This window comes from Komagataeibacter rhaeticus, assembly GCF_011611525.1.
Taxonomy (GTDB): Bacteria; Pseudomonadota; Alphaproteobacteria; order Acetobacterales; family Acetobacteraceae; genus Komagataeibacter; species Komagataeibacter rhaeticus.
In genome coordinates this window covers 2,645,001-2,701,986 of sequence record NZ_CP050139.1, presented here as the reverse complement: position 1 = coordinate 2,701,986, position 56,986 = coordinate 2,645,001, and the positions used below count along the sequence as shown (strand labels likewise).

Annotated in this window: 51 protein-coding genes (2 of these 51 only partly in view); 19 read left to right on the top strand and 32 right to left on the bottom strand. The window is 66.8% G+C overall.

What is annotated here, in order from left to right; all coding sequences use genetic code 11:
• The 6 genes from GWK63_RS12315 to hrpB all read right to left on the bottom strand — a co-directional run.
• Positions 1 to 590, bottom strand: the 5' portion of a protein-coding gene (locus GWK63_RS12315) for an SIMPL domain-containing protein (protein ID WP_007399888.1). It extends 175 nt beyond the left edge of the window; 590 of the gene's 765 nt are visible here — the first part of the coding sequence; the start codon lies at positions 588 to 590; its stop codon lies off the left edge, out of view.
• Positions 587 to 919 (bottom strand): hypothetical protein, encoded by a 333-nt coding sequence (locus GWK63_RS12310; protein ID WP_034928552.1) that lies wholly within the window; start codon positions 917 to 919, stop codon positions 587 to 589. Before GWK63_RS12310 ends, GWK63_RS12315 begins: the two co-directional genes overlap by 4 nt.
• Positions 920 to 923: 4 nt before the next feature.
• Positions 924 to 2,408, bottom strand: a complete 1,485-nt coding sequence (locus tag GWK63_RS12305; RefSeq protein ID WP_007399891.1) for a sensor histidine kinase — start codon at positions 2,406 to 2,408, stop codon at positions 924 to 926.
• 120 nt (positions 2,409 to 2,528) lie between these two features.
• Positions 2,529 to 3,209, bottom strand: a complete 681-nt coding sequence (locus GWK63_RS12300; protein ID WP_007399892.1) for a response regulator — start codon at positions 3,207 to 3,209, stop codon at positions 2,529 to 2,531.
• A gap of 30 nt (positions 3,210 to 3,239) precedes the next feature.
• Positions 3,240 to 4,460 (bottom strand): S1C family serine protease, encoded by a 1,221-nt coding sequence (locus tag GWK63_RS12295; protein ID WP_034928558.1) that lies wholly within the window; start codon positions 4,458 to 4,460, stop codon positions 3,240 to 3,242.
• Between the two features lie 36 nt (positions 4,461 to 4,496).
• Positions 4,497 to 7,037 carry an ATP-dependent helicase HrpB gene (gene hrpB / locus GWK63_RS12290; RefSeq protein ID WP_007399895.1) on the bottom strand — a complete coding sequence of 847 codons (2,541 nt, stop codon included), beginning with the start codon at positions 7,035 to 7,037 and terminating at the stop codon, positions 4,497 to 4,499.
• 110 nt (positions 7,038 to 7,147) lie between these two features.
• Between hrpB and GWK63_RS12285 the strand changes: the two genes are divergently transcribed.
• On the top strand, positions 7,148 to 9,244 hold the full coding sequence (locus tag GWK63_RS12285; RefSeq protein WP_099963295.1) for a protein-disulfide reductase DsbD family protein: 2,097 nt from the start codon (positions 7,148 to 7,150) through the stop codon (positions 9,242 to 9,244).
• Between the two features lie 55 nt (positions 9,245 to 9,299).
• Here GWK63_RS12285 and GWK63_RS12280 read toward each other — a convergent pair whose 3' ends face one another.
• The 5 genes from GWK63_RS12280 to GWK63_RS12260 form a co-directional block, all read right to left on the bottom strand.
• Positions 9,300 to 10,214: a hypothetical protein gene (locus GWK63_RS12280; protein WP_007399899.1), complete on the bottom strand. Its 915-nt coding sequence runs from the start codon at positions 10,212 to 10,214 to the stop codon at positions 9,300 to 9,302.
• 99 nt (positions 10,215 to 10,313) lie between these two features.
• Entirely contained in the window at positions 10,314 to 11,294 is a 981-nt protein-coding gene (hslO, locus tag GWK63_RS12275; protein WP_007399900.1) for an Hsp33 family molecular chaperone HslO, read from the bottom strand.
• 33 nt (positions 11,295 to 11,327) lie between these two features.
• Positions 11,328 to 11,648 carry a hypothetical protein gene (locus tag GWK63_RS12270; protein WP_007399901.1) on the bottom strand — a complete coding sequence of 107 codons (321 nt, stop codon included), beginning with the start codon at positions 11,646 to 11,648 and terminating at the stop codon, positions 11,328 to 11,330.
• On the bottom strand, positions 11,645 to 12,631 hold the full coding sequence (argF, locus tag GWK63_RS12265) for an ornithine carbamoyltransferase (protein WP_007399902.1): 987 nt from the start codon (positions 12,629 to 12,631) through the stop codon (positions 11,645 to 11,647). Before argF ends, GWK63_RS12270 begins: the two co-directional genes overlap by 4 nt.
• Positions 12,628 to 13,830, bottom strand: a complete 1,203-nt coding sequence (locus GWK63_RS12260) for an aspartate aminotransferase family protein (RefSeq protein ID WP_039999770.1) — start codon at positions 13,828 to 13,830, stop codon at positions 12,628 to 12,630. The genes argF and GWK63_RS12260 overlap by 4 nt, the downstream gene beginning before the upstream one ends.
• Before the next feature lie 308 nt (positions 13,831 to 14,138).
• Between GWK63_RS12260 and GWK63_RS12255 the strand changes: the two genes are divergently transcribed.
• From GWK63_RS12255 to GWK63_RS12200, 12 genes are all read left to right on the top strand, one after another.
• Positions 14,139 to 14,780, top strand: a complete 642-nt coding sequence (locus GWK63_RS12255) for a regulatory protein RecX (RefSeq protein WP_039999861.1) — start codon at positions 14,139 to 14,141, stop codon at positions 14,778 to 14,780.
• 100 nt (positions 14,781 to 14,880) lie between these two features.
• A complete protein-coding gene (locus GWK63_RS12250) occupies positions 14,881 to 15,336 on the top strand; it encodes a CHAP domain-containing protein (RefSeq protein ID WP_371440417.1) in 456 nt (151 codons plus the stop codon).
• Positions 15,337 to 15,468: 132 nt separating this feature from the next.
• Positions 15,469 to 15,714: a twin-arginine translocase TatA/TatE family subunit gene (locus GWK63_RS12245; RefSeq protein ID WP_034928663.1), complete on the top strand. Its 246-nt coding sequence runs from the start codon at positions 15,469 to 15,471 to the stop codon at positions 15,712 to 15,714.
• A gap of 28 nt (positions 15,715 to 15,742) precedes the next feature.
• Complete coding sequence (locus tag GWK63_RS12240; protein ID WP_007399907.1) at positions 15,743 to 16,366, top strand: methylthioribulose 1-phosphate dehydratase; 624 nt, start codon at positions 15,743 to 15,745, stop codon at positions 16,364 to 16,366.
• Entirely contained in the window at positions 16,363 to 16,905 is a 543-nt protein-coding gene (locus GWK63_RS12235; protein WP_007399908.1) for a 1,2-dihydroxy-3-keto-5-methylthiopentene dioxygenase, read from the top strand. The genes GWK63_RS12240 and GWK63_RS12235 overlap by 4 nt, the downstream gene beginning before the upstream one ends.
• Before the next feature lie 26 nt (positions 16,906 to 16,931).
• Positions 16,932 to 17,648: an acireductone synthase gene (gene mtnC / locus GWK63_RS12230; RefSeq protein ID WP_007399909.1), complete on the top strand. Its 717-nt coding sequence runs from the start codon at positions 16,932 to 16,934 to the stop codon at positions 17,646 to 17,648.
• Positions 17,645 to 18,604, top strand: coding sequence for a bifunctional riboflavin kinase/FAD synthetase (locus tag GWK63_RS12225; protein ID WP_007399910.1), 960 nt, complete (start codon positions 17,645 to 17,647; stop codon positions 18,602 to 18,604). Before mtnC ends, GWK63_RS12225 begins: the two co-directional genes overlap by 4 nt.
• Before the next feature lie 92 nt (positions 18,605 to 18,696).
• Entirely contained in the window at positions 18,697 to 21,570 is a 2,874-nt protein-coding gene (gene ileS, locus GWK63_RS12220) for an isoleucine--tRNA ligase (RefSeq protein WP_007399911.1), read from the top strand.
• 5 nt (positions 21,571 to 21,575) lie between these two features.
• Positions 21,576 to 22,049 (top strand): signal peptidase II, encoded by a 474-nt coding sequence (gene lspA / locus GWK63_RS12215; protein WP_007399912.1) that lies wholly within the window; start codon positions 21,576 to 21,578, stop codon positions 22,047 to 22,049.
• Between the two features lie 94 nt (positions 22,050 to 22,143).
• Complete coding sequence (locus GWK63_RS12210) at positions 22,144 to 22,632, top strand: DUF3035 domain-containing protein (RefSeq protein WP_007399913.1); 489 nt, start codon at positions 22,144 to 22,146, stop codon at positions 22,630 to 22,632.
• 58 nt (positions 22,633 to 22,690) lie between these two features.
• On the top strand, positions 22,691 to 24,553 hold the full coding sequence (mutL, locus tag GWK63_RS12205) for a DNA mismatch repair endonuclease MutL (RefSeq protein ID WP_007399914.1): 1,863 nt from the start codon (positions 22,691 to 22,693) through the stop codon (positions 24,551 to 24,553).
• A 132-nt stretch (positions 24,554 to 24,685) separates the two neighbouring features.
• Positions 24,686 to 26,227: an NADH-quinone oxidoreductase subunit M gene (locus GWK63_RS12200; protein WP_007399915.1), complete on the top strand. Its 1,542-nt coding sequence runs from the start codon at positions 24,686 to 24,688 to the stop codon at positions 26,225 to 26,227.
• A gap of 152 nt (positions 26,228 to 26,379) precedes the next feature.
• Here the strand turns inward: GWK63_RS12200 and parE are convergent, their stop codons facing one another.
• Both parE and GWK63_RS12190 read right to left on the bottom strand, forming a co-directional pair.
• Entirely contained in the window at positions 26,380 to 28,422 is a 2,043-nt protein-coding gene (gene parE, locus GWK63_RS12195) for a DNA topoisomerase IV subunit B (protein ID WP_007399916.1), read from the bottom strand.
• A gap of 144 nt (positions 28,423 to 28,566) precedes the next feature.
• Positions 28,567 to 29,112: a hypothetical protein gene (locus tag GWK63_RS12190; protein ID WP_083824494.1), complete on the bottom strand. Its 546-nt coding sequence runs from the start codon at positions 29,110 to 29,112 to the stop codon at positions 28,567 to 28,569.
• A gap of 401 nt (positions 29,113 to 29,513) precedes the next feature.
• Here GWK63_RS12190 and GWK63_RS12185 point away from each other — a divergent pair, with 401 nt between their 5' ends.
• Positions 29,514 to 29,951: a hypothetical protein gene (locus tag GWK63_RS12185; RefSeq protein WP_034928579.1), complete on the top strand. Its 438-nt coding sequence runs from the start codon at positions 29,514 to 29,516 to the stop codon at positions 29,949 to 29,951.
• A gap of 64 nt (positions 29,952 to 30,015) precedes the next feature.
• Here GWK63_RS12185 and GWK63_RS12180 read toward each other — a convergent pair whose 3' ends face one another.
• Positions 30,016 to 30,462 carry an RrF2 family transcriptional regulator gene (locus tag GWK63_RS12180; protein WP_007399920.1) on the bottom strand — a complete coding sequence of 149 codons (447 nt, stop codon included), beginning with the start codon at positions 30,460 to 30,462 and terminating at the stop codon, positions 30,016 to 30,018.
• A 155-nt stretch (positions 30,463 to 30,617) separates the two neighbouring features.
• Between GWK63_RS12180 and cysK the strand changes: the two genes are divergently transcribed.
• Entirely contained in the window at positions 30,618 to 31,607 is a 990-nt protein-coding gene (cysK, locus tag GWK63_RS12175) for a cysteine synthase A (protein ID WP_007399921.1), read from the top strand.
• A 232-nt stretch (positions 31,608 to 31,839) separates the two neighbouring features.
• Here the strand turns inward: cysK and GWK63_RS12170 are convergent, their stop codons facing one another.
• From GWK63_RS12170 to gltX, 10 genes are all read right to left on the bottom strand, one after another.
• Complete coding sequence (locus GWK63_RS12170; protein WP_166498147.1) at positions 31,840 to 32,985, bottom strand: OmpA family protein; 1,146 nt, start codon at positions 32,983 to 32,985, stop codon at positions 31,840 to 31,842.
• Between the two features lie 246 nt (positions 32,986 to 33,231).
• A complete protein-coding gene (locus GWK63_RS12165; protein ID WP_007399923.1) occupies positions 33,232 to 33,570 on the bottom strand; it encodes a DUF1491 family protein in 339 nt (112 codons plus the stop codon).
• A gap of 78 nt (positions 33,571 to 33,648) precedes the next feature.
• A complete protein-coding gene (locus GWK63_RS12160; RefSeq protein WP_007399924.1) occupies positions 33,649 to 35,355 on the bottom strand; it encodes a S41 family peptidase in 1,707 nt (568 codons plus the stop codon).
• On the bottom strand, positions 35,352 to 37,565 hold the full coding sequence (locus GWK63_RS12155; RefSeq protein WP_112210098.1) for a ribonuclease R family protein: 2,214 nt from the start codon (positions 37,563 to 37,565) through the stop codon (positions 35,352 to 35,354). Before GWK63_RS12155 ends, GWK63_RS12160 begins: the two co-directional genes overlap by 4 nt.
• Before the next feature lie 32 nt (positions 37,566 to 37,597).
• Entirely contained in the window at positions 37,598 to 40,330 is a 2,733-nt protein-coding gene (topA, locus tag GWK63_RS12150) for a type I DNA topoisomerase (RefSeq protein WP_112210096.1), read from the bottom strand.
• Between the two features lie 45 nt (positions 40,331 to 40,375).
• Positions 40,376 to 41,548, bottom strand: a complete 1,173-nt coding sequence (gene dprA, locus GWK63_RS12145) for a DNA-processing protein DprA (RefSeq protein WP_007399928.1) — start codon at positions 41,546 to 41,548, stop codon at positions 40,376 to 40,378.
• Entirely contained in the window at positions 41,545 to 42,183 is a 639-nt protein-coding gene (gene plsY, locus GWK63_RS12140) for a glycerol-3-phosphate 1-O-acyltransferase PlsY (RefSeq protein ID WP_007399929.1), read from the bottom strand. The genes dprA and plsY overlap by 4 nt, the downstream gene beginning before the upstream one ends.
• On the bottom strand, positions 42,180 to 43,475 hold the full coding sequence (locus GWK63_RS12135) for a dihydroorotase (protein WP_007399930.1): 1,296 nt from the start codon (positions 43,473 to 43,475) through the stop codon (positions 42,180 to 42,182). Before GWK63_RS12135 ends, plsY begins: the two co-directional genes overlap by 4 nt.
• On the bottom strand, positions 43,472 to 44,434 hold the full coding sequence (locus GWK63_RS12130; RefSeq protein ID WP_039999775.1) for an aspartate carbamoyltransferase catalytic subunit: 963 nt from the start codon (positions 44,432 to 44,434) through the stop codon (positions 43,472 to 43,474). Before GWK63_RS12130 ends, GWK63_RS12135 begins: the two co-directional genes overlap by 4 nt.
• Complete coding sequence (gene gltX, locus GWK63_RS12125) at positions 44,427 to 45,833, bottom strand: glutamate--tRNA ligase (RefSeq protein ID WP_039999777.1); 1,407 nt, start codon at positions 45,831 to 45,833, stop codon at positions 44,427 to 44,429. The genes GWK63_RS12130 and gltX overlap by 8 nt, the downstream gene beginning before the upstream one ends.
• A gap of 188 nt (positions 45,834 to 46,021) precedes the next feature.
• Between gltX and GWK63_RS12120 the strand changes: the two genes are divergently transcribed.
• Positions 46,022 to 48,148: a ComEC/Rec2 family competence protein gene (locus tag GWK63_RS12120; RefSeq protein WP_007399933.1), complete on the top strand. Its 2,127-nt coding sequence runs from the start codon at positions 46,022 to 46,024 to the stop codon at positions 48,146 to 48,148.
• A gap of 3 nt (positions 48,149 to 48,151) precedes the next feature.
• Here GWK63_RS12120 and nth read toward each other — a convergent pair whose 3' ends face one another.
• Positions 48,152 to 48,850, bottom strand: a complete 699-nt coding sequence (gene nth, locus GWK63_RS12115) for an endonuclease III (RefSeq protein ID WP_007399934.1) — start codon at positions 48,848 to 48,850, stop codon at positions 48,152 to 48,154.
• 183 nt (positions 48,851 to 49,033) lie between these two features.
• Here nth and GWK63_RS12110 point away from each other — a divergent pair, with 183 nt between their 5' ends.
• Positions 49,034 to 50,818: an ABC transporter ATP-binding protein gene (locus GWK63_RS12110; RefSeq protein ID WP_039999781.1), complete on the top strand. Its 1,785-nt coding sequence runs from the start codon at positions 49,034 to 49,036 to the stop codon at positions 50,816 to 50,818.
• Between the two features lie 109 nt (positions 50,819 to 50,927).
• On the opposite strand, the gene GWK63_RS12105 is transcribed toward GWK63_RS12110, so the two are convergent.
• Genes GWK63_RS12105 through hisB form a run of 7 tightly spaced genes read right to left on the bottom strand, consistent with a single transcriptional unit; the run spans position 50,928 to position 55,541 of the window.
• Positions 50,928 to 51,305, bottom strand: coding sequence for a histidine triad nucleotide-binding protein (locus GWK63_RS12105; RefSeq protein ID WP_007399936.1), 378 nt, complete (start codon positions 51,303 to 51,305; stop codon positions 50,928 to 50,930).
• 27 nt (positions 51,306 to 51,332) lie between these two features.
• Positions 51,333 to 51,743: a phosphoribosyl-ATP diphosphatase gene (locus GWK63_RS12100; protein ID WP_007399937.1), complete on the bottom strand. Its 411-nt coding sequence runs from the start codon at positions 51,741 to 51,743 to the stop codon at positions 51,333 to 51,335.
• Between the two features lie 31 nt (positions 51,744 to 51,774).
• Positions 51,775 to 52,536 (bottom strand): imidazole glycerol phosphate synthase subunit HisF, encoded by a 762-nt coding sequence (gene hisF / locus GWK63_RS12095; protein WP_007399938.1) that lies wholly within the window; start codon positions 52,534 to 52,536, stop codon positions 51,775 to 51,777.
• Positions 52,536 to 53,888: a 1-(5-phosphoribosyl)-5-[(5-phosphoribosylamino)methylideneamino]imidazole-4-carboxamide isomerase gene (gene hisA, locus GWK63_RS12090; protein WP_007399939.1), complete on the bottom strand. Its 1,353-nt coding sequence runs from the start codon at positions 53,886 to 53,888 to the stop codon at positions 52,536 to 52,538. Before hisA ends, hisF begins: the two co-directional genes overlap by 1 nt.
• Entirely contained in the window at positions 53,885 to 54,559 is a 675-nt protein-coding gene (gene hisH / locus GWK63_RS12085; RefSeq protein WP_007399940.1) for an imidazole glycerol phosphate synthase subunit HisH, read from the bottom strand. The genes hisA and hisH overlap by 4 nt, the downstream gene beginning before the upstream one ends.
• A gap of 8 nt (positions 54,560 to 54,567) precedes the next feature.
• Positions 54,568 to 54,948 (bottom strand): hypothetical protein, encoded by a 381-nt coding sequence (locus GWK63_RS12080; protein ID WP_034928623.1) that lies wholly within the window; start codon positions 54,946 to 54,948, stop codon positions 54,568 to 54,570.
• Positions 54,945 to 55,541, bottom strand: a complete 597-nt coding sequence (gene hisB / locus GWK63_RS12075; RefSeq protein WP_007399942.1) for an imidazoleglycerol-phosphate dehydratase HisB — start codon at positions 55,539 to 55,541, stop codon at positions 54,945 to 54,947. The genes GWK63_RS12080 and hisB overlap by 4 nt, the downstream gene beginning before the upstream one ends.
• A gap of 184 nt (positions 55,542 to 55,725) precedes the next feature.
• On the opposite strand from hisB, the gene GWK63_RS12070 reads away from it, so the two are divergent.
• Both GWK63_RS12070 and ubiM read left to right on the top strand, forming a co-directional pair.
• Complete coding sequence (locus GWK63_RS12070; RefSeq protein ID WP_112210204.1) at positions 55,726 to 56,316, top strand: nitroreductase family protein; 591 nt, start codon at positions 55,726 to 55,728, stop codon at positions 56,314 to 56,316.
• Positions 56,317 to 56,355: 39 nt separating this feature from the next.
• Positions 56,356 to 56,986, top strand: partial view of a 5-demethoxyubiquinol-8 5-hydroxylase UbiM gene (gene ubiM, locus GWK63_RS12065; protein ID WP_007399944.1) — the 5' portion only. The gene runs 560 nt beyond the window's last position; only the first 631 of its 1,191 coding nucleotides appear in the window; its start codon is at positions 56,356 to 56,358; the stop codon falls past the right edge of the window.

The following is a 56,986-nucleotide window of genomic DNA, read 5'->3' as shown; positions in this document are numbered from 1 at the left end:
ACCTTCAGCTTCAGCGTGCTGGCCGCCGCTTCCGCGCGCTGCTGCATGTCCTGCAGGGCAAGGGTCTCGGCCCTGCGGGTCAGTTCCGTCCGGCGTGCCGTGGAAAGTGACCAGTCCAGCCGGGTCAGCACCAGATTGTCGCCCTGCAGCTGCCCGATCAGGGGCAGGAGTCCCTTGCCGTCATGCGCCGTCAGGCGGATTGTCTGGCGTGCGATCCATTGCGGCCTGCGGTTCTGGCGGGGGTCGCCGTCGTCATGATGCACAACATAGGATTCGGCATTCACGCCCATGCCTTCTACCGGTGTGGCAAGGGCAATCGCCTTGCCCACCTGCGTGTTGACCTGCGCCTGCGCCGCGGCAGCCGTATCGGCGTGCGATTCGGCGTAAAAGACGGCGGTCAGTTCATCCGGCTGTGCCTGCACCGTGCCGGTGGCAGACAGATCAAGCGTGGTGGCGGCGGCAGCGGCGGCGGGTGAGAAGAGCGGCCGCTGTGCCCGGGCGGCCACCGGGTGCAGCCCGGTTGCCATGAGCAGGGGAAGAAGGGCGATCCGTCCCCTGCGGGTGCGGCTCCAAAGCTGGATAATGCTCATGAATGCGTGGTCTCTTTCAGTTCCACCAGGGCACGGCGCAGCCGGACAATACCGGAGCGGATCCGTCCTTCCCGGCACATGTCAGCTCCCTGCATGCGCAGGCTGTCCACATCCTGTGGCAGGGCGGGGCCATAGGCATCGATGATGTTGAGCAGGCGGTTGCAGTAGGCCTTGGTATCGCTGGTAATGATGACAGGCTTGTCCGCGCCATCGCGTGCGGTCACCACGCGTACCATGCCGCTGTCCTGTGCTGCCGGCACGGGTGTCGCGCCACACAGGCAGAAACTCATCACGACGACGGCGGGCGTCATGGCGGGGTGCAGGTTCATGCTGTCACTTTACGCTACTGTTCGTGTCATGCTGATGGGAGAAAGGTGACGTTTGAGTCATGCCTGATATGTTCTGTGGAGATGGACACTCCCGTCCATCGTCCGACAGGGCGCAGGCGGCAATGGGCAGCGCCAGCGAAACCGTAAGCCCGGGATTGTGGGCCGACAGCTGCATCTGGCCCCCGTGCAGCTGCACGATGGCGCGCACCATGGATAGCCCCAGCCCGGCGCCCGGCGTGTTGCGTGCCTTTTCCGCGCGGAAGAAGCGTTCCGTCGCCCGTGCCATGTCGGCCGCGCTCATGCCGATTCCCTCATCACTGACCGACAGGTCCAGCATGCCTTCGCCCGTAGGCCCGGTAACACGGCCCGGTGCCAGCTCCCGCATCCGGGCGCGCAGGTGCACCGTCCCGCCGGAGGGGGAGAACTTGATGGCGTTGTCCAGCATGTTGGCCACCGCCTGCTGGATCAGCGAGCGGTCACCATAGAAGGGCAGCGCGGCGGGCAGGTCCAGGCGCAGGGTAATGGCATGGTCTTCCGCCACGGCTTCGTACAGATCGGCCACATCCAGCAGCACCGGCACCATGTCGAACGCCATGAAGGCGGAACGGCGGGAGCCGGCCTCGATCTGGGCAATGCGCAGCAGGGCCTCGAACACGGCGGTCACATTGTCCAGGTTGCCGACCGCGCGGTCGATCGCGCCACGCAGTTCCTCTGGCGTGGTGGCGTGCAGGGCCGCGTCCTCTAGCTGGGTACGCGCGCGCGCGATGGGGGTGCGCAGGTCATGGGCAATGGCGTTGGAAACCTGTCGCACGCCGTCCATCAGGCGCACGATTCGGTCCAGCATTTCGTTGATGGCCTCGGCCACCTGGTCCATCTCGTCCCCGTTGCCCACCAGCGGCATGCGGCGGCTCAGGTCGCCATGGGCAATGGCCGATGTGGTGCGTGCCACCGTCTTGACCATGCGGCGGAAGATGCGGTGCACCAGCACCGCCCCGCTTACGGCCAGCAGGGTGACCATGACCCATGCCCATAGCAGCGAATCGGTCAGCAGGTGACGCAGGATGCCGCGTGCCCGCACGTCGCGCCCCACCAGCAGGCGATAGCCGCTATCCAGTTGCCCCGCCGTATGGGTCTGGGCCGTGCCGGGCAGGTTGTAGGCGTGGAGTTCCGCCATGCTGCGCAGGCCCGCACGGGTGTCGGGCAGGGAATACCAGCGGTCGGTGTACTGTACCCTGCCCGGCCAGGCCGAGACGTTGCCGGTCAGGTAATTCCCCTGCGGGTCGATGACGAGGTAGATCGCATCATCATCAAGGTTCTGCTCCAGCCGGTCCTCGATGGTCAGGGCCAGCGTTGGCAGGCCGCCGATGACCCAGCGTTCGGCCAGGGCGCGGGCATCGGCGTTGATTGCCGTCTCGACCTGGCGTTCCAGAAACCCGATCGTGCCCCACCACAGGAAGGACATGAACAGGATGGACGACAGCGCGAACATAAGCCCGTAGGCCAGCGCGAAGCGCAGGCTGGCCGACCGCCAGGCCCGCCAGCGCGAACGCCGGGGCGGCGGAGCGGGCGGAAAGGCCGGCTGCGCTGTCACGCGTCGTGGCCGTGGGGCTTATTCCGCACGCAGCATGTACCCCGCGTTGCGGATGGTATGGATGAGCGGCGTGCCGAAGGGCTTGTCCACCTTCTGGCGCAGGCGCGAGACATGCACGTCGATCACGTTTGTCTGCGGGTCGAAATGGTAGTCCCACACGCCTTCCAGCAGCATGGTGCGGGTCACCACCTGGCCTGCGTGGCGGGTCAGGTATTCCAGCAGGCGGAATTCACGCGGCTGCAGGTCGATCTTCTGCCCCGCGCGGCGCACGGTGCGCGAGAGCAGGTCGATCTCCAGATCCGCCAGTTCCAGCTTGGTCTGGGGGGCGGCCTCGGTCCGGCCACGGCGGCCAAGGGCTTCCACGCGCGCCAGCAGTTCGCTGAAGGCGAAGGGCTTGGTCACGTAGTCGTCCCCCCCCGCCTTCAGTCCCTGCACGCGGTCATCCACATCCGCCAGCGCCGAAAGCAGCAGCACGGGGGTGGTGTTGTTCTGCGCGCGGATGGTTTCCAGCAGGCGTACGCCGTCAATGCCGCCGGGCAGCATGCGGTCCAGTATGATCAGGTCGAACTTCTCGCTCACGGCCATGAACAGGCCGTCCTTGCCATTATCGGTCAGTTCGACCAGGTGCCCGGCTTCCTTCAGGCCCTTGGCCACGAAGTTGCGGACGGTGGGGTCATCTTCAACAACAAGAATATGCACGTTGCCTCACGTCGTTTGGGGCGGGGTCGTTCAGTCGTCCATGTCTTCGTCGGGGCGGTGGCCGACGCAGGCATCCAGGCTCATCGGGTCATGGCGGCGGCGGATATGCAGTGCCACGGTCGAACCCGGCCGCTTTGCCGCGATCGAGCGGATCAGCATGCGGGATGTGTCGATCGGTTCATCATTCACGGCGGTAATGACATCACCAATATGCAGGTGCGCCTTCATGGCCGGGCCATTGCGGTCGATTCCCACGATCTGTACCCCGTTGCGTCCCGGCCCGTCCGCCAGTGTAACACCCAGCCAGCCCCGGTCGATATGGCCATTCTGACGCAGTTCTTCCACGATTGGTGCCACGATTTCGGACGGCAGGCCAAACCCTATTCCCACCGAACCGCCGGTAGGCGAGACGATGGCCGTGTTCACCGCGACCACCTGCCCGCCCAGGTTGAACGACGGGCCGCCCGAATTGCCGGGGTTGATGGGCGCATCGATCTGGAAAAAATCATCGAACGGGCTGGTGCCGATATCGCGCCCGCGCGCGGATACGATGCCTGCGGTGACCGATGACCCAAGCCCGAACGGGTTGCCCGCCGCCATGATCCAGTCCCCGATGTTGACCAGCCGGCTGTCCCCCCACGGCACGAAGGGCATGGGGTGGGGGGCGTGGATCTGGATCACGGCAATATCCGTCAGGTCGTCGCTGCCCACCAGATGGGCCGGGAATTCCGTGCCATCGGCCAGCGAGACGGTAATCTGGTCCGCCCCCCCCACCACATGCGCGTTGGTCACGATCACCCCGCTGGGGTCGATCAGGAAGCCCGAGCCCGCTCCCAGCATTTCCTCGCCATGCGCGCGCATGCGTTCACGGAATTTATGCTCGAATGGCGTGCCCTTCACGCTGGGGGGCAGGGGCTGGCGGGCATTGGCGGCCACCTTGGTATCTTGCGCCTGTGATACCGCGATGTTCACCACCGCCGGTCCCACCTGCCGTACCAGCGGGGCGAAGGTAAGCGGGCCGGACGCCACCACGGGTGCCACGGGCGGGGCAAACAGCGAGGGATTGGGCGGCACGGCGGATGCGGCCGCCGTGTCCTGCGCCAGCGCCCCGTTCACCTGCCCGGCCACGCCCAGCAGCAGCATGGGTAACAGGCGGCGGGCAGGGTGGGCCATGACGATGCGTGTCATGTATGGCGGTATGGAGGTGCGTTCATGATAAGTCATGTTATCTGAAAAAAACGGCAATGCCATGTCTGCATGTCAACATGGACACGAATGCATGCTGTTTTATGACCGGCGCGGTGGCCGTGGCGGGGGCGGGCTGGCCGTCGCAGGGTTTTCCGGCCAGTCGTGGCGGGGGTAGCGGCCGCGCATGTCGCGGCGCATGTCCGCCCAGGACCCGGCCCAGAACCCGGCCAGGTCGGCGGTGATCGCCTGCGGGCGCCCTGCGGGGGAAAGCAGGGCGATGCGCAGGTCCACCGTGCCACCGGCAAGGCGGGGGGTGTCCGTCATACCATAGAAGGTCTGCGCACGGGCGGCCGCTACCGGCACGGGCTGGAGGTAGTCGATGCCCGCCCGGCCACCGGGCAGGTCCAGATGGGTGGGCAGCATGTGGTCCAGCCATTTCAGGCTGGCATGGTCCATGGTGGCGCGCAGCATGGCCAGCAGGTCCATCTCCGCCAGGGCAGAAAGCCGGTTCACGCCTGCAAGCCACGGTGCAAGCCATGTCCCGACCGTGGCCGCCAGCGCGGTGTCGGACAGGTCGGGCAGGTCCGGGCGTTCCAGCCGGGTGCGGGCCAGTTCCACGCGCGCCTGCAACTGGCGGCAGGCATCGCTCCATGTCAGGCTGGCCGCAAGGTTCTGGGCCGCCTGCTGGCACAAAAGCGCGCAGACCTCATCGGCGCTGGCGGTGACCGTGCGGTCGCGCAGCACCAGGGTACCCAGCCGTAGCCGGCGCCGGGCCAGCACGCTGCCGGTGGTGGGATCGAGCGTGGTTTCCACCTGTTCGCGCGCGCGGGCCAGCAGGGCGGGGGGCAGGCTGTCACGGTCCAGCGGGGCGGCAAGGCAGATCTCGGCGGCCTTGCGCACATGCATGCCGGCCACGGCCAGCAGGGATGCGCGGGCCAGTTCATCGGTTTTTGAAAGCCGTGCGCTGCCACCACCCGCCAGGCGGAATGACCCGACATCGCCGCGTGACTGGGCCACCCGGTCGGGGAAGGCCGCGGCAATCAGGGCGGCGGGATCGCCACTGGCCGCAATGTCACGCGCGCCCCCCAGCCGCCTGCGGTACTGCCGGGCGGCATGGCGGATGCGCGAAAGTGCCGCGCGATCGGCATCCGGGTGGTCGCCACCGGCCAGCAGGTCCAGGCGCAGGCGGATATCGGCAGGCGCTGCGGGTGGCGCGCCCCGGCTGCCACCGGCGGGGCGGCGGGGGCGCAGCGGGTCGCGTTCTTCCAGCAGGGCCGCGATGTCACAGGCCAGCGCGCGCTCCGGGGCGGTGCGGGCGGCCAGCATCATGGCGGCAAGGCGCGGATGAGCGCCCAGGGTGGCCATGCGTGTGCCCTCAGGCGTAATGCGGGCATCATCATCCAGCGCGCCAAGGGCCTGGAGCAGGCTGCGCCCGGCCTCGAACGCGCCATTGGGGGGCGGGTCGGGGAAGGGAAGGTCGGCGGGGTCCGTGCCCATCGCTTCCTGCCAGGCGGCCGTATCCAGCCGCAGGCCGGTCAGTTCGGCCTCCATCATTTCGGGCTGGTCATGGGGCGGCATGGCGCGGGTGGTCATTTCCGTCCACAGGCGGATGGCCGTGCCCGGCGCCACACGCCCCGCACGGCCCGCGCGCTGGCTGGCCGCCGCGCGGGAGATGCGTATCGTGTCGAGCCGCGTCAGCCCCGTGCCCACATCCAGCCGGGGCACGCGGCGGAAGCCGCCATCGACCACAATGCGCACGCCGGGCACGGTCAGCGATGTCTCGGCTATGGAGGTGGACAGGATTACCCGCCTGCGACCGCCGGGGTGGGGGGTCAGGGCCAGATCCTGCTCGGCAGGGGGCAGTTCGCCATAAAGCGGCAGCACATCGGCATCGATTCCGGCCAGCAGGGCGCGGGTGCGCTGGATCTCGCCCACGCCGGGCAGGAAGGCCAGCACGTCACCTTCTTCCTGTGCAATGGCTGTGCGGATGGCGGTGGCCATGGCCTCGGGCAGGTCACGACGGTGGACAAGGTCGCGGGTGGCGTGGCGGATCGCCACGGGGAACATCCGGCCTTCGCTTTCCACCAGTTCGGCGTCCATGCAGCGCGACAGGGCCGCGCCGTCCATGGTGGCGGACATGGCCAGCAGCTTCAGTTCGGGCCGCAGGCTGCGCTGGAGGTCAAGGCAGAAGGCAAGGGCTGCATCCGCATCGACCGAACGCTCGTGGATTTCATCGAATATGACGCACGCCACGCCCTCCAGCATGGGATCGGACAGCAGGCGGCGCACCAGCAGGCCCTCGGTTATCACCTCGATGCGCGTGCGCTCCGATGTCGCGCCATCCAGCCGGGTGCGGTAGCCCACCAGCCCGCCCAGCGGTTCGCCCAGCAGTTCCGCCATGCGCTGGGCGGCCGCGCGTGTGGCCAGCCTGCGGGGTTCGAGCATGATGATCCGCCCGTCGCCGCGCCATGGGGCAGCCAGCAGGGCCAGCGGCACCAGCGTGGTCTTGCCGGCGCCGGGCGGAGCGACCAGAACGGCATTGGACGTCCGTTCCAGCGCGGTGCGCAATGCGGGCAGGGCGGCGGCGACGGGCAGCGCGCCGCCTGCGTCCGCCATCAGGTCATCAAGTCGGTTTTGCAAGGTCGGATCGAAAGCCATATCCTGATCTTATGGCGTCGGGCATGGTGGCGGGGCAATCCTCGGCGTGATGCGTGGATGTGTTTTTCCCCTTTATCGTATGTGGTGGAGTCATGGTGGTGCCCTTCAGGTGGCTTGTATCGATCCTGTGCATGGTGCTGCTTGCCGCACCCGCCGCGCGCGCCGCGCAGAGCGCGGCGGTGAGCAGTGAGCGCGCGCGCGTGACCCTGGTCACGGATGATGACGCTTACATGCCCGGCCGCGCCCTGCATGTGGGCCTGCAGATGCATCTTGCCCCCGGCTGGCACACCTACTGGCTCAACCCCGGCGATGCGGGGGAGGCCACCACGCTGACTGTCACCGCGCGCGGCGGTGCGGACGGGCAGGCCAGCGCCATTGAATGGCCGGTGCCGCGCGTGCTGCATGACGGGCCGCTGACATCCTATGCCTATACCGGGGATGTGCTGCTGCCGGTCACACTTGTGCCGGTGGCGGGGCAGGGGGATGGCCCGGTCACGCTCAGCGCCGTGGCGGACTGGCTGGTCTGTGCCGATGTGTGCGTGCCCGAGCATGGCACCTTCACCCTTGTCCTGCCGCGTGGGGGACCGCAGCCTTCGGCGCAGGCGGCGGATTTCGCACGCGCCGGTGCGCAGCGCCCCGTGGCCTCGCCCTTTGCCGCCCGGCTGTCACCTGCCGGTATCCTGCAGCTTGCGGGGCGTGGCCTGTCACCGGATGCGGTGACGGCGGCATGGTTCATACCCGACGTGTCCGGCGCGATCGACCAGGATGTGACGCAGCCGCTGGTGGTGGGGGATGGCACTGTTCAGCTTACGCTCCGCCCCGGCCCTGAATTCCATGGCGGCGCCGGCCTGTCCGGCATTGTGGTGCTGCGTGACGGCACGGGGCGCGAGCGTGGCCTTGCGGTCCGGCCGGTGGTGGGAACCGTCCAGCCGCTTGCACCACCTGTGGCCACTGTCCATGCAGCCCATATCGGGGTGCTGGTAATCATGGCCTTTGTGGGGGGGATGATCCTTAACCTCATGCCCTGTGTCTTCCCCGTGCTGGCCATGAAGATACTGTCGCTTGAGCGCATGGCACGGGGGGAACGGCGGGCCGCCCTTGGCGGGGCGGCTGCGTATGCGGCCGGGGTCGTGGGGTCGTTCGTGGTGCTGGGGGGGGCGATTGCGGCACTGCGCGTGGCGGGCCAGCAGGCGGGCTGGGGGTTCCAGTTCCAGTCCGTCGGGTTTGTCATCGTGATCTGCCTGCTGCTGTTTGCGGTCGCACTCAACCTGCTGGGGGTCTTTGCCATCGGGCTGCGGCTTATGGGGGTGGGCACTGTCCTGCCCGCGCATGCGGGGGATTTCCTGACGGGGGTGCTGGCGGTGGTGCTGGCATCACCATGCACCGCGCCATTCATGGGGGCGGCGGTGGCGGGGGCGCTTGCGGCCTCCCCCCTTGCGGGGCTGCTGGTTTTCGTGGCGCTGGGGCTGGGGCTTGCCGCGCCCTACCTGCTGCTGGCCGCCATGCCGGGGCTGCTGGGCTGGCTGCCCCGGCCGGGACGGTGGATGGAAACCGTGCGCAACCTGCTGGCGCTGCCCGTTCTGGCCACCTGCGTCTGGCTGGGCTGGGTGGCCTGGCTGGAGGGGGGGCAGGACGCGCTGTACCTGCTGGGGGCGGGTCTGGTGCTGGTGGCCCTTGGCTGCTGGTGCCTGCGCCGCGCCACGGCCATGGACCTGCGAGGCGCGATGGAGGGGCGCGCCGGGCTGTACCGTGCCGTGGCCATCCTCAGCCTGCTGGTCGCCTTTGTGGGGGGGGCGGTGGTGCCGCCCGCCAGCGTGCATGACCACGGGGCGGAGCGGGTGGTGGACGGCAGTTCGGCCTTCTCCCCTACCCGGCTTGCGGAACTGCGGGGGCAGGGGCGGCCGGTATTCGTGGACATGACGGCGGCATGGTGCATCTCATGCCTGGTCAATGAGCGCGTGGCCCTGTCCACCCATGCGGTACAGGCCGCGTTTGCCAGACAGGGCATTGTTTACATGAAGGGCGACTGGACGCAGCGCAATGCGGATATTACCGCCTTCCTGCATGCCCATGGCCGCGATGGCGTGCCGTTCTATGTGTATTATCCCGCCCGGGGGGCGGAAGTGGTGCTGCCGGAAATCCTCTCCCCCGGGCTTGTCCTGCGTGTGATCGGGGCGGGCGGGAACTGACCGGGCAGGGAACGGGCGTTCCCTGCTGCCGGGGCCAGTAACCAGCGGCCAGTAATCAGTTGGTGCTGCTGCCGGGCAGTGTCAGGTTGCCCGGCGGGGGAGAACGCAGCTGCGTCCTGGGCTTCGTGGCCGTGGTGCCGCCCGTGTCATCGGAAGGGTAGCCGGTCGGGAATATGGCGTCCGGCCCCTGATCCACGATTTTCGGCCTGGGGGCCGGTGTGGCGGCGGGTGTTGCGGACTCGGGCTGTTCGGCTGTGGGGCCGCCGCCTATGGTCATGGTGCCGGCGCCGGTTGCGGGCGTGGTGTCGGTGGTGGTGGTGTCGCTGCCGTCAAGCGGCTGGGCGGCCACGCTGCCCGGTGCCTGCGGGGTGACCAGCCAGTTGCCCAGGTTGGTACGGATCTGGTTTTCCAGTTCCTGGTTCATGTCCTGCAGCATCATGTTGGTCAGGGCATTGAGGTTCTGCGGTGTATCGCTGTTGCCGTGTTTTTTCTTCGGATCGTAGGAGCGCGTGACCTGCGCCACCGCATAGCCGGTGCGCCTGCCATCGGCCGAGCTTACGTCCAGATGCACATTGAGCTGCCCGTCCAGTATGCCCCCCGGTTCATGCAGGATGGAGGCGCGATCGATGGTGAACACGCCCGTCCCCCCGCTGCCGGCCGCCAGCAGCCGGTCATGGGCCAGCTGTTTGAGCAGTTCGTCCGGCGGGCTGGGCGCGCGGCCCGACAGGTCGCCCGGCACCAGCCCGGGCTGCCCCCGGTCCACGACCGAGAGGGAGGCGATATTCAGGTTCAGGGGCGGGGTATCGCCGTATTGTGGCCCCTCGAACGTGGTGGGCTCATCGGTATGGTGGCGGCTGTAGGCATGGTCGCATGTGGCGGCCAGCGCCAGGAACGGCAGGCTGGCCGCCAGCATCACGCGCAGGCTGTGGCGCGATGGCAGGATGCGGAACGGCGAACGGTTCGGTCGCATGAAATATATCCCGGTAACGGCTGGCGCCCATGGCGCGCTGGGTAGATCTGGGGATGATCGTGCCATGTTCCATGCGGGGCGAACAGGGGCTGGGTGGGTTCAGGCCGCCCTGCCGCCAATCTCGTCACGCTGGAAATGGAAGCTGTGGTTGCAGAACGAGCAGTTCATGGTGATCGTGCCATCCTGCGCCATGTGGTCCAGGTCATCCAGCGGGAAAGTTTCCAGAATGCCCGACAGCCGCGCGCGCGAGCACCGGCAGCCAAATGCCAGCGCACGCGGCTGGCCCGCCATCAGCCCTTCGGCATGGAACAGGCGGTACAGCAGGTCGGCGGAGGAAAGGGTGTCATCCAGCACCTCGCGCGCCGTCAGCGTGGTGGCAAGGGTGACGGCGGTCTCCCATGCATCATCGCCTTCCTCGGGTGTCAGCGTGGCGGTGGTGCCCCCGTCGGTTGCGATCTTTTCCATCACCAGCGCGCCCGCGCGCCAGCCCGCTTCCGTTTTCGCGCAGAACAGCTTGACCCAGCAGGCATGCTGCTCGCTGGTGGCAAAGTAATGGGCCGCCATCTCGGACAGGCTCTCGCCATTCATCTCGACAATGCCCTGATGGATGTCGGTATCCGGCCCCTGGTCCACGCTGAAGGCGATGTAGCCCTTGCCCAATAGCTGGCTGGCGGTGGGATTGGGGCTGGTTTTCAGAAGTTCGGCCACCTGTGCGTCATCCGACCGGGCATGGAAGCGCAGCGCGCCCGAATCGGTGCAGTCCGCCAGCAGCAGCCCCACCGGGCCATCGCCCTTGGCCTGAAGGGAGAAGGAACCCTGGAATTTGAGTGAGGAGGCAAGGGCGGCCACCAGCGCCAGCGCTTCCCCCGCCAGTTGCAGCACCGCATCAGGATTGTCTTGGCGGGTCAGCAGGGTATCGGTCAGCACGCCGGGGCGCACCAGCCTGCCGCGCACGGGGCGCTGGTCCAGATAGAACGGCACGATCCCCTGCGGCACGACCAGATCGGGCGTGTCCGGCCGGCTGGCATCAAGGAAGGCGGGGGCGGGTGGCGTGGTGGTCATGGCATGAATCCGTGGCATCGGCCCATCCTGTATGGAGGATGGGCCGGATCATCAGATGTTGGCGGTGATGTCGGCCTCCAGCGCGGCAAGGCGCTGGTCAAGGTCGCGCAGGGCGGCGGTAGCCAGCAGGCCGTCCGCCTCCAGTGCGGTCAGGGCGCGCTGGCGGCAGCGGTCATGCTCCATGTCCAGGTCCTGCGTGCGGCCCGCGCCGGCCAGGCAGTCCAGATAGGCGTCCCGGATCTGGTCGATGCGGGTATCGTGCGTGGGCAGGGTGGCAAAGATGTCGCGCACGCTCTTTTCCGCCCAGCCCGGCACTTCCGGCACGTCCTCGGTGCCGGTGGGCAGGGCTGGCTGGTCGGCGGGTCCGGTCATGTCGTGGGTTCCTTTCCGTATTGCTGCCAGTCCTCGCCACACAGCGCCCAGACAAGAATGCCCTTTTGCGCGTGCAGGCGGTTTTCGGCCTCGTCGAACACAACGGATTGCGGCCCTTCGAACACGTCTTCCGTCACTTCCTCCCCGATATGGGCAGGCAGGCAGTGCAGGAAAAGGGCATCGGCGGCGGCATGTGCCATTAAGGCGGCATTGACCCGGTATGGCTCGAACGCGCTCACGCGCTGCGCGGACTCCGTGTCGGACATGCTGACCCATGTATCGGTAATGACCGCATGGGCACCCTTTACCGCCGCCACGGGGTCGGTCGTGACCGTGATGTCCGCCCCCTGCGCGCGCGCCCAGGCCACGGCGGCGGCACTGGGGGCATGGGCCGCGGGTGTTGCCAGCCGCAGGTGGAAGCCGAACAGCGCCGCCGCTTCAATAAAGGAGGTGGCGACATTGTTGCCATCACCCACCCAGGCCAGCGTACGGCCTGCTATCGGGCCGCGATGCTCCTCGAACGTCATGATGTCGGCCAGGATCTGTACCGGATGCGAATCCGGCGTCAGGCCGTTGATCACCGGCACGCTGCTCCAGCGCGCAAGCTGGCGCAGGTTTTCGGTCTTGCCGGTCCGCAGCACGATGGCATCGACAAAGCGCGACAGCACGCGCGCGGTATCGGCAATGCTTTCGCCCCGGCCCAGCTGCATGTCGGAGGGGGCGAGCAGGATCACGTTGCCGCCAAGCTGCTGCATGCCCACTTCAAACGAAACCCGCGTGCGGGTGGAGGGCTTGGACAGCATGAGCCCCAGCGCGCGGCCGCGCAGCGGCAGTGCGGGATGCAGCGGGCGTGTCCGGCCATGCTGCATGCGCTTGATGCCGGCCGCCACGTCCAGGATGGCGCGCAGCGTGGCGCGGTCCAGTTCCTTGAGGTCAAGGAAATGGCGCGGCGTGACATGGGCCGGGGTCTGGAGCGCGTTCATGCCACGGTCTCCGCCTGTGCGGCCATGTGGGCGCGCAGGCGCCTTGCCGCGCCCTCCAGCATGGTCAGGGCCTGGCTGCAGTCGGCCTGTGTTACCGTAAGCGGCGGGAGCAGGCGCAGCACGTTGTCGCCCGCCGTGACACTCAGCATGCCTTCATGCATGGCGGCGTCCTGCACCAGCGCCACATCGGCCTTGCACTTCAGCCCCAGCAGCAGGCCAAGCCCGCGCCGCCCCGCGAATATGTCGGGATAGGTGGCGCTGAGCCTGTCAAAGCCCTCGTCCAGCTGTGCGGCGCGTGCCCGCACCCCTTCAAGGAAGCCGGGGGCCAGCACGATGTCCAGCACCGCATTGGCTGCGGCGCATGCCAGCGGGCCACCGCCAAAGGTCGTGCCGTGGCTGCCCGGTGTCATGTGTTTCGCAATGGTCTCGGTCGTGAGTACCGCGCCCATGGGGAAGCCACCGGCAATGCCCTTGGCGGTGGACAGGATATCGGGCGTGATCTCCGACCATTCATAGGCGAACAGGCGGCCGGTACGGCCCATGCCGCACTGTACCTCGTCCACGCCCAGGAACAGCCCGTATTCGTCACACGCCGCCCGCAGTTCGCGCATGAAGCGGAAATCGGCGACGTGGATGCCGCTCTCTCCCTGAACCGGCTCGATCAGGATGCCGGCGGTCTCCGCGCTGATGACGTCACGCACCGCGTTCATGTTGTTGAGCGGCACATGGTCGAACCCTTCCACCCGGGGGCCGAAGCCATCAAGGTATTTGGGGTTGCCCGTAGCCGACAGCGTGGCCAGCGTACGCCCGTGGAAGGCCCCATTGAAGCAGATGATGCGCGTGCGCCCGGGATGGCCCGACTTGGCCTGCGCGCGGCGGATCATCTTGATCAGCCCCTCATTGGCCTCGGCGCCGGAATTGCAGAAGAAGGCGCTGTCGGCGAAGCTGTTGGCCACCAGGCGCTCGGCCAGGCGCTCGGCCTGCGGCACGCGGTACAGGTTGGACACATGCATGACGCGCTGCGCCTGCTGCGCTATGGCCGCCACCAGGTGCGGGTTGTTGTGCCCGACCGAGGATGTGGCGATCCCCGAGCCGAAATCCAGGAATCGTCGCCCGTCCACCGTGTACAGCCAGGCACCTTCGCCGCGCTCGAAAGCGAGGTCGGCACGATTGTAGTTCGGCATCAGGGCGGAAATCATGGAATGGCCTTGTGATTTCGGTTCAAAGAAAAAAGCAGGACGCTTCAGAAACGAAAACGGCCCACCACTGCAAAGGGGCAGGCACATCTCTTTTCCGGTTTTTCCCGGTCCCGGCGGGGATGCGTTCCATTACGCATCCGGCATCCGCAGCATGAGCCGGAAAGAAGTAAGGATATGGCCCGCCTGCGGGAAATGCAACCTTAACCCTCCGTCTGGTGCCCCGACGGGGCGGCGGTGTCCATCGCCCGTGCCGGTATGTGTACGGAAGTATGGGCGCGCGCGGGTGGTTGTGGCACAGTAGGGGCATCATGGTGGCCCGTCCTTCCCGCTCCGCTCCCCGCCCGCTGCCGCCCGCGCCGGATGCCGCCGTGCTGCGCGCCGTGGCGCTGGCCTATCTGGCGCGGTTTTCCGCCACCCGGGCGGGGGTGGAGCGGATGCTGGGCCGCCATATCGACCGCTGGGTGCGCCGGGCGACCGGCACCGGCATGGAGGCGGGGGACGCTACCCGCGCCGTAGCCCCCGCGCGCGCCGCCGTTGCGCGCATCCTGACCGATATGGAAGGGCTGGGGGCGGTTGATGATGCCCGTTTTTCCGAATTCCGTGCCCGTTCCCTTGCCCGTGCCGGGCGCTCGCGCCGCATGGTGGCGGCGCATCTGAGTGCAAGGGGCGTGGATGAGGCCATAGTGGGCAGTGCCGTGGAAGAAGCCCTTGGCCCGCGTGATGGCGAGGGGCGGGAAACCGAACTGGCCGCCGCCCTGGTGTTCGTGCGCAAGCGCCGCGCCGGTCCCTTCCTCCGTCCCGACGCGGATGAGACGGAAGCCCACACACGCTACCGCCGTGCGCTTGATGCCATGGCGCGCGCGGGTTTTGCCCATGGGACCGCCCGGCGTGCGCTGGACATGGACCGTGACGAGGCGGAGGACAGGATCATACGGATGAGGTCGGCATGAAGGTGACGGGAGGGATGGGACCGTGGGGGAACTGACCGGGTGGCGGCCCGGCTCCGGGCGCAGGGTGGTGCCAGCGTGGGCGGCCGCGGCAATTGAACGCGTGGCATGGTGGCGACTGGGGGCGGGCGGCGCGCTGCTGTCGCTTGCGGCCTGTGCGGGTGGCAGCGGGCAGGGCTGGCATGGCGCGCTGCAGTGCGCGCCCTATGCACGGCAGGTCACGCATATGCAGATGCAGGGGGATGCGGCATCATGGTGGGGGCAGGCACAGGGGCGCTACCCGCGCGCGCATGCGCCAAAACCCGGTGCGGTGCTGGTGTTCCGCGCCACCGGCCGCCTGCCCGACGGGCACGTATCGGTCGTGCGCGCGGTGCGCGGCCCGCGTGAGGTGCTGGTGGACCAGGCCAACTGGGTACCCGGTCGCATTGGCAGGGCGGAGCCGGTGGTGGACGTATCGGGCCGCAATGACTGGTCACGGGTCAGGGTATGGTGGTCCCCCATTCACGATATGGGCAAAACCGTCTATCCTGCTTACGGATTCATCCTGCCCGCGGGCTGATGGCGTGGGCGGGAGTGCTTGCATATCCTGCCCGCGCGCCTCACATAGGCGGGGACGGGAAGGCCGCCGTCATGTTGTATGGCAGGCGGACAACACGGTATTGGCGCGTCATGGACGCGCATGGGGGATGCGATGGGTAGCTTGAGCTGGGGACATTGGCTGATCGTGCTGGCGGTGGTGCTGGTGCTGTTTGGCGGCGGCGGCAAGATCAGTTCGCTCATGGGCGACATGGCGCGCGGGATCAAGTCGTTCAAGAAGAACATGGCCGACGACACGCCCGAGACATCGGGGCCGTCAGGCCACATCCAGGGACCTGCCAGGGAAAAGGACGCGTCCTTTACCGAAGCCCCGCAGCCGTCCACCAACAACGTGAAATGACAGGGACCGCGCGCGGGCGGATCGCGTAATGGACAAGGCAGCATTCCCCGCGGGCGCGTATTGCGATGCGGTGGCCCGCATCATCGCGGCAGGCCAGCGGATGGACCGTTTTGGCTGGGTACCCGCAACGGCGGGCAACATCAGCATCCGCCTGCCCGATGGCAGCATCGCCATCACGCGCTCGGGCGGGCACAAGGGCCTGCTGGGGCCGCAGGGGGTGATCCGCGTCGACGCGGCGGGCACGCCGTTCCTGCCCGCCGACCGGCCCAGCGCGGAAACGCTGCTGCACTGTCAGGTCTATGCCCGTGACCCGGCGGCGGGCGCGGTGCTGCATGGCCATTCCGTCGCCTCCACCGTGCTGTCCATGGCGGGTGGCGATGAACTGGTGCTGGAAGGCTACGAGGTGCAGAAGGTCTTTGCCGGACAGGACACCCATGCCGCCCGCGTGTACGTACCGATATTCGACAATGACCAGGATATCGCCCGTCTCTCCCACGTCGTGGCCCCGCATCTGGACGCGATGCGCGCGGGCTACATCATCCGTGGACATGGGGTGTATGTGTGGGGGGCGGACATGGATGTTGCGCTGGCGCGGTTGGAAGGGCTTGAATTCCTGCTGGCCTGCGAACTGGAAAAGAGGAAGATCCGATGAGCCGCCTGCGCGTCTATGCCGATGACAATCCCGGAACCCCCATTGTCCAGCTGGGTGATCCCGTGCGTATCGCCATGGAGCTTTCGGCCATCGGCGTGCGCTTCGAGCGCTGGGATGCGCCCGTCGTCCCGCCCCGTGACGCGGCGGAGGCGGAGGTGCTGGAAGCCTATCGCCCCTATCTGGACCAGCTGATGGGCGAGACGGGTGCCGGTTCGGCGGATGTGCTGCGCGTGGGGCCACAGACCCAGGGCTGGGCGCAGGCGCGTGGCAAGTACCTGTCCGAACATACCCATAGCGAGGACGAGGTCCGTTTTTTCGTGCACGGGCAGGGGGATTTCATCCTGCATGTGAACGGGCGCGTCTATGACGTGCGCTGCACGGCGGGCGACCTGATTTCGGTGCCAGCGGGCATACCGCACTGGTTTGATGGCGGCGAGACCCCGGATTTCGTGACGCTGCGCATCTTCACCAACCCCGATGGCTGGATCGCGCAGTACACCGGCAGCGATATTGCCGTCCGGTTCCCGGCCGAAGCCTGAACCGCACCCCAAGGGAGATTGAGAACGTGACCCAGACCACGCAGCCGCCAGTGCGCGCGGTGCTGCTGGATATCGAGGGAACGACCCTGCCGGTCTCCTTCGTCCATGACATCCTGTTCCCCTATGCCCGCAAGGCCCTGCCCCAGCTGCTGCGCACACGCGCCGATGACCCGGAGGTCAGTGCCCAGCTTGCGGAAATCGCCCGCCTTGCCCCCGGTACGCCCCCCCTGCGCCAGCTTGATGCCTGGATGGACGCGGATGCCAAGGTCGCGCCACTCAAGGCGCTGCAGGGCATGGTCTGGGCGCAGGGTTATGCCGATGGCGTGCTGAAGGCCACCCTCTTCCCCGATGTGGTGCCGGCCCTGCGCTGCTGGGCGGCAGCGGGGGTGGCGCTTGCGGTCTATTCCTCGGGTTCGGTCGCGGCACAGAAACTGATTTACGGCCACACCACCGAAGGTGATCTGAGCAGCGTGTTCGTGGGCTTTTACGACCTGCAGATGGGGGGCAAGCGGGAGGCGGATAGCTACCGCCGTATCGTGCAGGACGCGCAGTGGACACCCGCCGATGTGCTGTTCCTGTCCGATGTGGTGGCCGAGCTTGATGCGGCGGCACAGGCGGGGTTGCAGACCTGCCAGATCGTGCGCCCCGCCGATGGTACGCAGCCCGGCACCACCCACCCGGTCGCGGCAACCCTGACCGAGGTCGCCCGGCGCTTCGGCCTGCCCCATGCGGAGGCGGCATGAAGGCGCGGCTGCATACCGACTGGCGCGCCATTCCTGACAGCGCCCGCGGCACGGTGGCGGCGCTGGGCAATTTTGACGGGGTGCACCTTGGCCATGCCCATCTGGTCCACGCCCTGCAGGCCGCCCGCCCCGGGCGTGACCTGGCGGTTGTAACCTTCGAACCCCATCCGCGTGAACTGTTCCGCCCGCAGGACCCGCCCTTTCGCCTGACGCTGGAACAGGAGCGCTTCGCGGCCCTGGCGGCGCTGGGCGTGCAGCATGTGTTCCAGATCCGCTTCGATCACGAATTCAGCGCCATGAGTGCCGAGGATTTCGTGACCCGCGTCCTGCATGAAAGTCTTGGCCTGAAGCATGTGGCCTGCGGGCTTGATTTCGCGTTCGGGCACCGCAGGCGGGGCAATGTGGATTTCCTGGCCGAGCGGACCCGCGCGCTGGACATGGGGCTTACGGTGGTCCCCCCCCTGTCCGACGGGCTGGGGCCGTATTCCTCCACCCGTATCCGCCGGCTGCTGCAGGATGGCTACCCCGAGCGGGCGGCCGAGGAACTGGGCCGCCCGTGGTCGATTCGCGGCGTGGTGCAGCATGGGGACAAGCGCGGCCGCCTGCTGGGCTTTCCCACCGCCAACATTCCCCTGGGCCGCCATCTGGAACCCGCGCGCGGCGTGTATGCCGTAAGCGTGCGTCTGGCCGATGGCACGGTGCATCCGGGCGTTGCCAATATCGGGCGCAGGCCGACCATCAATGACGGGCAGGAAAGCCGGCTGGAGGTGCACCTGCTTGGCTTTGCGGGTGACCTGTATGGCCAGTCCCTGTCGGTGGCGCTGCACACGCTCCTGCGCGCCGAACGCCGGTTTGACGGGCTGGATGCGCTCAAGGCCCAGATCGCGCGGGATTCGGAACAGGCCGCAGCCTACCTGTCCAGCCGCCTGCCCGGGGCCGGTGCCTCCAGAACTTGACCATAACGGGGCGTGATCCCCATAAGGTTGCCTTGCGCGCGGGGCCTCTGGTCCGGCATGCGCTCCCCCTTGCCAGAAGAACAGAACAGGCCATGTCCGAGTCAAAACCACAGGATCTCTACCGGGAGACGGTCTTCCTGCCGACCACCTCCTTTCCCATGCGCGGCAACCTGCCCAGGCGGGAGCCGGAGATTCTGGCGGGATGGGAGAGCGAGAAGCTGGACGCGCGCCTGCTGGACCAGGCGCGCGGGCGTGACGTGTTCATGCTGCATGACGGCCCACCCTACGCCAACGGCCACCTGCATATCGGACACGCGCTGAACAAGATCCTCAAGGACGTGATCAACCGCAGCCACCGCATGGCGGGCTACGGCATCCATTACGTACCCGGCTGGGACTGCCACGGCCTGCCGATCGAATGGAAGATCGAGGAAGCATACCGCAAGCGCGGGCAGGACAAGGACAGCGTGCCCGTGCTGCAGTTCCGCGCCGAATGCCGGGCCTATGCCCAGAAATGGCTGGACACGCAGGCGGCCGAGTTCCGCAGGCTGGGCGTGCAGGCGCAGTGGGCTGACCGCTATGCCACGATGGACTTTTCCTCCGAGGCGGCGATCGCGGGTGAGATCGGCAAGTTCCTGCTCAACGGCCTGCTGTATCGCGGCCTGCGTCCGGTGATGTGGAGCCCGGTTGAAAAAACCGCGCTGGCCGAGGCCGAGATCGAATACCGCGAGCATGAATCCACCGCCATTCATGTCGCCTTTCCCTTCGTAAGCGATCCCACGCCCGCCCACGCGCTTGACGATGTGGCGGCCGTGATCTGGACCACCACGCCGTGGACCATTCCCGCCAACCGCGCCATCGCCTACGGGCCGGACATCACCTATGCCGTGGTGCGGGTGGATGGCGTGGGCGATAACGCGACGCTGGAACCCGAAGCCCGCGTGCTGGTGGCCGAGGACCTGATCGCCCCCTTCTGCGAGGCCGCAGGCATCACCGCCCACCATGTGCTCTACACCCTGCCCGGCAGTGCGCTGGAAGGGGCCGTCTGTGCCCATCCGCTGCGCGGGCAGGGCTATGATTTCGACGTGCCGCTGCTGCCCGGCGCCCATGTCACGACCGAAGCCGGCACCGGCCTGGTCCACACCGCCCCGGCGCATGGCGAGGACGACTTTGTCCTTGGCCGCGCCCACGGGCTGGAAATCACCGAACTGGTGCTGGATGACGGACGCTATGCCGACTGGGTGCCGCTGTTTGGCGGTGGGCATGTGTTCAAGGCGGCCGAGCCGGTCTGCCAGGCGCTGCTTGAAGCCATGCAGCGCGCTGTTGCGGCAGGCACGGCGCCGTGTGGCCTGGTGGCGCGGGCCACACTGGTCCATTCCTACCCGCATTCATGGCGCTCGCGCGCGCCCATCATCTATCGCGCGACACCGCAGTGGTTCATCCGCATGGATGGCGAGGGCCAACTGCGCAAGCGGGCGCTTGAAGCGCTGGATGACGTGACTTTCGTGCCAGCCCAGGCGCGCAACCGCCTGACCTCCATGGTGGCGGGCCGGCCTGACTGGTGCATCAGCCGCCAGCGCGCATGGGGCGTGCCGATTGCCGTGTTTGTGGAAAAGCGCACCGGCGAAGTCCTGCGCGACGCCGCTGTGATGGCACGCATTGTCGAAGCCTTCCGTGTGGAAGGGGCCGATGCCTGGTACAGTTCCCCCGCCTCGCGTTTCCTTGGCGAAGGGCGTAACGCCGATGAGTACGAGCAGGTGTTCGATATCGTCGATGTATGGTTCGAAAGCGGTTCCACCCATGCCTTCGTGCTGGGCCATGGCGACATGAAATTCCCCGCCGACCTGTATCTGGAAGGCTCCGACCAGCATCGTGGCTGGTTCCAGTCCTCGCTGCTGGAAAGTGTCGGCACGCGCGGTGTCGCCCCCTACAGGGCACTGGTCACCAACGGCTTCGTGCTGGACGAGCAGGGCCGCAAGATGTCCAAGTCCCTTGGCAACGTCATTGCGCCGCAGGACGTGAATGACACGCTGGGGGCCGATATCCTGCGCCTGTGGGTCATGAACTCGGACACCAACGATGACCTGCGCATCGGCAAGGAGATCCTCAAGCAGCAGGGCGAACTCTATCGCCGCCTGCGCAACACGCTGCGCTGGCTGCTGGGCGCGCTGGAGGGCTTTACCGAAGCCGAGCGCGTGCCTTACGCCGAACTGCCGGAACTGGAGCGCTGGGTGCTGCACCGGCTGGGTGAACTGGGCGGGCTTGTGGCGCGCGCGGTGGAAACGCATGAATGGGTGGGCGTCTATCCCGCGCTGCACGGATTCTGTGCGGCCGACCTGTCGGCCTTCTATTTTGACGTGCGCAAGGACACCATCTACTGCGATGGCCCCGCAAGCCTGAAGCGCCGGGCGGCCCGCACGGTGCTGGACCATCTGCACCGCTGCCTGTGTACGTGGCTTGCCCCCGTGCTGGTCTTTACGGCCGAGGAAGCGTGGCTGGCCCGTCCCGGCAATACCGAGAGCGTGCACCTGCAGGCCTTCCCTGACCTGCCCGCGCAGTGGAATGACCCGGAACTGGGTGAACGCTGGGCCATGCTGCGCGCCGTGCGGCGTGTGATCACCACCGAGATCGAGACCGCGCGGCGTGACGGGCTGGTCAAGTCCTCGCTGCAGGCGGCACTCGAACTGCCACTGTCCGAGGCTGAGGCCGCACGGTTTGCCGGTATTGACTGGGCGGAACTGACCATCGTGTCCCAGGCGGAGGTCAATGTCATCGCCGGTGCGGGGTCGATCTACCTGGGCGAGGACGAGGCACAGGAAGGCACGCCCCATGGCATTCCCTCCATAAGCGTCGCTTCGGGGCATAAATGCGCGCGCTGCTGGAAGGTGCTGGGGGAAGTGGGCCACGATGGCGCCCATCCCGAACTGTGCCTGCGCTGTGTGGATGTGGTGCAGGGCAGGGCATAGCGGCGATGAACAACCGCGTTGCCGGTCTGGCCTGCCTGCTGGGGGCGCTTGTGGCCGACCAGGCCAGCAAGTACTGGATCCTTTATGTCTATGACCTGCCGGCGCGCGAAAGCGTCCCCCTGCTGCCCGGACTGAACCTGACCATGGTGTGGAACCATGCCATCACCTTTGGCATGCTGGGGGGCGCGGGGGCGGCCGGGCGCATCATCTTTTCCATTGCGGCCCTGCTGATTGTCACGGGGCTTGGCGTCTGGCTTGCGCGCACGCCCCGGCGGTGGGTGGCCATGGCGCTGGGCCTGATCATGGGGGGGGCCATTGGCAACGTGACCGACCGGCTGCGCTTTGGCGCGGTGGTCGATTTCATCCACGCGCATGCCTATGGCCATTCATGGCCGGTGTTCAACATTGCCGATGCCCTGATAGATTGCGGCGTGGCCATCCTGATTATCGACAACATGCGTAATCGCGATGCAAACTAGGGCGGGGATGGCGCGCGCATGCTTGCCGAACCGTTTCACTCACGGTAATAGGCGAGATATGGCGATTCCTGCTTTCAGACCCCTTTCCTGTGCATTGCTTGTCTCTGGCGGCTTCATGCTGTCGGGCTGCACGGGCGCTGATGTTTCGCGTGCCTTCGGGCTGGAGCGGACCCTGCCGGATGAATACACGGTCACCACCCGTGCCCCGCTGTCCATGCCGCCTTCGGATGAACTGGGCGCGCCCAACAGCAATGCCGTGCAGCGTGCCGAGGATACGAACCCGCGCATGCAGGCGCTGGAAACCCTTTCCCCCAATGTGGCGCTTCAGGGGGCTGATGGCCCCGGCAGTCCCGGCCAGACCGCGCTGGTTGGGGCAGCGCAGGAAGCATCCAACGAACCCGACCGGGGTGAGATGGGCCGTGCCGACACCACGTTTGTGGACAAGCTGATGTTCTGGCATGGCGGTGGCGCGGGCAATCTTGTCAATGGCAAGGCGGAGAACGCCCGCCTGCGTGAGGATTCGGCGCTGGGCCGCAACCTGACCAAGGGGGCCACGCCCACCGTAAGCGGCCCCGCCAAATAGGCAGGGGGCCGGCCCACCCTTGGGGGAAGGGCATGATGGCTGCAATCCGGTTCCTGTCATGAATACCCAGTCTGGCCATAACCCGCCGGTCATCCGTCGCCTGTCCGAGCAGGTGGTCAACCGCATTGCCGCGGGCGAGGTGATCGAGCGCCCGGCGGCGGCCCTGAAGGAACTGGTGGAAAACGCCGTCGATTCCGGTGCGCGGCGTATTCACATACGGCTGGACCGGGGCGGGATCGACCGGATTGATGTCAGCGATGACGGCTGTGGCATGTCGCCCGATGACCTGCTTCTGGCCGTCGAGCGGCACTGCACCTCCAAGCTGCGTGACGAGACGCTGGTGCATATTTCCACCCTTGGCTTTCGTGGCGAGGCGCTGCCTTCCATCGGGGCTGCGGCGCGGCTGAGTGTCATGTCCCGCCAGGCGGGTGCCGACTCGGCATGGTCCATCCGGGTGGAAGGCGGCGTGGTCAGCACGCCGGAACCCTGCGCGGGCGCGCCCGGCACCCGCGTGCTGGTGGAGGACCTGTTCTTTGCCACACCCGCGCGCCGCAAATTCCTCAAAAGCCCCCGTGTCGAGTCGGGCCATGCGGAAAACGTGGTCCGCAGGCTGGCCCTGTCCGCCCCGCATATTGCCTTCAGGCTGGAATTCGATGACCGCCTGATCCTTGACCTGCCAGCGCAGGACAGGGCGGCGCGGGTCGCGGCCATTCTGGAGTCGGGCGATGCCGATGGCCTGCTGGCGGTGGAAGGGCAGCGGGGCGACCTGAAGCTGAGCGGCTATATCTGCGCGCCATCCGTCCACCGTGCCACGGCCAACGGGCAGATGCTGCTGGTCAACGGGCGCCCGGTGGTGGACCCGGTGCTGCGCACGGCGGTGCGGGTGGCCTATCGCAACGTGATGGAACACGGGCGGCATGCGGTGGTCGCCCTTTCGCTTGAAATCCCGCCCGAGCAGGTGGATGTGAACGTGCACCCGGCCAAGACGGAACTGCGTTATGCGGATTCGGCTGCCGTACGGGCACTGGTCATTGGCGCGCTGGGGCGTGCGCTGGGCACGGGTGCCGGGGTCGCGGGCGTGCGGCCCGACCTGATTCAGTCACGCGGATCTTCGCCCGCGCGCATCTGGTACCCGCCCGAGCGCAACGCGGATGCGGCGGACCTGTCCACCCGGCTGGCCCGGCCGCTGGTTCCCGCCCGCCCCGATTCGGGCCTGCCATCCGGATTTGCCGAGTCGTCCCTGCCGCTGGCTGGCCTACCCGCCGCGCGCCAGACAGCCCCCGACACCCTGCATGACCAGGCGGCGACCACCGCCGCCATGGCGCACCCGCTGGGCGCGGCGGTGGCGCAGGTGCTGGGCACCTATATCGTGTCCCAGACGGCGGATGGCGCGCTGGTGCTGGTGGACCAGCACGCCGCCCATGAGCGCCTGACGCATGAGATCCTGCGTGAGCAGTATATGGGCGGCGAGATCCGCGCCCAGCGCCTGCTCCTGCCTGAAGTGGTGGACCTGCCCGCGCGGCAGGTGGATGTCCTGCTGTCCTTTGGCGCGGCGCTGGCCCGGCTGGGGGTCGAGATCGAACCCTTTGGCGGCACGGCCGTTCTGGTCCGTGCCATGCCCGCCCTGCTGGGCAAGGAGAACCCGGGGGGCATGCTGCGTGACCTGGCGGAGGAACTGGAGGCCGATGACCTGGCCAGCCCCGCGCAGGCCGACGCGCTGGATGCGCGCATGGACGCGGTCATCGCGCGCATGGCCTGTCACGGCAGTGTCAGGGCCGGCCGCAGGCTGACACACGAGGAAATGAACGCCCTGCTGCGCGACATGGAACGCACCCCCCGCGCGGGCACCTGCTCGCATGGCCGTCCCACCTGGCTGAAGCTGGAAAAGGCCGATATTGAGCGGATGTTCGGCCGCCGCTGACCCGTGGCGCACGGTCCCCGTCAGGATTCGCATGGTCCGTGGTGCCGGAAGGCGGGGCCTGTGCTCTGCATAATGTGAGCGCGGCCTTACTGGATTCCCATGGCTGAACGCTCCTAGGCTCACGCATTCCCCATGGATGATGTGAGACCGAATGTGCATCCGATCCTGCTCTCGCTAGTTACCTACCTGCCCCTTGTCGGGGTTGTGGCCATATTGCTGACCCGTGGCACGCCCCAGACGGTGGAGACCGCGGCGCGCTGGGTGGCGCTGTGGACCAGTGGCATCGTGTTCGCGCTGGCCGTGGTCATGTGGGTGGAATTCGACCCCACGCGCCCCGGCATCCAGTTCGCGCAGCAGGTGGGCTGGGCCAGCGGGGCCGGTATCTCCTACCATGCCGGGGTGGACGGTATCAGCCTCATGTTCGTGCTGCTGTCCGCCTTCCTTACCCCGCTGTCCATCATCGGGGGCTGGCGGCAGATCACCGGGCGCGTGCGCGATTACATGATTGCCATGCTTTTGCTGGAAACCACGCTGATCGGCCTGTTCTCGGCGCTCGACATGGTGCTGTTCTACGTTTTCTATGAAGCGACGCTGCTGCCCGCCAGCCTTATGGTGGGGGTATGGGGCGGCCCGAAGCGGGTATGGGCTTCATTGCAGTTCTTCCTGTTCACCTTTGGTGGCTCGCTGTTCATGCTGCTTGCCCTGCTGGCGATGTGGAACGTGACCGGCACGACCGATATCATGGCGCTGCAGCATCATGGCTTCAGCCATGCCATGCAGTGCTGGCTGCTGGCGGGCTTCATCCTGGCTTTTGGCGTCAAGCTGCCGCTGTTCCCGCTGCATGCCTGGCTGCCCGATGCCTATACCGAGGCCCCCACGACGGCTTCCGTCATGCTGTCGGGCGTGCTGTCCAAGGCGGGTGCCTACGGGCTGCTGCGTTTCGGGGTGCTCATGTTCCCCGATGCCGCGCGGCTGTTCGCCCCTGTGGTGCTGACGCTGGGCGTGATCGCGGTGATCTATGCCGCCATCATCGCCCTGGCGCAGACGGACATGAAGCGGGTGATCGCGTATTCCTCGTTCTCGCACATGGGTGTGATCGCCATTGGCCTGTTCACGATGACGCCGGAGGGGATTGATGGCGCGATTTTCCAGATGCTGTCGCATGGCATCGTGATCGCGGCGCTGTTCTTCTGTGTCTCCGCCGTGTCATGGCGGGCGGAAACGCGCGAGATCAGCGCGTTCTCCGGTGTGGCGCACAGGATGCCGGTGCTGGCCACGCTGGCCATGCTGTTCGTCATGGCCAATATCGGCCTGCCGGGCACGGGCGCGTTCGTGGGTGAGTTCCTGGTCATGGTCGGCGCGCTGCATGTCTCGTTCTGGCTGGCCTTCCTGGGGGGCACGAGCATGATCCTGGGGGCGGTGTACATGCTGGTGCTGTACCGCCGGGTGCTGTTCGGCGCTGACCGGGGCGGCGTTGTCGCCCTGCTGCGGGACCTGACGGGGCAGGAACTGGCCGTTCTGGTGCCGCTGGCCATCGTGACCGTGTGGATGGGGGTGCATCCCAACTCGTTCCTGCGGGTGTTTGACCCGGCCGTGACCGGCCTGCTGCACCCGGTCACAGCAGTTGCCACGGTGGACCCGCAGCATGTCCTGCATGTGGCGGATGCAGGCTGATAAAAGGACAGGCGTTTTTTTGAGTACCGCCTTTTTCCCAAAAGGCGGCATGCTCTGAAGCTTTTTGAAAAAAACTTCTTACATTCGCGTGTGATGAAAAAGACCCGGTCCCCTGTATCAGGGGGAGCCGGGCCTTTTTGGTTTTGGCTGTTTCAGACGTCGAGGTTATCGACCTGACGGGCATGGTCCTGAATGAAGCGGAAGCGTAGTTCCGCCTTGCGGCCCATCAGGTGTTCCACGCGCTCCAGCGTCAGTGCCCTGTCCTCGGGCGGGGTGATGACCTTGAGCAGGGTGCGGTGCCTGGGGTCCATGGTGGTCTGTTTCAGGTCGCCCGGCGGCATTTCCCCCAGTCCCTTGAAACGCGAGACCTCGACCTTGCTGTTGGGCTTGAAGTCCTTCTTCAGCTTCCGCTCACGGTCGGCATCATCCATGGCGTAGATGCTCCTGCCGCCCTGTGTCAGGCGGTACAGTGGCGGCTGGGCCAGATACAGATGGCCGCCGCGGATCAGGCCGGGCAGTTCACGGTAGAAGAACGTCATGAGCAGGGAGGCGATATGCGCGCCGTCCACGTCCGCGTCCGTCATGATGATGATGCGGCCATAGCGCAGCTTGGTCGCGTCAAAGCGCTCGCCCATGCCGCAGCCCAGTGCTTCCACCAGGTCGCGCAGTTCCTGGTTGCCACGCAGCTTCTCGGTCGAGGCACTGGCCACGTTCAGGATCTTGCCGCGCAGCGGCAGCACGGCCTGCGTCTCACGGTTGCGGGCCTGCTTTGCCGATCCACCGGCCGAATCCCCTTCCACCAGGAAAATCTCGGTCTCCGCCGCGTTCTCGCGCGTGCAGTCGGTCAGCTTGCCCGGCAGCCGCAGGCGGCGGGTCGCACTCTTGCGCGGGGTTTCCTTCTGTTCCTTGCGGCGCAGGCGTTCCTCGGCGCGTTCCACCACAAAGGCCAGCAGGTTGTCCGCCTGCGGCGGGTTGGCCGCCAGCCAGTGGTCAAAACGGTCACGGAGTGCTGTCTCGACCAGCTTGCTGGCTTCGCTGCTGGTCAGCTTTTCCTTGGTCTGGCCCTGGAACTGCGGGTCACGGATAAAGACCGACAGCTTGGCGGCGATGCAGCCCATGATGTCATCGGCATTGATACTGGCCGCGCGCTTGTTGGCACGCTGCTCACCCCAGTTGCGCAGGCCCTTGAGCAGGGCATTACGGAATCCCGTCTCATGCGTGCCGCCATTGGGGGTGGGAATGGTATTGCAGTAGGAGGCAAGGGCCGCCGTGCCCTGCTCCAGAAAGGCGATGGCCCATTCCATGCGCCCGGTATCGCTTCCGTCGGGGGCGGTTGGCAGGTCGGCGTCACCGGCCCACAGATCGGTCAGCAGGGCGGCCTTGTCCCCCAGTTCATCACGCAGGCTGTCCGCCAGCCCGCCGGGGAAGTGCAGGACCGCTTCCGCCGGGATGTCATCGCCCTTGATCAGCGACGGATCGCATGACCAGCGGATGGTAACACCCCGGAACAGGAACGCCTTGGACCGGCACAGCCGGTACAGCCGTGCGGGCGAGAAGTGCAGCCGCCCGAAAATCTCGGGGTCGGGCGTAAACCGGATCTGGGTGCCCCGGCGGTTGTTGACCGGACCGATCTTTTCAACACCGCTCAGTGGATGGCCGCGTTCATAGACCTGCCGCCACAGTTCCCGGTCACGCGCGATCTCGACTTCCATGCGTGAGGCCAGTGCATTGACCACCGACGACCCCACGCCATGCAGCCCGCCCGACGTGGCATAGGCCTTGCCCGAGAATTTGCCGCCCGCGTGCAGCGTGGTCAGGATCACTTCCAGTGCCGAACGGTCGGGAAAACGCGGATGCGGATCAACCGGAATGCCGCGCCCGTTGTCGCGTATGGTCAGGCAGTCACCAGCTTCCAGCGACACATCGATGGTGGTGGCGTGGCCGGCCACGGCCTCGTCCATGGCGTTGTCAAGGATTTCGGAAGCGAGGTGATGGTACGCCGTCTCATCCGTGCCGCCGATATACATGCCGGGGCGGCGGCGGACGGGTTCCAGCCCTTCCAGTACCTCGATGGCGCTGGCGTCATAGGTATCGGGACCGTTTTTCGCGTTGTCTGCGGGCATGGCGGGGGGGGAAACCTTGCGTCGAGTCGGTTTGCCGGGGCTGGCGGGCGCGGAAAAAAGATCGTCGTTCATGAGGCGTTCTTTGTTCTGTCAGATCACGTCCTGTCAAGCCATAAGGCCCCGCACGCCCGCGGACTATGCGCGCTGTTGCCGGTATGAAAAAGGCCGGACACGGGCCCGGCCATATTTTTCTTCATGTCGGCAGGGGCCGGTATGTCAGCTCCGTACCGTGCGGCGGCCGGTGGCATGGCCCGTGCTGCGCGCGCGGGTGGCGGCGGCCGGGCGGTTGGGGGCCGTGCAGGTCAGGTAGGACGCGGGCTGGAGGATATCCTTCGCCTGCGCGTAGTTGGACAGGTCGGCCGCCGTTTCCAGTTCCCCCACCTCATCAAACATGGACAGGCGCTGCTGGCAGAACGCGGTGCCGGACTTCAGCCCGCGCTCGGACTGCACGTTGGCCAGCTGGGTAATGTAGTCATCATGCTGGCGCTGGGCGTTGCGGCCATACGTGCTGCTGAAATAGCCGTTGAGGACATGTTCCTCGCTGGTCAGCTTGCTGCGGAATTTCATCACGAAATTATTGTACTTGTCCTGCGCGCCGCACGAGAGTGCGGTGACCATCAGCTCGCTTTTCAGGCCCTGCACGTCAAACGCCTCATGCGCGGGGGAGGGGGAGCAGGGGCCGGCGGCCCGTGCCTGCCCGCCAGTGACCAGCCCCGCCAGGGCAAGTGCAGCAGCGCCAGCGCGCCAGATCGACATCGACATCAGGACAGGTTCTCCAGACTGTTGGGGCAGTTGCAAACGGGGAGGCATGAACCCCGCGAATTCCGGTAGGAATGAAATCTGGATCAGGTCTATAGCGCAAACCTGTCCTTGCCAAAAGGGAGGGATATAACTTCACGTTCAAAAAGATGCGCCGCAACCGTGCAGTGGGATGACAGCATGCCGGCAGCCAGCTATGCCATACGGACGGGGCTTTGCCGCCTGTGTAAAATGACCGGCGGGTCTTTCCCGGCGGGGTGCGTTGTTCTACAGCGTATGCCAAAGCGGTTTGCCGCTGTGCCGATCAGACCCGTTACGGGGTGGCGCGGGTGCAACCGTCCTTATAACGGGTGATGTATCAAATACAGCGGAGCTGACGAGTGCGACTGCGACTGTCTGCAATCATGATGACGACGGGCATTCTGCTCGCCGGATGTGACAACAAACCGGGCGTGAACCTTGGCGGTATTGGTGGAACCCCCAATCCCTACAACTACATGAAGCCTTCGGGGCAGTGCCAGGTCGGTACACCTGCGGCCGCGGGCAAGGACACCAGGGCTGCCACCATGCAGGTCCGCAGCGATGACGGGTACTGCGCGATCGAGACGCGGGTCTCGGCCGGTCATCCCTATGCCTCGTTCGGCGTGTCGCCCGCCCCCGAGCATGGCAAGGTCTTCATCTATAATTACAACGATCACACTTACGTGACGTACACCCCCAACACTGCCTATTCCGGGGAAGACAAATTCCGGGTCGTGCTGATCCCCGGTGGCAGCCAGCCGCGTGAATACATGGATGTGGCCGCAACCGTCACGGCACCGGCCGTAAGCGGCGCGCAGTAAGCCCTGCCGCCCCCGTACGGGTGGGCAGGGTGGCCCGCCCGTTATGCCGGCCGGGGCCGCGCCGTCAGATCGAGAAGGTAATGGGTTCGGGCAGGGGGCGCCGCATGCCGGCATGTTCCGCGCGGCGTACCAGGTCATCCAGGCTGATCTTGTGGCATTCCGCGTCAATCATGCTGTCAAACTGCTGCCAGCACGGTTCCACCACCTTGCTGAACAGGTCGCCCACAGGCCCGTCATCCCTGTTGTCTTCCGCCGTGATGACGGACAGGATATCCGCCAGCAGGATATCGCGCCGCGGGCGGCCCAGCCGGTAGCCACCGCGCGGGCCACGCACGCTTTCCAGCAGGCCGGAGCGTGACAGGGTCTGTAGCAGCGGTTCGATGCCACGGCGCGCCAGGCCCGCGCGTTCGGCTATGTCGGCAGCGCTTATGGTGCCGTTCCGCCCTGCGTGAAAGGCAACATCAAGCATGATCAGTATGGCGATCATGGTCCTGTCACGCCGGAGCAGCATATCGTTCAGCCTCGCTGTATGATGGATGTGGAAAACAGTCTGCCCCAGTTAGCAGCAATTGACTGATTGATCCACGCTTCTGTTGGGGAGGATGGTGGATTATGTCAGTCTGTACGTGTGAATTAAGCCATCTGCATGGAACGGAGTGATACCGCATGACCAAGACCGCCCCCCAGGACCGCACTTACGGTTTTGCCGCACCGCGCGGCAGGGTGTACGATTCCATTGTCGAGACCGTGGGGGGAACGCCGCTGGTGGCGCTGCCGCATCTGACCCGTGAAGACGGGTTGCAGAGTCGCATTCTGATGAAGCTGGAGTTTTTCAATCCGCTCGCCTCGGTCAAGGACCGGATTGGCGCCGCCATGATCGAGGATGCGGAAAGCCGGGGCGAGATCCAGCCCGGCAAGACCACGCTGGTGGAGCCAACATCTGGCAATACGGGCATCTCGCTGGCCTTTGTCGCCGCCGCGCGCGGCTACCGGCTGATCGTGACCATGCCCGAAGGGGCCTCCATCGAACGGCGCAAGATGCTGCGCCTGCTGGATGCCCAGCTGGAACTGACCCCCTCGCGCCTTGGCATGGCGGGCGCGATCGCCCGGGCGGAAGAAATCCTGAAGAAAACCCCCAATGCCTGGATGCCGCGCCAGTTCGATAACCCGGCCAACCCTGACGTGCATGCCGCCACCACGGCGGAGGAGATCTGGGTCGATACGGCGGGAGAGGTCGATATTGTCGTGGCGGGACTGGGTACGGGGGGCACGGCCAGTGGCATCGCGCATGGCCTGAAGGCACGCAAGCCAGGTGTGCAGGTCTATGGCGTGGAGCCGATGGAGAGTGCCATCCTCAATGGGGATGAGCCGGGTCCGCACGGCATCCAGGGGATCGGGCCGGGCTTTTGCCCCCGCACGCTGGACCTGGCGGCGCTGGACGGGGTGCTGCCAGTATCGGAGCGCGAGGCGATCGCGGCCGCCCGCCGGTGCGCGCGGCTGGATGGCGTGCCGGTGGGCATTTCCTCCGGCGCGGCGCTGCATGCGGCCGTACAGCTTGCCGAGCGGCCGGAAAACAGGGGCAAGACCATTGTCACCATCGCCCCGTCCTTTGCCGAGCGTTATCTCTCGACATCCCTGTTCACCGGGCTGGTCTGAAAAGAGAATTTCAAAACAACTGACTGATGAAAAGGGTTTTTGGGCGCCGCCTTTTTTCAAAAAGGCGGCGCCCTTTGAAGCTTTTTGAAAAAAGCCTCGCCAAAAACTTTTCCTTAAATTGACAGGGTGTTTTGTGGGCGGCCCTCTGAACCGCGCACGGGCACCATGGCCATGAAAAAAGCGGCTGCCCAACGGGGCGCCGCTTTTTTTCATGGCCGCTGCTGGCGGGTAATCAGTGCAGGATGATCTCCACCCGGCGGTTCTGGGCTTCGCGCGTATTGGCCCCGGTCTGGACCAGCGGGTTGGCGTCCCCATAGCCATGGATGTCGATGGCGGGGCCGGGCACGCCATCACGTACCAGTTCCGCCTTGATCACCTGCGCACGCTTGAGCGAGAGCGCCTGATTGTAATGTTCCCCCTGCGGGCCGGGCCGGGCTGCCGAGTTGTCGGTATAGCCGTTGACCTCGATGCGGGTGGTCTGCGTGTTGGTCGAAGCCTGTGCGGCAACGGCCACGATGGCGCGTGCCCGGTCGGTCAGGTCGCTGCGGTCCCAGTCGAAGAATACGAGATAGGTGCGGTTTTCCGCAGGTGCCGGGGCTGCAACGGTGGCAGGCGGCGGCGGGGGGGGCGGGGCCGGATTGAACTCGTAGCGCAGGCCAAGCATCAGGGAGTGATTGAAATCGGTCCGGCTGTCACGATTGCCATTGCGGAAGCCATAATCGCTGTTCATGGCGGTCAGCGCCGTGCTGCTGCCCGATACGATGGAATGGTGCGACTGCGGGCCAAGCATGGTCCAGAACCGGTATTCCACCGTGGCCGACAGGCCGACGGCAAACGGCATGGGGAAAGACAGGCCGAAAATGCCCTGATAGGCGAAGTTGCCGTATGTGCCCCCCACATGCTGGCTGTAGCTCTGGCCATTCACGTTGCCGGTCATGGTGGTGTTCATGTTCTGCCAGCCATAGCCGATACCCGCGCCGAAATACGGGAACAGCCAGCTTTTGCCGATATCCATGTCGAACAGGGCATTGGCCATGATACCCGATTCCTGCTGCCTGCCATCGGCATGGGCGTGGTAGGCGGCGTTGCCTCCCACCGTCTTCAGGTCGTTGTTGCGGTAGAGTCCTTCCACCTCGACCCGGAAGCCATTGCCCAGGCCCCAGCCGATGCTGCCGATGCCGGTGGCGCCGGTCTTGAATTCATCCCGTGCGGAGGAGTGGCGTATGACCTGCCCCTGGTTGAAACTCGCGCCGCCTTCACCGCTGATATAAAGCCCCTGAACAGGCTGGGCGAATACCGGAGCGGAGACCAGCACGGAGCCCAGGGTAACCGCGGCAGTCAATAAAGACCCTGCAAGCAATCCGTACCGCAGTTTCATACTCTTCTTCTCCCTTCGACGGGCCTCTTCCGGCATGTCGGCCCGGTCGGGTGCACGTGCCATATTCCTTGGAATGATCAGCATCAGCATTCTTTTGCTGAAAGAAACCAGCCCTGACAATCCATTGTGGCCACCTTTATCCGCCGCGTGGGGCGGGCTGGCCAACTGTCACGTCCGGGTGTGTGCGAGATGCCACACCGTGTAACGGACCGGGTTCCTGCCTTCATCCCTGTGGAATCACGTCTTTCATATCAGCCTTGCTTCAAACGGTGGCACCAGATCCGGTGCGTCGAATTCAAGAACCCACAGATCCGGGTCCCGTTCCATCTGCCTTGTAACATAGGCATCCACACTGGCCTGATCCACAGCCGCCTCTCCTGTAGCGCGGAACCATGCCCGCCGTCCATCGGGCGTGCGTGTCTGTGCGAGCACACACATGTGTCCCCCCCGCCCCAGCAACACGATCACGACACCGCCTGCGTCCGCGTCCCCCCGGTGCAGGACCATGCCCGGATTTCCGGTTTGTCCAGCCTGGCGCAGCATTGCCTTGACCCATATGCCGGTTTTCAGGCGTGCGTCTTCCATTGTGGGAACCCTCTCCGGTAATGCAGAAAAACAGAGGGAGGCATGCAGGAATAGCAATGTTTCTCCCGTTGTTACAACTCATCCCCCGTTGGGCGGGCTGCTTTCCTCTTCGGGGATGGTGGCCAGGGCGGCGCGGTATTCAACCGGGTTGTCCAGAAGCGAATAGGCCGCATCCAGATCGCCATCCGTGCCGATGGCGGCGGGGCAGGCCTTGCGTATGGTCAGGATGCGCGACAGGTCGGCGGGGTAGCGGATCTGCCGTGCGGCGGCAATCCAGTCCCTGCTGTCCGCCGTGCCTTCGGCCAGGTCCTGCAGCTGGTGGTCAAGGGCTGCTTCACCCAGACTTGTGCAGACCTGTGGCATGACGCCCAGTCCCTGCAGCGGCCAGCCCAGCGGCGCCAGCACCCGACTCCATGTGACAAACAGCTCCGCCCCGTTGGGAAGCTGGCCTATGGTCTGCACCAGCCCCTTGCCCAGCGTGGCGCTGCCCATCACCACGCCGCGCTTCTGGTCGGCCAGGGCGGCGGCCAGGATCTCGGCGGCGCTGGCGGTCCGGCCATCGACCAGCACGATGATGGGCAGCCCGTTGGTCATGTCGCCACCCTGCACGGCCCAGACATGGTTGGCCTGCGGGTCACGCCCCTGCGTGATCGCGGCCACGCCATGGTCCAGCATGAGGGCCGATGTGGTGACCGCCTGCTGCAGCACGCCACCCCGGTTGCCACGCAGGTCGATGACCAGCCCCGACAGGCCGGGCACGTTCATGGCCTCATCCAGATACTGGCTCATCTCCTCGGCCGTGTTGGCGGAGAAGGCGGTGATGTGCAGCACCACATGCTTGCCGCTGGTATAGGCGAACACCGTCTCGGGCGGGGTGGAGGCACGGTGCAGGGTAACGGTCGTCTGCCGCCCCCTTGCTTCCACCGTTATGCGCACAAGGCTACCCACCGGGCCATTGAGCCAGGCGTTCACGGTATCAAGGCTGCGGGACTCGGTGGAGCGGCCATTGATGGCCCGTACGATCTGTCCCGCCGCCAGCGTGGTCGGCCATGCGGGACCATTGGCGTTGACCGCCGTGATCATGATCGCATGGTGGTCCACCCCCAGTGTCAGTCCCGCCGTGGCCTCGCCGCCGGTGCGGGTGCTGCGGTCCGACACGGCGGCCTGCGGCGGGATGTAGCGCGAATAGGGGTCGAGATGGTTGAACAGCTCATCAAAGAAACCCTGCAGCACCCCGTCGGCGCCGGTGCTGCGCATGGCGGCGGAATGGTGCCAGGCCACGTCCAGTATGCGGGTGATGGCGGCGCTCCAGCCCGGAACGTCGTCGGCGGCGGGTACGGGCAGGGCGAGTACCGTCTTCTGTGTCGCGGTCAGTTGCAGGAAGCCGTGCTGCTCCTCGATGCTCAGCGAGGGGTCAAGCGCGCTCAGCCCGTTCAGCCCCCACAGCGCGAAGTCATGGATCTCGTGGTTTTCCAGCGTGCGTGGCTGCAGGAAGGCCAGGCTTGCCTGCATGACGGAGGAAATGACCGCAGGGTCCATCCCCGCCCCGTCGGTCGTGTCCACGCTGTCCGCCTGCAGGGGGGGCTGTGGTGTGGGGCTGCGGGGGGCGGCGGGCACGTCATCGGCGCAGGCCGCCGTGGTCAGGCGTGCGATGACCAGCAGCAGGATGAACGTGTCCCGCGGGATGTGGCCCAGTGTCGAGATCCGGCGCCGCCATGTGGCCGCCCCCTCGCCGCCCATGCCGATGGGGCGCAGGATGATGACCGGAAACCGGCGGCGCTTCATGCCCGCCGCCCCTGCAGGCGGGGCGTGTCGGGAAGGGCCAGCAGGACTGTTCCCCGGATGGCGCATGCTTCTTCTATCCGTACGCGCAGGGCCTGACCGGGGCGGAATGCCATGGTCTTGTCGCGTGACAGCAATGTCTGCGTTTTTTCGTCATGATGCCACTGATCTTGTGGCAGGGCAGACATGGGCAGAAGGGCGGATGTGCCCGTGGCGTCCAGCACCGTGAAAATGCCGAATCGCGACAGGCTGGAGATGTGCGCCTCCATCACCGTGCCCACGCGCGCCTGCAGCCATGTGGCGGCGTAACGTTCCAGCGTCTCGCGCTCGGCCTGGGCGGCCCGGCGTTCGGTGCGGGTTATGGCCTCACCGGTTTCCTCCAGCTGCTCATGCGTGGGGCCGGGGCCGGGTTCCAGCCCGATGGCCACCAGCAGGGCGCGGTGGGTCAGCAGGTCGGCATAGCGGCGGATGGGGCTGGTGAAATGGCTGTAGGCGGGTAGCGACAGGCCGAAATGCCCGACCGGGTCGGGGCTGTATTCCGCTTGGTTCTGGGCGCGCAGGATCAGTTCGTTCACCAGTGCGGCCTGATCGGTGCCCCGGACCTGCTGCAGGACATGGTCCAGATCGGATGCGCGCAGGCTGCCTACGGGCGGAAGCTTCAGGCCCAGCGTATCGAGCGTGCGGCGCAGGCTTTCCAGCCGCTCGGGCGTGGGGGGGGCGTGGATGCGGTACAGGCAGGGCAGGTGACGCCCCTCCAGGCAGCGGGCGGCGGCGACATTGGCCGCGATCATGAACTCTTCCACCACCCGGTGGCTGTCCAGGCGGATGCGCGGCGCGATGGCGGTAATCCGGCCATGGTCATCCAGCCGCACCAGCCGTTCGGGCAGCTCAAGGTCCAGCGTGCCGCGCCGCGCGCGGGCATGCGTCAGGCAGCGCCATGCGCCGAACAGGCTGTCCAGCAGCCCTGCGGGCAGGGACTGGATGCCCGGATCGGGGGTGCCGTCACGCGCGGCCTGTACCTGCTCATAGGTCAGGCGGGCGGCGCTGCGCATGATGCCGCGCCCGAAGCGGGCATGGGCCACGCTGCCATCGGCGGCCACGTCCATGGTCACGAACAGGCAGCCCCTGTCCTCATCCGGGCGGAGCGAGCACCAGCCGTTCGACAGGTCCTCGGGCAGCATGGGAATGACCCGGTCGGGAAAATAGACCGAATTGCCGCGCAGGCGCGCCTCATTGTCCAGCGCGCTGCCGGGGCGGACGTACCACGCCACATCCGCGATGGCTACGGTAATGCGGAAACCTGTCCCGTCCGGCTCGGCATGGATGGCATCGTCAAAATCGCGGGCATCCGCGCCATCTATGGTGACAAGCGGCATGTCGCGCAGGTCGGTGCGGCCGGCAGGGGCCACGGCACGGGCGGCTTTTGCCTGTGCCAGCGCCTCGGCTGGAAAGACATGCGGAATGCCGAGCATGGCAACCGCCACCATGCTGATGGTCCGCGCGTCCCCCTGTGGCCCAAGGCGTTCGATGATCCGCGCGGGATGCAGCCCCGGCCCGGACTGGGGCAGGGGGGTGGCAATGACGATCTCGTTGTCCGGCGCGCCCCCGTCCTCGCCATGCGGGATGATCCATTGGGCCTTGGCCCTGCGGTCGGCAGGTGTCAGGCGGCCGGCGGGGCGGAAACGGGCGGGCGCGCTGGCCGCCGGGTCGTCTGCCGCCAGGGCGCGGAACAGGCCCACGACCTGCGCCGGCGCGTCGGTCAGGCGGCGCAGCGTGCGGCCTTCATATCTGCCGGGACCTGTGCGGCGCAGGCGCGCGACCACGCGTTCGCCCGGTGCCAGGGCGGTGCGGCCACGCAGTTCGGGATGCATGAACACGATGGGGGGGGCGCCTTCACCATCCCACTGCACGGGCCGGGCAATGGGGTCGCCATCCGCATCGGTGCCCGTGACCTGCACCACCATGGATTCGGGCAGCCGGTCCGACACGCGGAAGCGCCGCGCACCGGCAGGCGCCAGCGTGCCATCCAGCGCCATCTCGCGCAGCATCTGCCGCAGGGCCTGCCGGTGTTCCGGCCCAAGGCCGAATTCCCGGCTGATCTCGCGCTTGCCGATGCACCCTGTCGCATTCTCGATAAACGTGCGGAGCTGTTCACGATCGGGCAGGCCACCCGTACGGGCGTGCGGCGTGCCCGTGGGCAGGCGGTCCGGCATCTCGGAAGTTGCTGGACGCTGCCTTTTCATGGTCAGTCGGTCTCGCTCTCGGTCTTGGCCGGGGTGGCCTTCTTGCGTGTCGTGGTCTTGCGCGTGGTGGTCTTGGCCGCGGTCTTGCTGGCAGCCTTGCGGGGGGCGGCCTTTTTCTTGGGCGCGGCCTCCGCCCCCTCGGCATCCCCGGTCGCGTCCGCCGTCCTGGCCTTTGTTTTACGGGCAGCGGGCTTGCGGGTGGTCGTGGCCTTCTTGCCCTTGGCCTTGAGCGGCTTGCCCTTCTCGGCCAGCAGCGTCAGGGCTTCGTCCATGGTCACATCCGCCATGTCCTGCCCGCGCGGCACGGTGGCCACGATGGACCCATGCTGCACATAGGGGCCAAAGCGGCCCTTGCGCACCATGACCGGCTCGCCATCCTTGGGGTGGGGGCCGATGGTGCGGATGGAGGCCAGCTTCTTGGCCAGCGCATCCACCGCGCGGTTCAGCCCCACGGTCAGGACATCGTCATCCTTGTCCAGCGAGCCATAGACCGCGCCCATCTTCACATACGGCCCGAAGCGGCCGAGTCCCGCCTCGATCGGTTCACCCAGTTCGGGGTGGATGCCCACGATGCGCGGCAGCGACAGCAGGCCCACCGCCTGTTCCAGCGTGATCTTGTCCCCATCCAGCCCGCGCGGGATGGTGGCGCGTTTCGGCTTGGCCTTCTTGTCCTCGGGGTCGGGTTCACCCTGCTGCACGTACAGCCCCCACGGGCCACGGCGCACGGTCACTTCCTCGCCCGTGGGGGCGGTGCCCAGCACGCGCATGCCGTCCTTCAGGGTGGCGGCATCCTCGCCTTCCCAGGGGTCCACCACCAGCTTGCGGGTGAACTGGCAGGTCGGGTAGTTGGAGCAGCCGATGAACGCGCCGTAACGCCCCAGCTTCAGCCCCAGCCGCCCGGTGCCGCAGGCGGTGCACACGCGCGGGTCCTGCCCGTCCTCACGCTCGGGGAAGAAGTAGGGGGCCAGATCCGCGTCCAGTGCGGTGATGACGTCGGATATCTTGAGATCCTTGGTCTGGTCCACCGCGTGCGAGAAATCGGACCAGAAGGCGGACATGACATCGCGCCAGTTGGCGCGGCCGCCCGATATGTCATCAAGCTGTTCCTCCAGCCCCGCCGTGAACTGGGTATCGACATAGCGCTCGAAGAAGGAGGTGAGGAAGGCCGTGACCAGCCGCCCCCGGTCCTCGGGCACGAAGCGCCGGTTTTCCAGCTGCACGTAATTGCGGTCACGCAGCACGGTCAGGATGGAGGCGTAGGTGGAGGGACGGCCAATGCCGATCTCTTCCATCTTCTTGACCAGCGACGCTTCGGAATAGCGCGGCGGCGGCTGGGTGAAGTGCTGGTCCGCCGTGACCTCACCACGGCCAATGGCGTCGCGCTCGCTCATGGGTGGCAGCATGCGGTCCTGGTCATCGTCACCCTTGGCGGGCGAATCGTCACGGCCTTCGCTGTACAGGCGCAGGAAGCCGTCAAACGCGATGATGGAGCCGGTGGCACGCAGCGTCACACGCTGCTGGCGGTCGGTAATGTCCACCGCCACCTGGTCCAGCTCGGCGGACTGCATCTGGCTGGCGACCGAGCGCTTCCAGATCAGGTCATACAGCTTCTTCTGCTCGGGCGAGAGGTAGCGCGCCATGTCGGCCGGCGTGCGGCGCACGTCGGTCGGGCGGATGGCTTCATGCGCTTCCTGCGCGTTCTTGGCCTTGGTGGAATAGATGCGCGCCTTCTCCGGCACATATTCCGGCCCGAAGCTGTGGCCGATATGGCCACGGATGGCGCCAATGGCCTCGCCCGCCATCTGCACGCCATCGGTTCGCATATAGGTGATCAGGCCGACCGTCTCGCCACCGATATCGATGCCTTCATACAGCTGCTGGGCCGTGCGCATGGCCACCTGCGCCCCCATGCCCAGCTTGCGCGAGGCTTCCTGCTGCATGGTGGATGTGGTGAAGGGCGGCGGCGGGTTGCGGCGGACCTTGCGGCGCTCGACCTTTTCAACGCTGTAATCGCCTGCTTCCACCGCCGCCTTCGCGGCCATGGCGCGGGCTTCATCCCCCAGGTCGAACTGTTCGAGCTTGTGCCCGTCAAGATGGGTCAGCCGCGCCGAGAAGGCCGCGCCCCCGGGCGTGGTCATGCGCGCGATGATCGACCAGTATTCACGCGGTCTGAACACCTCGATTTCGGCTTCGCGCTCGCAGATCAGCCGCAGGGCCACGGACTGCACGCGCCCGGCACTGCGCGATCCGGGCAACTTGCGCCACAGCACGGGTGAAAGCGTGAAGCCCACCAGATAATCCAGCGCTCGGCGGGCCAGATAGGCCTCGATCAGCGGAAAATCGAGTTCACGCGGGTGGGCCATCGCGGTCTTGATGGCGCTCTTGGTAATTTCGTTGAACGTGACGCGCTGCACGTCGATGCCCTTGAGGAGGTTCTTTTCCTCCAGCATCGAGCGCACATGCCACGAGATGGCTTCCCCCTCACGGTCGGGGTCAGTGGCAAGGTAGAGATGCTTGGCCCCGCGCAGCGCCTTGGCAATGGCCGCGATCTGGCGGCTGCCGCGCTCGTCGGCTTCCCATTTCATGGCAAAGCCTTCGTCGGGCAGCACGCTGCCATCCTTGGGCGGCAGGTCGCGTACGTGCCCGAACGAGGCAAGAACCGTGTAGTTGTCACCCAGATACTTATTGATCGTTTTCGCCTTGGCTGGCGATTCGACCACCACGACGTCAGTCATTCTGTCTCCGGATCACGATTCTCAAACCTTGCTCGTTTCCTGCGCTCAGGCGGGGGGTGGACGCCGCACGACCATGTCCCCCGCAAGGAACTCGACCGTGCCCGCAATTTCCATTTCCGACAGGGCGGTCAGGACTGCTGCTGTCGAGAACTGGCAGCGCCGTACGAGATCGTCAACAGGCGATGGTGTGAAAGATAGAAAACCTTCTATCATTTCATGCAGGTCTCCCTCCCCCTGGGCGGGCGGGCAGGGGCCGGGCGCGGGGACTGCCCGCAGCACCGTTCCCGCCCGTTCCCGCTGCGGAACGGCAGGGTTGCGGACAGGGGGGAAACGGCCGGGAAAGAGGCCGGTTTCCTCCGTCGTTTCAGGGAGTTCGCGCAGGATGTCGCGTTCATTTTCCGTCAGTACCGCGCCCTGCCGCAGCAGGTCGTTGCTGCCGTGGCAGCGCGGGTCCAGCGGGGAGCCGGGCACGGCGAAAATGGTCCGGTCATAGTCCAGCGCCATGCGCGCGGTAATCAGGCTGCCCGAACGCAGTGCTGCCTCGATCACCACGCAGCCCAGCCCCAGGCCCGCGATCAGCCGGTTGCGGCGCGGGAAATGCCGGGCCTGCGGCACGGTGCCCAGCGGTGCCTCGGTCACGACGGCCCCGGTGCCGGCGATCCGGGCCTGAAGGTCCGCGTGTTCGGGCGGATAGGGGCAGTCCAGCCCACCCGCGATGGCCGCTACCGTCCGGCCCGCCGTCATGGCGCCGCGATGGGCCGCGGCATCGATCCCGCGCGCCAGCCCCGATACGGTGTCAACGCCCTGTGCCGCCAGCAGTGCGGACAGGCTTTCCGCCATGCGGATTCCGCCGGCCGATGCGTTGCGTCCCCCCACGATTCCCACCATCCGGGCCGAGAGCAGGGCCGGATCGCCCAGTACGGCCAGCACGGGCGGCGCATCATGCAGGGCCGCCAGCAGCGGTGGATAGCCCGGCTGGCCATGCACCACGAACTGCCCGCCCATGGCGTGCAGGCGGTCGATTTCACGCAGGGCGTCATCACGGGTGCCGGGCTGGCCCATGTTGCGGCCGGGGTTTGCGCCGCGTTCCAGCAGGGCAAGGGCCGCCTGTACGCTGCCATGCGTGCGCACAAGGCGGTGGTAGCTGACCGGGCCGATGCCGTCCGTCCGGGCCAGCCGCAGGCAGGCCAGCAGCGTTGCGGCATCGGGCGCGGTCATGCGCTTTTCTGGCCGATCCTGGGTTCGGTACCCCGGAGGATGCGGGTGATGTTGGCATGATGGCGGCACAGGATCATCACCGCGATCAGGCAGCCCGCCAGATAGGCGGGCGAAGAGAAGTCAACCCGCCCCGGCCGGATCATGAGCAGCGGGAGTGCCGCAAAGGCCACGATGGCCCCCGCCGATGAAATGCGCGTGACCCTGGCAAAGATCAGCCACAGCGCGCAGCAGCACAGCCCCACGCCGGGCATGAGCGCCAGCACGCAGCCCAGGCCCGTGGCCACACCCTTGCCGCCCCTGAATTTGAGCCATACCGGAAAGCAGTGCCCCGCCACGGCAAAGATCGCGGCCAGCGATTCGGCGGCCAGGGTGTGGAACGGGCACAGCACGAAGGCGCAGAACACGGCAAACGCGCCCTTGGTGCCATCCAGCGCCAGCGTGCCCGCCGCCAGCCCCTTGCGCCCGGTGCGCAGCACATTGGTGGCCCCGATATTGCCCGAACCGATCTTGCGGATGTCCCCCCCGCCCGAAAGCGCGGTCAGCACCAGCCCGAAGGGGATGCTGCCAATCAGGTAGGACAGGAACGCCACCCCGGCCATAAGCGGCAGGTCATAGGTCGGTATGCCGTATATCATGCGGCCTGTGCCCCGAACACGCGGCGGCCCTTCTTCCATGTGCCCACCACGCGGCCTTCCAGCGCACGGCCGTCAAACGGGGTGTTCTGCGCCTTGCCCGGCAGGTCGCCCGCGCGCACGATCCAGCCGGTATCGGGGTTGAACAGGCACAGATCGGCCGGTGCCCCGACCGCCAGCGTGCCCGCGCTGCTGCCCAGCACGCTGGCCGGGCGGTGGGTAAGCAGCGCGATGGCAGCCCCCATGTCCAGATTGCCCGCATGCACCTGCGCCAGCGTTACCGCCAGCAGGGTGCACAGCCCGGTGCCGCCCGCCGCCGCCACGGCAAAGGGCTGGCGCTTGTCATCGGCATCGCAGGGCATGTGGTCCGACGCGATGGCGTCGATCGTGCCATCGGCCAGCCCCGCGCAGACGGCCCGGCGGTCCGCTTCCGCGCGCAGGGGTGGGGAGAGCTTGGCATAGGTGCGGAAATCACCGATCACGGTCTCGTTCAGGTCGAAATAGGGCGGTGCCGTATCGCATGTCACCCGCAGGCCGTCGGCCTTGGCGCGCCGGATCAGGTCCAGCCCCTCGGCGGTGGAGACATGGCCGAAATGCAGCCGCCCCCCCGTCATGCGCGCAAGACGCAGGTCACGCGCGATCAGGATGGCCTCGGCCGCCGCCGGAATGCCCGGTAGGCCCAGACGGGTAGCCAGTTCGCCATCGGTCGCGCATCCCCCCCGCGCCAGCGAGGGGTCCTCGGGGTGCTGGACGATCAGCGCGCCGAAGCCTTTGGCATAGGTCAGCATCTGGCGCATGGTGCGGCTGTCGGCAATGGCATGGGGACCATCGGTAAAGGCAATGGCGCCCGCTTCGGCCAGCAGGCCGATTTCCGCCATTTCCGTGCCCGCGCACCCACGGGTCAGGGCACCATAGGGCAGGATGTCGATCAGGCCCGTTTCCTCGCCACGCGCGCGCAGCAGGCGGGCCAGGGCGGGGTTGTCTATGGTGGGGCTGGTATTGGGCAGCACGGCAATGGTGGTGATGCCACCGGCCACGGCAGCCTTTGCCGCGGACAGCACCGTCTCGCGGTATTCAAAGCCGGGCTCGCCAATCGTGACCCGCATGTCCACCAGGCCGGGGCACAGCACAAGCTGGCCGCCGCCATCAATCACTTCCGCCCCTTCGGGTGCGCCTTCGGCCTGTGGCAGGTCGGTGCCGGCAATCACCCCGCCCTGCACCAGCAGGCGGCCGGGGCGGTCCAGGCCACTGGCGGGGTCGATCAGGCGGCTGTTTTCAAACAGGACCGGCTTCATGCGCTTTCTCCCCCGCGTGCAAGGGTATCCAGCACGGCCATGCGCACGGCCACCCCCATTTCCACCTGTTCACGGATTACGCTCTGGTCGGAATCGGCAACGCGGCTGTCAATTTCCACGCCCCGGTTCATCGGGCCGGGATGCATGACCAGCGCATGCGGCTTCGCCAGCGCAAGGCGCCTGCTGTCCAGTCCGTAGAAGCGGAAATACTCGCGCGCGCTGGGCACCTGCGTGCCCTTCATGCGTTCACGCTGCACGCGCAGCATCATGACCACATCCACCCCGCGCAGCCCGTCTTCCATGGTGTGGTGAATGCTGACCCCCAGCGCCCCGATGGCGCCGGGCACCAGTGTCGGCGGCCCCACCACGCGCACCTGGCAGCCCATGGCGGTCAGCAGGTGGATGTTGGAGCGCGCCACGCGGCTGTGGCTCACATCGCCGCATATGGCCACCGTCAGCCCCTCGAACGTGCCGAAGTGGCGGCGGATGGTCAGGGCGTCCAGCAGGGCCTGGGTCGGGTGTTCATGCGTGCCGTCGCCCGCGTTGACCACGCTGGCCTGCACCTTCTGCGCCAGCAGGGCGGGGGCGCCGGACTGCGCATGGCGCACGACCAGCAGGTCGGTATGCATGGCGTTGAGCGTTGCCGCCGTATCGAGCAGCGTCTCGCCCTTGTTGACCGAGGAACTGGCGACACTCATGTTCACCACGTCCGCCCCCAGCCGCTTGCCCGCCAGTTCGAACGAGGTGCGGGTGCGCGTGCTGTCCTCGAAGAACAGGTTGATCAGCGTGCGCCCGCGCAGCAGGTCGCGCGGTGTCTTGCGGGAGCGGTTGAGCAGGGCATAGTGCTCCGCAAGGTCCAGCAGCGGCGTGATGCGGCTTGGGTGCATGCCCTGCACCCCCAGCAGGTGCCGTGCCGGGGTATTCACGAACACGTTGCTGCCATGGCCGCGCTCATTCATGGGCGGCAACCGCGTTGATGCGGGCCAGTACCGCGTCGCGGCCAAGGGCGACCAGCGTGTCGTCTATGCCGGGCGACATGGTGCTGCCGGTTACCGCCGCGCGCAGTGGCTGGGCAACCTTGCCAAGCTTCATCTCATGCGTCTCGGCAAACTGGCGCAGGGTGGCGTCTATGCCTTCCTTCGTAAACGGCCCGGTCGCCTTCAGCGCTTCGGCCAGCCTGCCCAGCATCACCCGGTTTTCCGGCGTGAGCTGCTTTTCGGCCTTCGGGTCGAAGGCGAGTGGCAGGGAACGGCCAAGGAAGGCGGCGTTCTCCGCCAGTTCCACCAGCGTCTTGGCGCGTTCCTTCAGGCCGGGCATCAGCGCCAGCACCTTTGCGCGCGTGGTATCCGATGTATCCACGCCGTCCATTTTCGCAAGGCGTTCCATCACGTCATTGGTCAGGCGCGTGTCATCGGCCTGGCGCAGCCACACACCATTGATGTGCAGCAGCTTGGCGTAATCCATGCGCGAGGGGGAACGGCCCACGCCATCAAGGTCGAACAGCCTGATCTGCTCCTCGCGCGACAGGATCTCGGCATCGCCATGGCCCCAGCCCAACCGCAGCAGGTAGTTGTTCAGCGCTTCGGGCAGGTAGCCCATGTCACGGAATTCAACGACCGACTGCGCCCCGTGCCGCTTGGACAGCTTGGCGCCATCCGGCCCGTGGATCAGCGGCAGGTGGGCGAAATGCGGCAGGTCCCAGCCCATGGCGCGGTAGATCATGGCCTGGCGGAAGGTGTTGGTCAGGTGGTCATCACCACGGATGACGTGGGTGATGTCCATGTCATGGTCATCCACCACGACCGCAAGCTGGTAGACCGGCGTGCCGTCGGCGCGCAGGATGATCATGTCATCCAGTTCCGCATTGGCCACGCGCACGTCGCCCTGCACCAGGTCATGGATGGTGGTCTCACCCTCACGCGGGGCCTTGATGCGGATGGTGTAGGGGGTGTTGGGCGGCGCTTCGGCGGGGTCGCGGTCGCGCCACATGCCGTTGTAGCGGGGGGGACGGCCCTCGGCCATCGCCTTCTCGCGCATTTCCTTCAGTTCATCGGCCGTGCAGTAGCAGCGATAGGCCAGTCCCTTTTCCAGCAGTTCGTGCGCCACCTCGGTATGGCGGGCCTGCCGGGTGGACTGGAAGACCGGCTTCTCATCGGGTTCGATGCCCATCCAGGCCAGACCGTCAAACAGCACGTCGACCGCTTTCTGGGTCGACCGCTCACGGTCTGTATCCTCGATGCGGAGCAGGAACTGCCCGCCATGGTGGCGGGCATAGAGGAAATTGAAAAGGGCGGCACGGGCGTTGCCGATATGCAGCAGGCCGGTGGGGCTGGGTGCGAAACGCGTACGGACTGTCATGAGCCGGCTCCTTAGCATGTTTTCGCCCTGCTGACAGGGGGCTGTCTGGCGTGCGGGCCATCTCGGCCGGTAGGATGGGCATTATGGCCACGCGCGGGGCGCATGCCCGGCACCGGCCCGCATGAATTATTACGGAGGTCCCTCCCTCGCGCCAGCATATCCCCCTTCTCCACGCAGCATTCCTGCGCATGGGCCAGACGGTGGCGGCATGGCTGTGGGGGCAGCATGCCCGCTTCATCGTCTGGCTGCCCGTGCTGCTGGCCGCCGGTATCGCCCTGTATTTCGCCCTGCCGTGGGAGCCGGGTGGCACATGGGCCTTCGGCATGGGCATGCTTGTGGTGGCGTCCGTCACGGGCAGGCTGCTGTGGGGCGCGCGCCTGCCCGTGCGCATGGGGTGTGGCGTGGTGGGGGCGTGTGCTGCGGGGCTGCTGGTGGCATGGGGGCAGGCGCATCGCATGCCACCCTTTCCCGATCTGCCCCGCCGGGCCGTGCATCTGTCCGGGCGCGTGACGGGGGTGGACGGGCAGACGCTGCGTGACGGGACGCGGGTGTCGCGCGTGGGGCTGGCCGATGTGCGGTTTCTGGACGGCATCAATATCGGCATGCGGCCCCTGCGCCGCCAGATCATGCTGCGCCTGCGGCCCGATGATCCGGCCGTGCCCGTTGCGGGGGATACGCTTTCAGCCCGGGCCCTGCTTGCGCCACCCGCCTTTCCGGCCATGCCGGGCGGGTATGATGCCCAGCGGCGTGCGTGGTTTGGCGGGCTGGCCGGTTATGGCCGCGCGCTGGAGCGCGTGACATCCGCGCATCCGCGCGGCCCGTCGGGCATGGCGGCGTGGCTTCGCACCCTGCGGCAGGGGCTGGCGCAGCGAATCCGCACGGCGCTGCCCGGCCCGCGCGGCACGATTGCCGCGACCGTGCTGACAGGGGAGGATGGGGTGATTGACGCGGAGACACGCGAAGCCTTCGCCGATGCGGGGCTGGCCCATCTGCTGGCGGTGGCGGGGCTGCATCTTGCCATCGTGATGGGGCTGGTCATGGCGGTGGTGCGCATGGGGCTGGCGCTGTCCGAGCACGCGGCGCTGTTCTGGCCGTGCCGCCAGATTGCCGGCGTGGCCGCGCTGCTGGCGGGTGGCGGGTATGTGGTACTGACGGGCGCGCACCTGCCCGCACAGCGCAGCCTGATCATGGCGGGGCTGGCGGTTGTGGCGCTGCTTGCGGGCAGGCGGCCGCTGTCCATCCGCGCACTGGCGGTGGCGGCGGCCGTGCTGATGGTGCTGGCCCCCGAAGAGGTGGCTGAACTGCCACTTCAGATGTCGATGGCCGCGGTCATGGCGCTGGTTGCCGGATTCGATGCCCTGCGCCCCGTCCTGTCCGCGTGGGGGCATGACGTGATGTGGATGCGGCGGGTGGGCGCGCGCATGGCCCGCCCCCTGCTGGCCAGCGTGCTGGCGGGCAGCGCGTGCCTGCCGGTGGGCATGGCGCATTTCGGCACGGTGCAGCCATGGTTCGTGCTGGCCAACCTGCTGGCCGTACCGCTCATGTCGGTCTGGATCATGCCGTGGGGGCTGGTCTCGCTGCTGCTCATGCCGCTGGGGGCGGAAAAGCTGGCGCTGGCGCCCATGGGCTGGGGCATTGGCGTGGTGGCGTGGCTTGCGCATCTGGTGGCGGGACTGCCGGTGGCGCGCGTCAGTGTGCCCGCCATGGGCGGTGGCGGGCTGGTGCTGTTCTTTGCCGGGCTGTGCTGGCTGTGCCTGTGGGCGGGGCGGGTCAGGCTGCTGGGTGCGCTGCCGGTTGTGCTGGCCGTGCTGTCACCATGGGTGGGCAGGATGCCGGTCGTGCTGGTGGCACCCGATGCGCGCATGGTCGGGGTGGTGGCGGGGGGGCAGGTACTGACCGGGCCGGGCACGCATCCCGATCCCTTCGTACTGCGGGAATGGCAGCGGGTGACCGGCCTGCGCGCGGGCCTGCTGCCCGTGGAGGGCAGGCAGGGCAGGGTGGCGTGCCGGAACGGGATATGCCGTGTTGCGGGGCAGGGGGGCGATATTGTGCTGCTGCTGGCCGCACGCATGCCCGATGCGGCGCTGTGCCTCGGGGCACGGGTGGTGGTGAACCTGCACGGGCAGGCGGGCTGTCCCGGCGTGGGGCGGGTCGGGCGCTTCGACCTGTGGCGCGAAGGGGCCTATGCCCTCTATTTCCGTGGCGGAGACGGGCTGGAGATGCGTACCGACCGCGCCACCCGTGGCGCGCGGCCATGGGTCATGCGGCCCGGTGGGGCGGGCATGCCCGACCTGCCACTGGCGCAGGCGGAATAGCACTCAGCCTGCTGGGGCTCCGGCGCGGATGTCGGCCTTCAGGCGGTACTGGCAGGGATCGAAGGCGGGGCAGCGCCAGCATTCGGGCCTGCGGGCCTTGCAGACATAGCGCCCGTGCAGGATCAGCCAGTGATGGGCGGGGCGCAGCATGTCGGCGGGAATGCGGCGGACAAGCTGGTCCTCCACCGCGCGCACGCTGGCCCCCGGCGCCAGCCCCGTGCGGTTGCCGATGCGGAAGATGTGGGTGTCGACCGCCATGGTGCTGTCGCCAAAGGCCACGTTCATCACCACATTCGCCGTCTTGCGCCCGACACCGGGCAGGGATTCCAGGGCCGCGCGGTCATAGGGCACCCTGCCATCAAAACGCTCCAGCAACTGGCGTGACAGGGATACGACATTGTGCGCCTTGGTCCGCCACAGCCCGATGGTGCGGATATGCTCGCCCACCTTTTCCTCCCCCAGTTCCACCATGGCCTTCGGGGTGGGGGCATCACGGAACAGCCCCACCGTCGCCCTGTTGACCGAGGCATCGGTCGCCTGCGCGGACAGCACCACGGCCACAAGCAGGGTGTAGTCATCGACAAAGTCGAGTTCGCTCCGCGCATCGGGGTTGGCGGCGGCAAGCTGGGTGATGAAGGTGCGGACTTCCGCCAGTGTCATGGCGCGGCGGGCGGGTTTTGCGGGGCGTGCGGGGGTTTTCATCGGCTACCTTGTGCGGGTGGATCGCGGGGTATTGTGCGGCGTTGGGGTGATGCATGTAAATGACCGCGAAAGGTCATCGGCCTTGCATGCGGGGCGGGCGGCGGCTAGTCGTTCCAGCCCCCGCCCGCGCTTCCACCTGTTGTGGCGGGCTGCGTGGCTTTCCTGCATCATGGCGCGTTGGCAATGGCATCCTTCTTTTCCCGCCCGGCATCGGGGCGACATGAATTTTCCGCCGTGCTGGGGTTTGTCTGGCGGCGCTGGCGTGCCCAGCCCGCCTTCCTGGCCTGGACACTGGCCGGGATTGCCATGGCCACGGTGGCGGATGTGATGATGCCGCTGCTGGCGGGCTGGCTGGTGGATGATGTCTCCCATCCCGCCACGACCGCCACCGCGCACCGTGCCCTGTGGGATGTGACCGGGCTGACGGTGCTGGGCATGGGGGGAATCCTGGCCCGGCGCACGGCCTATGTCGCCATTTCCCACCTGACATCGCGCGTCATGACCGGCATCGTGACCGGGGCATTTGCCCGTGTGCAGCGTTTTTCCAGCGAATGGCACGCCAGCAACTTCGCCGGTTCCACCGTGCGGCGGATCACGCGCGGCATGGGGGCGGTGGATACGCTGGGGGATACCGTGCTGCTGATGCTGGTGCCGGAGGTGATCGTGCTGTGCGCCACCACCGGGGTGCTGGCGTTCCACTGGGCGTTGATGGGGCTGGTGCTGGCCGTGGGGGCGGTGGCGCTGGTCTGGCTGTCGGTGGTGCTGACGCTGCGTTACGTGGCGCCGTCCGCCCGGCTGGCCAATCTGTGGGATACCCGCATGGGGGCCACCCTGTCGGACGCGGTGACGTGCAACGCCGTGGTCAAGGCCAGCGGGGCGGAAGCGCGCGAGGATGCGCGGCTGGCATGGGTGGCGGGACGGTGGCGCCAGCGCACGGTACGGTCATGGCTGCGCGGCACCAACAGCGCCAACCTGCAGAATTTCGCAGCCCTGCTCATGCGCATGATGCTGATAGCGGGCGTGGCCCTGCTGTGGCTGAAGGGCCGCGCGGGACCGGGCGATGTGGCCTATGTGCTGACGATGATGTTCGTGATCCAGGGCTACCTGCGTGATATCGGCCAGCAGATCTCGGTCGTGCAGCGTTCGGTCAACGAGATGGAGGAACTGGTCAGCCTGTTCCGCATGCAGCCCACCGTGGCCGACCGGCCCAGGGCAGGCGCGCTGCGCGTGACACGGGGCCACATCCGCTTCGCGCATGTGCGCTTTGGCTACGAACACCAGCATGGGCGCGTGCTGTTTGATGACCTGAACCTGGATATCGCACCCGGCAGCAGGGTGGCCCTTGTCGGCCCCTCGGGTTCGGGTAAGACCACGCTCACCCGCCTGCTGCAGCGTCTGTATGACGTGCAGGCGGGATGTATCACCATTGATGGCACCGATATCACAACGGTCACGCAGGCCAGCCTGCGCGGGCAGATTGCCATCGTGCCGCAGGAGCCGTTGCTGTTCCACCGCTCGCTGGCGGAAAACATTGCCTATGCCCGCCCTGACGCCACACCTGCGGAAATCGCGCACGCCGCACGCCAGGCCAATGCGGCGGACTTCATAGACCGCCTGCCGCGTGGCTATGCCACTATGGTGGGGGAGCGTGGGGTCAAGCTGTCCGGTGGGGAGCGGCAGCGCATCGCCATTGCGCGGGCATTCCTGAGCCACGCGCGCATCGTGATCATGGACGAAGCGACATCCAGCCTCGATTCCCGTTCCGAAATGCTGGTGCAGGAGGCCATGGAGCGGCTGATGGCGGGGCGGACCGTGCTGGTCATCGCCCACCGGCTTTCCACCGTCATGGGGCTGGACCGCATCATCGTGTTCCGCCATGGCCGGGTGTGCGAGGACGGCCCCCATGCAGCACTCATGGCGCGCGAAGGGGGGCTGTATCGCGGGCTGTTTGAACTCCAGTCTTTGTAAAAAGAGTTTTTGGTCAAGCTTTTTGCAAAAAGCTTGATAAAAAAATGCCGCCTTTTTGAAAAAAGGCGGCATCCAAAAACTTTTATTTATTTTCAGTTATTTATGGGGTTCAACCCGGCAGCATGGCGCCAAGGGCACGGCCGCCAAACAGGTGCACATGGAAATGCGGCACTTCCTGCCCGCCTTCGGCCCCGGTGTTGGAGACAAGCCGGTAACCGGGCGCCTCCAGTCCCAGGTCACGCGCAACCGTGCCCACGGCGCGGATGAAGCCCGTAATGTCCGCCTCACTTGCCTTCGCGCTGAAATCGGCAAAGGAGACATAGGCCCCCTTGGGGATCACCAGCACATGCACCGGCGCCTTGGGGGCGATGTCATGGAAGGCGAGGGCGTATTCATCCTCGTACACTTTCCTGCACGGCAGTTCACCGCGCAGGATACGGGCGAAGATGTTCTGCGGGTCATATGGACCAATGCCGCTTACGGCCATGGGGGTCTCCTGTCGGCTAATAGGGGTTCAGGCCAGCGGGTCGCGCGGACGGGATGCTTTTTCGGCAACCCCGCTGGTGCCTTCGCGCCGCAGCAGTTCGGCCCAGACTTCGGCGGGTTTCACGCCCGCGTCCACCCACATCACGATCAGGTGGTACAGCACGTCGGCACTTTCACTGACCAGTTCGTCACGATTGCCCGCGACGGCCTCGATCAGGCATTCAACCGCTTCCTCACCGAATTTCTGCGCGATCTTGCGCCGACCGCGGGCCAGCAGGCGGGCGGAATGGCTGATGGCGGGGTCGGTGCCGCGCCGTGATTCCACAACCTCGAACAGCCGGTCCAGCACATCGGGGGTGGCGGGCCCAACGGCTTCGGGCTTCGGGGGGGCGGCGGACTTGGCCGGGGCGTTCTTGCGGGATTTTTCTGTCTTGGCCATGACGATGCTCCGATAGGCTGGAATAAGGGGATCAGTCCGTCTGCCGGACGGGCAGGCCGGCCGATGCCAGCGCCTGCTTGACCTGTGGAATGGTGAACTGGCCGAAATGGAACACGCTTGCGGCCAGCAGGCCGGTCGCCCCCGCCCGCGCGCCTTCGACAAAATGCGTCAGTTCGCCTACCCCGCCCGAGGCCACGATGGGAATGCGCACCGCCGCATTGGCCGCGCGCAGCAGGTCAAGGTCAAATCCCTTGCCCGTGCCGTCGCGGTCCATGCTGGTCAGCAGGATCTCACCCGCGCCCCGTTCGGCCACTTCCCGGCACCAGTCCACCACATTGCGCCCGGTGGGGGTGCGGCCGCCATGGGTATAGACTTCCCACCCGCCATGGCCGTCGCTACGGGCATCAATGGCCACGACCACGCACTGGCTGCCGAATTTCTGTGCGGCCTCGCTGACCAGTTCGGGACGCGAGACGGCGGCGGAGTTCATGGCGCATTTATCGGCCCCCGCCAGCAGCAGGCGGCGCATGTCATCGGTGGCGCGCACGCCGCCGCCCACCGTAAGCGGCAGGAAGATGCGTTCCGCCGTGCGACTGACCACATCCAGTATGGTGTCACGGTTCTCGTTGCTGGCGGTGATGTCGAGGAAGGTCAGCTCATCCGCCCCCGCCGCGTCATATACGGCCGCCTGTTCCACCGGGTCACCCGCATCGCGCAGCGAGACGAAGTTCACACCCTTGACCACCCGGCCATTCTTTACATCCAGGCAGGGAATGACGCGCAGCTTCAGCATCAGCTTAAGGCCCGCAGGGCATCGCCCAGGTTGATGCGTCCGTCATACAGCGCGCGGCCCACGATCACGCCTTCGATGCCCGGTGCCTGTGCCGTCGCCGCCCGCAGGGCTTCCAGATGGCCAAGATTGCCCACGCCACCGCTGGCAATGACCGGGATGGACAGGGCATTGGCCATGTCCGATGTCTGCTCGATATCGATGCCGGTCAGCATGCCGTCGCGGCTGATCTCGGTAAAGATGACGGCGGCCACACCGGCATCCTGCATGCGCAGGCCCAGTTCCACGGCCTTCATCTCCGATGTCTCGGCCCAGCCTTCGGTTGCGACCTGGCCGCTGCGGGCATCGATACCCGCCACGATCCGGCCGGGGAACAGGCGGCAGGCCTCGCGCACCAGTTCGGGGTTCTTGACCGCGATGGACCCCAGGATGACCCGGCTGATCCCGGCATTGAGCCATTTGCCGATGCTTTCCAGATCCCGCAGCCCACCGCCCAGCTGCACGGGTACGGAGGCATTGGCGATGATCGCCTCGATCGCCTCGGTATTGGCGGAGCGGCCGGCGAAGGCGCCGTTCAGGTCCACGACATGCAGCCATGAACATCCGGCATCGATCCATGCCCGCGCCTGTGCGCCGGGGTCATCGGAATAGACGGTGGCATTGTCCATCTCGCCTCGGCGCAGGCGCACGCAGCTGCCGTCCTTGAGGTCGATGGCGGGATAGAGTGTCAGGCTGTGTCCGGTCACGGGGGCATGTCCTGCTGCAGGGATGGGGGTTGCGGCATCCTGCGGGTGGGCGGGGACGATCCGCTCGTCCGCCTGCAGGCGCTTGGTAAAGAACAGGCCGCGCACGGTACGGCCGTCCATGCGGGCATAGCTGGGGTGGGTGCCCCAGTGGTGGAACCCGCTGCTGCGGAACAGCCGCACGGCTTCCGTCTGGGTTTCACGCACATCAAGGTTGATGATCTGGTAGCCCATGCTGCGCGCGCAGCTTTCAACTTCGGTCAGCAGCAGCCGGCCCAGCCCCATGCCACGGGCATAGGGGGCGATGTAGAAGTGCATGAGGGTTGCACTCATCGCCTGCGCCTCGTTATTGCGCGGCGGGCGGACAAGCTGGGCGGAGCCGACGATCATGTCGTCAAGGCGGGCCACGAACATCTGGCGTTCGGGCACCAGCAGTACGCCACGGAAGTAGCGTTCCAGCGTCTCACGCGGGGGCGGGGCCAGCCAGCCAAAGCCGCCGCCTTCCAGAATGGCGGCATTGGTCGCATCACACAGGGCATGCAGGTCGTCTTCATGCATGTCCTGCAGGCGTTCGGCCTGAAGGGTGCCGGCAGGGGCGGCGGTCCGTGTCATGACGGGCCGCCCGGCATGGGGGTCCAGCGCAGGAAGTTGGACAGGATGCGCAGGCCCACCTTCTGGCTTTTTTCCACATGGAACTGCGTGCCCGCGCGGTTGCCGCGCGCCACGATGGCGGGCACCGTGCCACCGTAATCGGTCGTGGCCACCATGTCCGCCGGGTCATAGCCCCGCAGGGCAAAGGAATGGACGAAATAGCCGTGGGCATCCGCTTCCAGCCCGTCGGTCAGCGGATGGGCGCCGGGGGTGAAGGCCAGTTCGTTCCAGCCCATCTGGGGCAGGCGCAGGTTCGGGGCGTCCATCAGCGCGATCTCGCCCGCGATCCAGCCAAAACCGGGGGTCACGCCATGTTCACGCCCGCGCTCGGCCATAAGCTGCATGCCCACGCAGATGCCAAGGAAGGGCGTGCCGGCATCGGTTGCCGCCACGATTGCATCGCGCAGGCCGGGCCGGGCCGCAAGCCCCGCGGCACAGTCGGCAAAGGCGCCCTGTCCGGGCAGGACGATGCGGTCGGCATCACGCACCGCCTGTGGGTCCGCCGTTATGGTGACGGTGGCGGCAAGGCCGCAATCCTGCGCCGCGCGGGTCAGGGCGCGGGCGGCGGAGGCCAGGTTGCCGCCATTATAGTCGATCACCACAATGGATTGCGTAAGGGAAGGCGCGGGCATGGGATGCCTCATGATACGGAAGGAAGGGAACGGGCGCGGTTCTGCTCCATCCAGCGCAGCAGGGCGGCCTGCGGCCCTGTGGCGTAAACGCCGCGTGCGGGCCGGTAGCCGCGCAGCCGCAGTTCCCATTGCCGCAGTTCCGCGGCATTCAGCGCAAGGAACAGATGGCCCCCGGCCAGCAGCGGCAGGGCCAGGGTAAGCGGCAGGAACTGGCGCAGCAGGATAAACCCGCCGCCCGCCACGAACCCGCTGATGATACAGCCCCGCAGCACAAGCCCCAGCCACCCGGCCACCAGCACCAGCCACGACAGGCGGCACGCCACCATGACCGGACGGGCATCAGGGCCGTCCGCCTGATCGGGGGGCAGCAGGGCGCTGTAGAAGGTCACAGGCTGCCCTTGGTGGACGGGATGATGCCCCCCGCGCGCGGGTCGGGCTCGCTGGCGGTGCGCAGGGCGCGGGCCAGTGCCTTGAAGCCGGCTTCGGCTATGTGGTGGCAGTTATGGCCCGCGCGCTGGATCACATGCAGGGTGACAAGGGCGCTCATGGCAAAGGCACGGAAGAATTCCTCGAACAGTTCCGTATCCATTTCCCCGATCTTGTCACGCCCGAAGGTGACCGACCATGCCAGGAAGGGGCGGCCTGAAATATCGACCACGGCTTCACACAGCGCCTCGTCCAGCGGTACGGTGGCGCTGCCGTAGCGGCGGATGCCCCGCTTGTCGCCAATGGCCTGCGCGAAGGCCTTGCCCAGGGCGATGCCGGTATCTTCCACCGTGTGGTGGTAGTCGATATGCAGGTCGCCCTTTGCCGTGACCTCCAGGTCGCACATGCTGTGGCGGCCAAGGGCGGTCAGCATATGGTCGAAAAAACCGATGCCGGTATCGATGCGGGTCTGGCCCGTGCCATCAAGGTTGATGGTGACGGTAATGTCGGTCTCGCTGGTGGCGCGGTGGACCGTGGCTGTGCGCGGGGTATTCATGTCCCCCCTTCTACAGAAGCCGGAAGCCGGAATCCATACCGATCCCGCGTGCCGGTTCCGCGCAGGGCAGGGGGGATATTGGCAGGGCGGGGCATCTGCTGCATGGTGGCGCGTCATGGCGGCCGCCGTGCAGGCGCCGACTGCCAGCGGGCTGCCGCCACAACCGTATCAAGGGCACGACCACATGCCATCGCTCGATCTTCTCCTGTCGCGCTTTTCAACCGATGCGCTGGCCGAACCCGCGCCGCAGGGCGCCGTGCTGGACACCATCCTGTCCACCGCCATGCGCGCGCCTGATCATGGCAGGCTGCGGCCGTGGCGTTATGTCATCGTGCAGGGTGACGCCAGGCCCGCGCTGGCTCGGCGTATCGTCGCCAGTATGAAGCGGCTTGACCCGGACGTGGCCCCCGCCAAGATCGAAAAGCGCCAGACCCGTTTTTCCACCATGCCCATGATCATCGTGCTGGGCATGCACCTGCGCCCCGGGGACAAGATTCCCCTGATCGAGCAGGAACTGGCCGTGGGGGCAGCGGCCATGAACATCCTCAACGCCCTGCATGCCACGGGTTTTGGTGGGGTATGGGTCAGCGGTGATGTGGCCTACGATCCGGAACTTGCCGCCGAACTGGGCTTTCCCGCACCGCATGGGCTTGCGGGGTTCCTGTTTGTCGGCACGCCCCGGCCCGGTGCCCGCGGCCCCACGCGCCGGGCCGTGGATGACTATGTAGCCGAATGGACGGGCACGCCCGTGCGGTTTGGCGCGGATGACGCATAACCCGTTGCAGACCATGATGCGGACAGGAGCAGTCAGGCCATGACATATCATGATGTGACCATAATGGGCGGCGGCCCGACCGGCCTTGCCGCCGCCCTGTCGCTGGAGGCCCTGGGCCTGAGCGTTGCCGTTCTGGAACGTGCGGGCGCGCCCGCCTGGGCAGAGCCGGCCTTTGACGGGCGCGAAATCGCGCTGACGCATCATTCGGTTTCCGTGCTCAAGGCGCTGGGGGCGTGGGAGCATATTCCACAGGTGGCCATTTCCCCCCTGCGGCAGGCACGGGTTGAAACCGGCCGTCGCAATCATCCCCTTACGTTTGATACACAGGGGCGCGGTGTTGATGCACTGGGCTATCTGGTTTCCAACCACTGTATCCGGCGTGGCCTGTATCTTGCCGCCAGCAACCGCCCCAATATCCACCTGCTGGGTGGCACCGTCACCCGCCATATCCGGCGGATAGGCGAGGACATGACGGTGGTGCATACCGGTGGTGAGATCCGGTCCCGCCTTGCCATAGGGGCGGACGGGCGGTTTTCCCAGTTGCGGCGGATGCAGCGTATTGGCGCGGTGATGCACGATTTCAGGCGGTCCATGCTGGTCTGCCGCATGGCGCATGACCTGCCGCATCACCATGTGGCGACGCAGTGGTTTGATGAAGGGCAGACCGTGG

Bases quoted from the DNA above. Each gene is read 5' to 3' on its own strand.
- GWK63_RS12310 (WP_034928552.1), bottom strand. From the start codon at position 919: ATGAACCTGCACCCCGCCATGACGCCCGCCGTCGTCGTGATGAGTTTC.
- GWK63_RS12305 (WP_007399891.1), bottom strand. From the start codon at position 2,408: ATGTTCGCGCTGTCGTCCATCCTGTTCATGTCCTTCCTGTGGTGGGGC.
- GWK63_RS12295 (WP_034928558.1), bottom strand. From the start codon at position 4,460: ATGGCATTGCCGTTTTTTTCAGATAACATGACTTATCATGAACGCACC.
- GWK63_RS12285 (WP_099963295.1), top strand. From the start codon at position 7,148: ATGGTGGTGCCCTTCAGGTGGCTTGTATCGATCCTGTGCATGGTGCTG.
- GWK63_RS12280 (WP_007399899.1), bottom strand. From the start codon at position 10,214: ATGCGACCGAACCGTTCGCCGTTCCGCATCCTGCCATCGCGCCACAGC.
- hslO (WP_007399900.1), bottom strand. From the start codon at position 11,294: ATGCCACGGATTCATGCCATGACCACCACGCCACCCGCCCCCGCCTTC.
- GWK63_RS12270 (WP_007399901.1), bottom strand. From the start codon at position 11,648: ATGACCGGACCCGCCGACCAGCCAGCCCTGCCCACCGGCACCGAGGAC.
- argF (WP_007399902.1), bottom strand. From the start codon at position 12,631: ATGAACGCGCTCCAGACCCCGGCCCATGTCACGCCGCGCCATTTCCTT.
- GWK63_RS12260 (WP_039999770.1), bottom strand. From the start codon at position 13,830: ATGATTTCCGCCCTGATGCCGAACTACAATCGTGCCGACCTCGCTTTC.
- GWK63_RS12255 (WP_039999861.1), top strand. From the start codon at position 14,139: ATGGTGGCCCGTCCTTCCCGCTCCGCTCCCCGCCCGCTGCCGCCCGCG.
- GWK63_RS12245 (WP_034928663.1), top strand. From the start codon at position 15,469: ATGGGTAGCTTGAGCTGGGGACATTGGCTGATCGTGCTGGCGGTGGTG.
- GWK63_RS12240 (WP_007399907.1), top strand. From the start codon at position 15,743: ATGGACAAGGCAGCATTCCCCGCGGGCGCGTATTGCGATGCGGTGGCC.
- GWK63_RS12235 (WP_007399908.1), top strand. From the start codon at position 16,363: ATGAGCCGCCTGCGCGTCTATGCCGATGACAATCCCGGAACCCCCATT.
- GWK63_RS12225 (WP_007399910.1), top strand. From the start codon at position 17,645: ATGAAGGCGCGGCTGCATACCGACTGGCGCGCCATTCCTGACAGCGCC.
- ileS (WP_007399911.1), top strand. From the start codon at position 18,697: ATGTCCGAGTCAAAACCACAGGATCTCTACCGGGAGACGGTCTTCCTG.
- lspA (WP_007399912.1), top strand. From the start codon at position 21,576: ATGAACAACCGCGTTGCCGGTCTGGCCTGCCTGCTGGGGGCGCTTGTG.
- mutL (WP_007399914.1), top strand. From the start codon at position 22,691: ATGAATACCCAGTCTGGCCATAACCCGCCGGTCATCCGTCGCCTGTCC.
- GWK63_RS12200 (WP_007399915.1), top strand. From the start codon at position 24,686: ATGGATGATGTGAGACCGAATGTGCATCCGATCCTGCTCTCGCTAGTT.
- parE (WP_007399916.1), bottom strand. From the start codon at position 28,422: ATGAACGACGATCTTTTTTCCGCGCCCGCCAGCCCCGGCAAACCGACT.
- GWK63_RS12190 (WP_083824494.1), bottom strand. From the start codon at position 29,112: ATGTCGATGTCGATCTGGCGCGCTGGCGCTGCTGCACTTGCCCTGGCG.
- GWK63_RS12185 (WP_034928579.1), top strand. From the start codon at position 29,514: ATGATGACGACGGGCATTCTGCTCGCCGGATGTGACAACAAACCGGGC.
- GWK63_RS12180 (WP_007399920.1), bottom strand. From the start codon at position 30,462: ATGCTGCTCCGGCGTGACAGGACCATGATCGCCATACTGATCATGCTT.
- cysK (WP_007399921.1), top strand. From the start codon at position 30,618: ATGACCAAGACCGCCCCCCAGGACCGCACTTACGGTTTTGCCGCACCG.
- GWK63_RS12170 (WP_166498147.1), bottom strand. From the start codon at position 32,985: ATGAAACTGCGGTACGGATTGCTTGCAGGGTCTTTATTGACTGCCGCG.
- GWK63_RS12165 (WP_007399923.1), bottom strand. From the start codon at position 33,570: ATGGAAGACGCACGCCTGAAAACCGGCATATGGGTCAAGGCAATGCTG.
- GWK63_RS12160 (WP_007399924.1), bottom strand. From the start codon at position 35,355: ATGAAGCGCCGCCGGTTTCCGGTCATCATCCTGCGCCCCATCGGCATG.
- GWK63_RS12155 (WP_112210098.1), bottom strand. From the start codon at position 37,565: ATGCCGGACCGCCTGCCCACGGGCACGCCGCACGCCCGTACGGGTGGC.
- topA (WP_112210096.1), bottom strand. From the start codon at position 40,330: ATGACTGACGTCGTGGTGGTCGAATCGCCAGCCAAGGCGAAAACGATC.
- dprA (WP_007399928.1), bottom strand. From the start codon at position 41,548: ATGACCGCGCCCGATGCCGCAACGCTGCTGGCCTGCCTGCGGCTGGCC.
- plsY (WP_007399929.1), bottom strand. From the start codon at position 42,183: ATGATATACGGCATACCGACCTATGACCTGCCGCTTATGGCCGGGGTG.
- GWK63_RS12135 (WP_007399930.1), bottom strand. From the start codon at position 43,475: ATGAAGCCGGTCCTGTTTGAAAACAGCCGCCTGATCGACCCCGCCAGT.
- GWK63_RS12130 (WP_039999775.1), bottom strand. From the start codon at position 44,434: ATGAATGAGCGCGGCCATGGCAGCAACGTGTTCGTGAATACCCCGGCA.
- gltX (WP_039999777.1), bottom strand. From the start codon at position 45,833: ATGACAGTCCGTACGCGTTTCGCACCCAGCCCCACCGGCCTGCTGCAT.
- GWK63_RS12120 (WP_007399933.1), top strand. From the start codon at position 46,022: ATGGGCCAGACGGTGGCGGCATGGCTGTGGGGGCAGCATGCCCGCTTC.
- nth (WP_007399934.1), bottom strand. From the start codon at position 48,850: ATGAAAACCCCCGCACGCCCCGCAAAACCCGCCCGCCGCGCCATGACA.
- GWK63_RS12110 (WP_039999781.1), top strand. From the start codon at position 49,034: ATGGCATCCTTCTTTTCCCGCCCGGCATCGGGGCGACATGAATTTTCC.
- GWK63_RS12105 (WP_007399936.1), bottom strand. From the start codon at position 51,305: ATGGCCGTAAGCGGCATTGGTCCATATGACCCGCAGAACATCTTCGCC.
- GWK63_RS12100 (WP_007399937.1), bottom strand. From the start codon at position 51,743: ATGGCCAAGACAGAAAAATCCCGCAAGAACGCCCCGGCCAAGTCCGCC.
- hisF (WP_007399938.1), bottom strand. From the start codon at position 52,536: ATGCTGAAGCTGCGCGTCATTCCCTGCCTGGATGTAAAGAATGGCCGG.
- hisA (WP_007399939.1), bottom strand. From the start codon at position 53,888: ATGACACGGACCGCCGCCCCTGCCGGCACCCTTCAGGCCGAACGCCTG.
- hisH (WP_007399940.1), bottom strand. From the start codon at position 54,559: ATGCCCGCGCCTTCCCTTACGCAATCCATTGTGGTGATCGACTATAAT.
- hisB (WP_007399942.1), bottom strand. From the start codon at position 55,541: ATGAATACCCCGCGCACAGCCACGGTCCACCGCGCCACCAGCGAGACC.
- GWK63_RS12070 (WP_112210204.1), top strand. From the start codon at position 55,726: ATGCCATCGCTCGATCTTCTCCTGTCGCGCTTTTCAACCGATGCGCTG.